This is a genomic window from Tanticharoenia sakaeratensis NBRC 103193, assembly GCF_000963885.1.
In the GTDB taxonomy this organism is placed as follows: Bacteria; Pseudomonadota; Alphaproteobacteria; order Acetobacterales; family Acetobacteraceae; genus Tanticharoenia; species Tanticharoenia sakaeratensis.
Map to the genome: position 1 here is coordinate 1 of NZ_BALE01000003.1, position 55,573 is coordinate 55,573.

Here is a 55,573-nt window from a genome sequence, read left to right on the forward strand (position 1 = left end):
CACCGGCCCCCATGCATCGGCCGGCCGATGCATGGGGGCCGGTCTCGCGTTCCTGACCGGCGCCGTGTCCGGGTCTCAGGGGCGGGGTTTTGGCGATCCCGGCAGCCAGGAGGCAGGCACGGCCTGCGCACGATAGATCAGCGCCGCCGTCACGCGGGCGCCGCCGAAGGTCATGGGGCCCCGATAGGGGCTCATGTATTCCCAGACGATTTCGCCTGATGGGGTGATCTGGAAGATGCGCCCGTTCATGCCTTCGTCGATTAGCGTGTTGCCGTTGGGCAGGCGCTGCGCGCTGCTGACGAACGAGCTGAAGAACGTCCAGGGCGGCAGGCCCGATTTCAGGGCGGTGTAATCCCATACGATCTGCCGCGTCGTCGGATTGATCTCGAGAACGCGCGACCCGCCATAGACGCCCAGCGGCACCCGGGGGAAACCCGCAGGGCCCTGATCGTCGAACAGCAGCAGATCGCCGGCGCCGGGCAGGCCTTGCGGGATCAGATGCGCGTCATGCTGGCCCGAGAGTTGATCGACGGGACGCGGGAGCATGTCGTGCGTGATGCGCCGGTCGGCATCGCGCGCGGGCTCGCCGAAATCCGGCCCCATGCGCCAGACCACATGCCCGGTCCGGCGGTCGATGATCAGGACGACGTTCCCCTTGCGGGTATCGATCATGATGTTGTCGGGCGCGAACCGCGTGTCACCGGCATCGAACCAGCGATTGGGCCCGAGCGGCTGCATGTCGTTGATTTCGAGATAGCCCCACGGATCGGGCGTCCCGGTCGCGGTGGCATCCGTCAGGGCTGCCATGCCGGAGGTCGAAAAGCCGAACTCCGCCAGATGATCGCCTGCGGTCCAGCGCCAGACGACATGGCCATCCGGCGCCCTGTCCTCGATCGCCTGATCATAGACGAAATGATTGGCAAGGGCTGCGATCCGGTGCGGAACGGCGACCAGCAGCAACGTGTCGCCGTTGGGGAGTCTGGCCCAGTCGTGGTTCTGCCGCAGGGGCGTGCCCGCCGTGCCCCATTGCCGCATCGCGTGGCCGTCCCAGTCGAATTCGGCAGCACTCTGATTGTTGGCCATCCCGGGCGCCATGCCGCTGATGGCGGCCGTCTGCAGCAGAACATGCCCTCTGGCACCACCCGTGAGCTTCGGGTCGATGATCGCCCCCGGCAGACCGGGATGCGGCCACTGGTGGATGTCATGCCCGGCCATGTCGATCACATGGGTGCGGCCGTCAGGCGCGCTGAAGACGGTGAACGTATCGAAGGTCTTGCCCGGCCGGTCGATGGTGACACCCGTCGGATAGACGCTCGGTTCGGCATGGGCGGCTCCTGCGATTACCAAGGCCGCCGCCAATGCTGTCGAGCGCAGTCCGAACATCGTGTCCTTCATGTCCTGAAGGGCCTCCCTTGTGCGAGCGATCCGACCCTCAGTGCCGGATCAGGATGTAATCGATCGTCAGATCGATATCGAAGTGGTCGCCCTTCATGTCCGGCGGCACCGGCGGCAGGGTCGCGCCCTGGAACATGCCGGTGGTCGCGGCGTCCAGCGAGTAGGAGCCGGACTGGCCGGTCATGCGCACCGACTTCACGTGGCCCGAGCGATCGAGGACGACATGAACGGAAGAGGGGCCTTCCTCGCCGTTCCGCGCCGCGTCTTCGGGGTAATACATGTGCGCGCGAATCCAGCGGTCGATCTCTTCGCCATAGTCGTCGGAGACGCCGCGGACGGAGTTGCGCGTCTGGTAGGGCGCGTTGATCTGACCGTTGCTGACCAGGGGGCCGAGCGACATGTCGATCGGCCCGCCGGAACCGCCGGCGCGCCCGTGGCGACGGCGCGTCGGGGCCGGTGACTGGTCGAACGAGAGGTCCATCATGTTCGCGAACGGGTTGTTGCTCGCGACCTGCGAGCGTCTGCGCGCACCATGATGGGCATGGGTGGTGGACTGCGTGCCGCGCCCGGACTGCGGGGTCGCAGGTGTGACGGGCCGCTGTTCGGGCGTCGGCTGCGGCAGCTCGGCCGACGGCGCCTGCGGCACGGGCGGCGCGCTGGGCGTCTCGGGCGTGGGAGCAGCCGGCGTCGGGCGGCTTTCGCTCTGGGTCTCGTTCTGGTTCTGGTCGCTCTGCGTCTGTTCGGTGGCCTTGGGCGGGCTGGCGCCACCGCCCTGATCCTGCGAACGCGGCCCGCGCATGCCGCTTCGCGATGGCGGCGTGTCGAACACCATGTCGACCGGCGGGCCCGGTTCGCCCTGGGGCGTGCCGTGCGCATGATGCGCGCTGGCCCAGATCAGAGCGAGCAGCAGCAGGACGTGCAGCACGGACGAGACCGCGAGCACGGCCAGAATGCCCGGCTCCTCGATCGTCTGCGGCCGCACCATGGAAGTCGTGACCGAGCGAAGGCGCGGGCAGGATTCGGGACGCGGGACAAAGGTGGTGTCGAGTCGTTCGCGACCGCCCGGCAGAGCGGGCTGCGGCCGGGCGATATGGCGTACGGGCGCATACAGCACCGGCTCGCGCCGTGCCTTGGGTTCCTGCGGCTTGCGGACCGCGCTCATGAAAGGTCGACCGCAGTCGGCAAGATCAGGTCGCTCTCGCTCGCCAAGACGCCAGGGCACATCGCAGCGGAGCATCGCCGCGAGCGGGACTATTGGAACAATGAAAACAGGTTATGCGTGTCAAAGCACATCATACGCAAGGGGAGGGTTGGGCAAACCGCAACGTTGTCCGGCCGCTATCGCGTTACGTGATGTAAACGACACGCAGAACGCCTGTTTTCGGATGCCGCAATGCCCGTAGAAGACCCTCCCGCGCCCGGACGCCTGATCGCGCCGTCGCTTGACGATCTCCGCACTGCCTTCGCGCTCGACGCCGACGTCTGGGCGGCGATCGAACGGATCGGGCCCTGTCGCCTGCGCGGCGATGACGGTCTGGAGCCCTACGAGGCGTTGCTTCGCGCCATCGCCGGACAGCAGCTCCACGGTCGTGCCGCACGTGCCATCTTCGGACGTCTGTGCGCGCTGACGGAAGACCGGATTCCCGGCCCCGCCGAGTTGCTGGCCCATGACGAGCAGACCCTGCGCGGCTGCGGTCTTTCGGGAGCCAAGATCGTGGCGATGCGCGGGGTCGCCGAGGCGAGGCTCGACGGGCGCGTGCCGAGTCGTGCCGAAGCTGACGAACTCGATGACGAGACGATCGTCCGGAAGCTCGTGACGTTGCGCGGTGTCGGTCGCTGGACCGTCGAGATGCTGCTGATGTTCACGCTCGGGCGCCCGGACGTGATGCCGGTGGACGATTTCGGCGTGCGGGAAGGATGGCGGCGCATCAAGGGCTATGACGCGCCCGTACGGCCGAAGGCGCTCGGGCTGGAGACGGCCATGTTCTCGCCCTGGCGTTCGGCCCTGGCCTGGTACTGCTGGCGCGCGTCGGAAGAAGGGAAGAAGGCAGCGGACGTTAATCCCCTGACCGGCTGAGGGATCAGTTCTCGGTAAGAAACGCGTTCATGATCGCCGAGAACTTTCGCGGTTCCTCGACATGCAGCCAGTGTCCGGCTTCCTCGATTCGCATCGCCCGGCTGTTCGGGAAAAGCTGGCGCATGACCGGGCGGTGTTCCGGCCGCACATAGGGCGACTGACCGCCGCTGACGAACAGCGTCGGCCCCGGATAGACATGACCTTCGGGAATGTAGGGCCAGTTCTCGATGTTGATCAGCGCATCGACGATCTGCGGCATCGCGATCGACCACCCCGGCTCGTCGCCGAGGCGGACATTCTGCAGCATCAGGTCACGCACGGCCCGTCCGGGAACGAGCGGCTCGAGCAGGGCCGCCGCCTGCGCACGGTCCATCGATGGAGGAAACCGGAGCCCCAGCATCGCGCGTGCGAAATCGGACTGGCCATGGCCGGTCCGCGCCGGTGCCATGTCGGCAATCAGAAGTCCGCTGACGGCCTCGGGATGGGTCAGCGCCACGATCATTGCCGTCTTGCCGCCCATGGAATGCCCGATGATCGTGGCGGGCAGGGCGTTATGATGCGCCAGTGTCTCGATAACGTCGGCCGCGAGCCCCGGATAGTCGATCGGTCCGTGCGGGCTGTCGCCATGTCCGCGCAGGTCGAGCGCCAGCGTGCGGCGCGTGCGGGCCGCCTGACGTTGCAGGAAGCCGAGATTCCGCGCGCGACCGAACAGGCCGTGGAGGAAGACGACGGGCGTCGACGGAGGGCGCGCGCCGGGTGTTCCGCCGGGCGCGTCGACGGGTACGTCCGGTCCGCGTTCAATCACATGCAGAAGCACGACGGCGCCTGTCTCCCTTCGGTTGCCGGCTGTCCGAAGCCGGCAGGCGTCATGGCAGTGCCGCACGGCCCCGTCGTTGTGGCGATCGGCGCGGGCGGCTAGGATCACATAAAGCGGCGTGTCCGCGATGCAAGCCATGGTCAATCCGGGAGTATCCGATCACACCGCCTCTCTCCCAGGTCCGAACGACTGATGCCGAGCGGCCTGACATGCCTTCGGGCCCGATGTCCGGGCGCGATCGCCGTGCCCGGATCCTGCATGCGCCGCGTCGCCTGCGCGCACTGGTTCGTGCGGACGAGATCTGGCTGACGGTCCTGGCCGGTTTCATCGGTGCTCTTGCGGGACTGTGTGTCGTCGTGATGACGCGGGTGACGCTGTTCGCCCATGAGGTCTTCTTTGCGATCGGCAACGGGGGGCGCCTGTCCGGACTGGACTGGGTGCCGCCGGAGCGTCTGTTGATCGTGCCGCCTCTGGGCGGGCTGGTGCTCGGCCTGTTCGGCGTCCTGGTGGCCCGGATCCTGCCCAGCCGTCCCATCGATCCGATCGAGGCCAATGCCCTGCATGGCGGACGCATGTCCGTGCGCGACAGTCTGATCGTCGCGACCCAGACCATCATCTCGAATTCCGCCGGTGCCTCGATCGGCCTGGAAGCCGGTTTCACGCAGATCAGTTCGGCCTTCGCCTCGTGGTTCGGGCGGGTATTTCGTGTTCGGCGGGAAGATCTGCGGATCCTGGTTGCATGCGGGGCGGGCGGAGCGATCGGGGCTGCGTTCGGCGGTCCGGTGACGGGCGCGTTCTATGCGTTCGAGCTGGTGCTGGGCACGTACTCGCTGGCGCGTCTGTCGCCCGTTGCCATTGCGGCCGTTGCGGCCGTGGGTGTGCAGCGTCTGCTCGGTGGCGTGGCGCCCGCCGTTTCGGTTCCCCTGGGTGATCCGCTGACGCTGGAAGCCGTCGCGCCGGTCGTGGTGCTGGCGATCGGCTCAGCGCTGGTCGCGATCGGGATCATGTATTGCGTGACCGTGACCGAATCGTGGTTCAGGCGTCTGGTGAAGCCGGCGTGGCTGCGTCCTGCTGTCGGCGGGCTGATGGTGGGCATTCTGGCACTGGCGTCTCCATCGGTACTCTCGGCCGGTCATTCGGCAATGCGCGTCGTGTTCGACGGGGGACTGACGATCCGGTGGGCGCTGGCGCTGCTGCTGCTCAAATCGGTCGCGTCGTGTGTCTCGATCGGATCGGGATTTCGTGGCGGGCTCTTTTTTGCGTCTCTTTATCTGGGCGTGCTGGCAGGAGCGATTTTCGGCGACGGCCTTCAGGCCATCGGGATCGGCGGACTGTCGCCGGCGTCCTGTGCGCTGATCGGGATGAACGCGATGGCGGTCGCCGTCATTGGCAGTCCGATGACCATGATCGTCCTCACGCTCGAACTGACCGGGGATACGAGACTGACGGTTGCAGCCCTTCTGGCATGCGTCCTGTCGCAGCTCGTGACCCGCCGGCTCTTCGGCTATTCGTTTGCGACCTGGCGCTTTCACCTGCGGGGCGAGACGATCCGGTCGGCCGTGGACGTCGGCTGGATGCGCTCGCTCAATGTTCGTCGCATGATGCGCGGCGCCCCCAGCCTGCTGCCGCGCGACACCACGATTGCCCGCGCCCGCGCGGTCTTTCCCCTGGGCTCGGTGCCGCGCGTCGTGCTCGTTGCGGCAGAAAGCCGATATGCCGGAATCCTCACGGTCTCCGATCTTCATGCGCCCGGATCGTCTCCCGATGCACCGGTCTCGACACTTGCGCATTACGAGGATGTGATGCTGACGCCACAGATGAACGTGCGGGAAGCCGTGACGACATTCGAGCGGGCGGAAGCCGATGCGCTGGCGGTCGTCGACGATGCGGAACGCCGCCGCGTGGTGGGGATGCTCAGCGAACAGCACACGCTCAGGCGCTATGCCGAGGAACTGGATCGCACCCGCCGCGCTTTGGCGGGCGAGGGCGCGCAGGATGGCCCCGTTCAGAGTGCGTACGTGACGCCTGTCCAATCATAGTGTGTGTTGCTTGACACTGCGCGATGGCGCCGGTAGCAAGCGCCTGCACCAAGGGGCTTTCGTTTCGGGAGCCGTCGGGAGTGCTGAGGATCGTGGCGGAGAACGGGCCCAGAGACCGGCCGGGGACGCAGGCTTCTCAGTCCAGCTTCGAGGAACGGCTGATGACGGCCGAACGTCGGGCGGGAGTGAGTAGTCTCTCGGAAACGGGTGGAAATGCGGGACGCAAGGGGTCGGATGGCCTCTCGCGGCAGGATTTCACGGCTCTTGGTCTTGTGTTCCGTCTGGGAACCGAGCTTGTCTCGGCGCTGGTGGTGGGAGTGGCGATCGGCTATGGGCTGGATCGCTGGCTTGGACACCGGCCGCTGTTTCTGGTGACGTTCTCGCTGCTTGGCGGGGTGGCCGGCGTCATGAACGTCTGGCGCTTCGCCTCGAAAGCCGGACCGAACTGACGACGTGTAGGCAATGATGCTTGGGGAGTGCCGACTTGGCAGCCGGATCTACGATTGACGCGCTCGGCCAGTTCGAGCTGCATCCGGTTCTGGGGCAGGTCGGAGAGACCTTGCGCTTCAGCCAGTCCCCCCTGTTCATGATCATCGCCGTCGTGATCGTGCTGGCTTTTCTCTATCTCGGGATGCGCCCGGCGGCCGTCGTGCCCGGCCGACTGCAGGCCGCAGCCGAGCTTTCCTACGATTTCATTCACGACATGGCGATTGATACGATGGGCCCCGGCGGGGCCGCGTTCTTCCCCTTCGTGTTCGCGCTGTTCTTCTTCATCCTGGCCGGCAATTACCTCGGCCTGATCCCGTTCTCCTTCACGTTTACGAGCCACATCATCGTCACGTTCTCGCTGGCGCTGCTCGTTTTCGCGGTGGCGATCGCGGCATCGCTGCGTCGCCAGGGACTGAAGTTCTTCGCGCATTTCATGCCCGAGGGCGCGCCGCTACTGATGGCGCCGCTCATCGTGCCGATCGAGATCCTGTCCTATCTGTCGCGTCCGGTCAGCCTGTCGATCCGGCTTTTTGCGAACATGATGGCCGGTCACGTGCTGTTCGAGGTGTTCGCCGGCTTCACGATCATGCTGGGAGGCCTCGGTCTCGTCGGTCATGTTCTGGCGGTGGCGCCGATCGCGATCAACGTCGCGCTGACGGCGCTCGAATTGCTGGTTGGGGTTCTTCAGGCGTATGTGTTCGCCATCCTCACCTGCATCTATCTGCGGGAAGCTGTCGTCGATGACCACGACGACGATACCGCCCATAACCCTGTCTCCGCGTAAGGATTGCATCACAATGGACGTCCAAGCCGCTCGTGAAATCGGCGCCGGTATTGCTGTCATCGCCCTGGCCGGCGTCGGCATTGGCCTTGGTAACATCTTCTCGACACTGGTGAGCTCGATCGCCCGCAACCCGGCGGCCCGCCCGCACGTGTTCGCACTCGGCATGCTCGGCTTCGCGCTGACGGAAGCGGTGGCACTCTTCGCGCTGCTGATCGCCTTCCTGATCCTGTTCGCCTGATCCAGCAGGTACCGGCCGGAAATACCAGACGCATGGCTATGTCCCGCATCCCGATGAACCGCGCGGCCGCGGCCCTGACCGTGGCGACGTTTGCACCGGCGGCGCACGCCGCGGGCATGCCGCAGCTGCAGTTCGACAACCCCCTGCTGCTTGGGCAGGTGGTCTGGGGTGCGATCATCTTCGCGGTTTTCTATGTCGTGCTCAGCCGTTCCGCGTTGCCCGCGGTGGCGCGCGTGCTGGCGCATCGCCGGGGGCGGATCGAGGGTGACCTCGAGATTGCCCGGCGGGCAAAGCAGGACGCCGATGCGGCTGTCGAGGATTTGCGTCGTGCACGGCACGATGCGGCTGTCGAGGCGCAGGCCAACGTCTCGAAAGTGGTCGCGGAAGCACGTGCTGCTGCCGAGGCCCAGACTCACGAGATGAATGCGCGGCTTGAGGCGCAAATTGCCGAAGCTGAAACCCGGATCGAGGCATCGCGCACCCAGGCACTCGGCACGCTGCGTGAAGCCGCGTCCGACACGGCCCGTGCGCTGGTGGACCGTCTGCTTGGACATCAGGCCGAGGGGCAGGACGTTGGACAGGCGGTGGCGGCCAATGCCGCGCGCCACGGTCTCTAAGGCACGCGCAGGAGAGACATGATGGTTTCGCACAGCCTGTTTGACGAACCGCGCTTCTGGTCCGCCGTCGCGTTTGTCGTGTTCTTCCTGCTCTTCGGGCGCAAGCTCTGGGCAGCGATCACCAAGGTGCTCGACGAGCGTGCAGAGGGTGTCCGGCGGGACCTGGATGAAGCCGGCCGGCTTCGTCGGGAAGCCGAGCAGATGCTTGAGGCCGCGACCCGGGAGCGGGAACAGGCCCTGGCTGAAGCACGGGAAATGATCGAACGTTCGCGCGAGGAAGCAGCGTCCATTGCCGCAGCCGCGCGCCGCGAGGCGGAAGCCGTGGCCGCGCGTCGCGAGCAGATGGCTCGCGACCGGATTGCTGCCGCGGAACGCGCTGCTGTGCGCGAGGTGCAGGATCTGGCGGCCGAGATCGCAGTTCAGGCAACGCGCGACGTCCTTGCACATCATCTCGAAGGCAATCAGCCTGTCGGGCGCCGTGATGCGGATGTCCTGATCGATGATGCCCTGTCGGCTCTCCCTGGCGCTCTCACCCGCGCGACGCAGGCGCGCGCCGCCTGAGCGTGGATTTGACTTCCCAGACAAACACGAGTGTGGCTGCCGGAACTCCGACAAGCGCCGGAGCGGCCCCTGCGGCCACACCTGTGCTTTCAGTGGTGATCGCCGTTGTCAACGAGGCCGAGAATATCGCCTCGGTGTGCGACGAGCTTGCAGCCTGCCTTCCCGAACTTCCCGATACCGAAATCCTGTTCGTTGATGACGGGAGCACGGACGGCACGATTGCGGCTCTTAGGGCCGCGCGGGCCAAAGGCTTGCCGAACCTCCGAATCGTTGCGCACGACCGCCGTCTCGGCAAGTCGGCGGCTCTGAGGACCGGTGCCGAACATGCCCGCGGCCGCTGGATGGCGACCATGGATGGTGACGGACAGGACGATCCCAAGGCGTTCGTCGCCATGGTGGCTCGTGCCGAGGCCAGTCCCGAGGGCGTTGCGCCGCTCGTGGTCGGAGTTCGCCGCAAGCGGCGCGATCGCCTGTCACGGCGGATCGCTACGCGTTTTGCGAACGGTCTGCGCCGGCGCCTTCTGCGTGATGGATGCCCCGACACCGGGGCGCCGATGAAGCTGTTCTCGCGCGCGGACTTCTTGCGTATCCCGCAGTTCGAGGGTGTGCACCGGTTTCTGCCGGCGCTGCTCGGCCATTATGGTGCAAGCCTGATCTGCATCGAGGTGCGTCATCGCCCGCGACTGCATGGAACTTCGAAATACACGAACCTGAATCGCGCGCTGGTTGGCATTCGCGATCTGCTCGGCGTGATGTGGCTTCAGAATCGCACGCACCTGCCGCGGTCGGTTTCGGAACGGTAAGGTGGCCCTCGGCCCCATGATTCGTCTCACAGCGCGCCATTATCTCGCCATCGCTCTGATTGCGTTTGCGACCCTGCTGCCCGGGCGTGCCAGCCTGCCGCCGCTGGACCGTGATGAGCCACGTTATATGGAGGCGACAGCGCAGATGCTGACGTCCCACGATTTCGTGGACGTCCGCTTTCTCGACCAGCCACGGTATCTGCAGCCAGCCGGGATCTACTGGCTGGAGGCGGTCTCGGTCGCCGTGCTCAAGGGCGGCCCTGTTCGAACAGCATGGCCATATCGGGTTCCGTCCCTGATTGCGGCCACACTTGCCATCACGCTGACCGCCTGGCTCGGCGCTTCTCTGTTCGGGGCGCGTGCCGGGTTGCTGGCAGCGGGACTGCTGGATGCGTCCACGCTGCTGACAGCCGAAGGCCGGATGGCCACCATCGATTCAACGCTGCTGCTGGCCGTCATGGTCGTGCAGATTGCCTTGTGGCGTGCCTATCGCGACGGACGTGCCTGGAAGACGACGCCGATCGGATGGGCGCTTGCCTACTGGATCGGTATGGGCTGCGGCATGATGCTGAAGGGCCCGGTCATCCTGATTCCGGGCCTGCTGACGCCGCTGATGCTGTGGGCCTGGGACCGCGATCGTCGCTGGTGGCACAATCTTCGTCCGGCCTGGGGCTGGCTGTTGGCGCTGGCTGTCGTTCTGCCGTGGTGCGTAGCGATTGACGTCGTCAGTCATGGAACGTTCTTCTCGCGCGCGGTTGGCACCAATTTTCTCGGGAAGATCGGACACGGGCAGCAGGCGCATGGTTCGCCGCCGGGATTTCACCTGCTGGTCTTCGCGATCGCGTTCTGGCCGGGGGCGGCGTTTGCCGCCTGGGCCGCGCCGGCCGTATGGACGCGGCGCGATCGCCCCGAAGTGCGTTTTCTGCTGTCCTGGATCGTGCCCCACTGGCTTGTGTTCGAACTGATTGCGACGAAGCTGCCGCACTACGTTCTGCCCACCTATCCGGCGATCGCAATCCTGACGGCGGCAGCACTCTGCACATGGCCGTGGCAGGTCGCGCGGCAACGATGGGCGCGTCTGCTGATCGGCGTTTATCTGGCTGTCGGAGCAGTGGCCGGACTTGCGTTCTGCGTGGCGGGGCCTGTGTTGCTGTGGCGCATCGAGCACATCATGTCGCCCCGCGCATTGCTGGCTGTCGTCGGCGCCGTGCCCCTGGTGGTCGCGGTATTCTGGCTGTGGCGGCAACGTGAGGGTGAACGTGCCGCGTGGAGCGCGATTGCCGCAGCCGTCGTGATCCATACCGGGCTGTTCGTTGCCGTCATTCCGCGACTGCAGACGATCTGGCTGGCGCCTCGAATCGCAACGATGTTCGCCGACTTCAAGCCATGTCCGAACAGTACGCTCGTATCGACGTCCTTCTCGGAGCCGAGCCTCGTCTTCCTCGTCGGCCAGGGCACCCATCTGCTCGGTCCGGACGCGGCCGCGACCTATCTCGGTGCCCACAGCCAATGCGCACTCGCGCTCGTCGACCGGCGGGATGGCCCCGCCTTCAGTGCCGCGATGGCCCGCCAGCATCTGATGCCCGTGGAGTATGGCCGCATCGTCGGCGTCAATTACTCCAACGGGCATAAGCTCGACCTGGGGCTATATGCGCCAGTTGCGCAATAACCCTGATCGCATGAGCGCGCCGAACGCGGCCCGGCGATCCTCGCTGGCCAGTGCCTGAATGATGCGGGCACGCAGGCTTGCGTGCCGTGTGGCCGTGCGGCGCGGATTGCACGCGAGATACGCCTCGATCCATGACGGATCGAACGGCGATCCCTGCGGCAGGGATCTGCGCCAGTAAGCCGCGGACCAGATCCCGCTCGGGTTGTCGCGCAGAAGTTCGGTCTTGATGAAGGGGGCCCGGCCGGAACGCAGGACCGTCAGCCAGTCCGTATGCATCGGGTTGACGGCCAGGAGCCGGGCCAGACCCCGTCGCCCTGACCACGAGGCGCCGATCCGAAGTCCGGAGGCCGCCATGGCGAGACCCAGACCCAATTCGCCGTGCAGCACGATCTCTTCCTTGGTCATGGCATCGAACGGTTGAGCAAAGACACGCTGAAGAGCGGGATGTGCCAGAGCTTCCGGCGTCAAAACGACAAACCATGACTGTAGATGACGTGTAATGGCCTGGGATTCGACCATGCCCCAGATGTCGTACTGGCGCGCGCGCATCGTGTCGACAAGTGGTGGAAGGGGCGCGAAGGGACCGAAGACGCTGTCATTGGTCAGCAGGATCTCGGATGCATCCCCGGCGCATCCTGCCGCAAGGAGCGCCTGCCAGGCGCCGAAATCCAGGCCCAGGTTGGGGCGGGGATGAAAAGTGACGTCGAGATCGGCAAGTCCGTCGCGCGCGCTTACGTCATTGTCGCGTCCGGACAGGGCAACATGCAACCGGTAGCCCGATTGCGCGATTTGACGGAGGAAAAACCGTGTGTGCGCGGGCAAAGCGCCCGTGCCGCCATGCTGCGCAAACAGACAAACCGGTCGGAGCGTGCGAGTTTTGTTTTCCATCGTCGCCTGATTACTCTAACGATATGAAGAAAGGGGGCGGAACCGCCCCGGGTCGCGGATATCGTTTCGATACCGTCCCGGGCGAGGCGGGGCCGGGTCCTTGAGACGACAGACCAAAACGTAGAATGGGACTTTTGCCGATGAGCAAGGCATTCATCGCCGCCGTTATTCAGGATTCGATCAACTGCACAGGTGTCGCCGCCAATCAGGCCGCTGCCGATCTGATGGACGCGATCATTCTCGAACTCAAGCGCGAAGGCGGCTTCACGCTGCCGTCCTTCGGCACGTTCACCGTGCGCAAGACCAAGGCCCGCAAGGCTCTCAATCCCCGCACCGGCGAACCGGTGAAGGTCAAGGCGGGCAAGACCGTGCGCTTCAAGGCGAGCCCGAACCTGAAAAAGGCTGTCTGAGACAGTATGTAACGAAAATGGCCGGTTCTCGGACCGGCCATTTTCAGCGGTGACATCGGCAATTTCAGGAAATCTGGCTGGGGCGGGAGGGATCGAACCTCCGCATGGCGGAATCAAAATCCGCTGCCTTACCGCTTGGCTACGCCCCACTGGATGACATTCATCCGCGAGGGCTTCGTATCCGACGGCGGGCGCGGCGTAAAGCCCGTCGTCGGGTCACGCCCTGCCGTTCTTACGCTTCGGGCTCGAGCGGGAGATCGGCCAGCCCGGCATGGGCCGGCATATCGATCGACGCTGCGTGGTCGGACGCTTTCAGGAATCCGAACCGTTCCGCCCGGTCCAACGCCTGATCGAGTGCTGCCATAGTGGCAGACAGATCCGGGCTGTCGTCGCGTTCCCAGGCGCGCAGCGTGTGCGTCCATACGCCGACAAGAGCATTGATCCTCACGATCCCGCCGAGACCATCCGTGTTGACGCCTGCAGCTTCGGCCATCCAGCGCATCGTATCGAGGGTCGCCAATCCCAGGAACGCGGTCAGGCCCGGATCATACGGCAGGGCGTGCAGAACGGCGCGCACGCCCTCGCGGTAATGCTGCAGCACGTCGAATCGCCGCATAAGCAGGTCGAAAAGACGCTCGCGCAGGGTTCCGGCACTTCCGTCGTCCCGCAGCGCACTTTCGTCGGCCATGCGGCCGAGGCGCAGCAGGAGGGCGGTCTTCATCGGAAAACGTGCGCGCACGGCATCCGGCGGCAGCCCGGCGTCCCGCGCCGCGTCCACCAGTGAAAGGCGACGCCAGCCACGGTTGGCGGCCTGATCCATCGCTGCGCGCAGCAGCGTCGAATCGAAATCTTCGTGATCGTGCGTCTCGGTCATCGTCTTTCCGATCAAGGCCCGTCAGGCCGTCTCATGTCGCCAGTTCGCGAGCGCGGGCCGTCGCAGCCGCAACGGCATCGCTCAGGGTACGCGGCCAGGCGTCGTCGCGCATCAGGATGTCCAACGCCCGCGCTGTCGTGCCGTTTGGAGAGGTCACGGCGCGCCGGAGATCGGCGGCATCCGTCGTGTCAGCCTCGAGAAGCGCCCCCGCGCCGGACACTGTGTGCCGGGCCAGCTTTCGTGCCAGATCGGGGGCGAGTCCCTGGGCGATGGCCGCTTTTTCCAGAAGCTCCGCCAGCAGGAAGACATAGGCCGGCCCGGAACCCGAAACAGCTGTCACGGCGTCCATGTCGGATTCGCGATCCACGACGGCAACCGCGCCCACGGCATGAAGAAGCCATTTGCAGGCATCGCGTGCGGCCAGTGGCACCTCGGGGCCTGCGAACATGCCGCTGATGCCCTTGCCGATAGCCGCCGGCGTGTTGGGCATGGCACGGATGATACGGTCATGGCCGCAGATTTCGGCAAGGCCCGCCGTGGTGCGTCCGGCCATGACGGACAGGACGACGCTGCTGCGGATCCAGGGCACCAGCGCCTCGGCAACCGAGGCCGCCGCAGCGGGCTTGACGGCCAGCACCACAAGATCGGGCCGGAAATCGGCGGGAATATCCTCAGGTGTTCGCGCAATGCGGTGCGGAGCGGGCAGGGGGGCTCGATGGCGGTCGAGCACCACGGAAGGTGCAAGACCGGCCTGCAGCCACCCGTCAAGCAGCGCGCCGCCAAGCTTGCCGCATCCGGCGAGGAGGACCGAGGGGCCTGTCGGTGAGGGAGACGGGCTCACGCTTCCCCGGCGCAGTCCAGCATTGCTGCCTCGAGAGCTTCGGCCGGGCTTTTGCCGCCCCACAAAACGAACTGGAACGCGGGGTAGAAGCGTTCGCACTCGTTGAGCGCGATGTCGATCATGTCCTCGAAGCCTTCCTGTGCGACCGAGGTTGCGCCACGAAGCAGGACGGCGTGGCGGAACACGGGCGTGAAGGTGTCCTGATCCAGACTAAAATGGCCGATCCACAGCCGCTCGTTCGCGAGCGCGATCAGTTCATACAGGGCGCGCCTGCGGGCGGCGGGCGCCTTGAGGTCCAGCGTGCAGGCGAAATGCAGGCCGGACAGCTCGCGCGACCAGGAGAAATAAAGGCCGTAGTCGCACCATTTGCCCGGCGCTTCGGCCGCCATTTCCGAATCGTTCCGGCGATCGAACGCCCATTCGTATCCGCCCACGATCTGTTCCATCAGATCAAGCGGATTGGTGTGTTCGGCGGGAGAGGAAGAGAGCGTGAGGGCAGGCATGCGAGACTCCCGAAAAGTCGTGGAGGCTGGCCCGTCACCAAAAGGCGCCGGGCGGCGCTCCTGATGTCTGCGAATCGCCGACGGTCCTGACGTCCATCGCGAGCGACCGGGACGCTACGGCCGCGACGCCAAGCCTATGTTCGGATTTTCGTCCGTGCAAGTCGTGGCGCGGAACGACCGCGAGACCCTGCTCCTACGGCGCTTCGGGCATGTCCGCGTCGGTCGCGTGACCCGAAGCATTCGCGGCCTCGAGTGTCGCGACACGGATCTCGAGCGCCGCGATGCGGGCTTCCGCGGCTTCCTGTCCCATGCGGGCGCGGGCAGCCAGTTCGCGCACCGCATCGAGTTCCTCACGGCGCACGACTTCGAGCGAGGCCAGCGTCTCGTCGATCCGCGAGCGGATCATGGCCTGGACTTCCTCGCGCATGCCGCTGAGGGCGGAATAGGCCCCTCCGGCAACGCCCGCGATATCGTCGAAGAAACGGGGCCGGTCGGTCATGTCGCTCACTCCATCATCGGCCATGGGACAAGACCCACGGCTGTCATCGTTCATAGCACACCCGGCAGGGGCAGGGTTCCCCGCCCCTTGGAGGCTTGCCGTCACGCCACTATAGCTTGTCTTCATGATCATCGTCACCGGCGGGGCCGGATTCATTGGATCGTGCCTGCATGCGGCGCTGACGGAGCGCGGCGAACGCTGCGTCATCGTGGACCGCCTGCGGGATGCGGACAAATGGCGCAATCTCGCGGCCCATGCGCCCGACGACATCATCGCGCCCGAGGCGCTGGACGATTTCCTGGCGCGCACGCCGAAGGTCAACGCCATCTTCCATCTCGGCGCCATCAGCAGCACCACCGCCCGCGACGGTGATCTGGTGTGGCAGAGCAACGTGGCGCTCTCCGCCAAGCTGTGGACATGGTGCGCCGACCACGACACGCGGTTCATCTATGCGTCGTCGGCTGCGACATATGGGGCGGCCGACGGGCCGGACGCGTTTTCCGATGCGCCCGGGAAGGTGGCGACCCTCCAGCCGCTCAATCTCTATGGCTGGTCCAAGCAGGTCTTCGATCTCAAGACCCTGCGCGCGGCCGGGACCGGCACGCGCGTGCCGCGGCAGTGGGCCGGGCTGAAGTTCTTCAACGTTTATGGCCCCAACGAGTATCACAAGGGATCGATGATCTCGGTCGTGAAGGTCAAATACGACGAGGTGGCAAGCGGCGCGCCGGCCCGGCTGTTCCGGTCCGACCGCGCCGATCTGGCCGACGGGATGCAGGCACGCGACTTCATCTGGGTGGGTGATGTCGTGCGCGTGATGCTCTGGCTATACGACCATCCGGATGTGAGCGGCCTGTTCAACTGCGGCACCGGCGTTGCGCGGACCTATCTGGACCTCGCGCATGCGGTCTGTGATGCGGCGGGCCGGCCGCGGGACGTCGCGTTCGTCGACATGCCGCAGGCGTTGCGCGGGCAGTATCAGTCCTATACCTGCGCCGACATGACGCGGCTGCGGGATGCGGGTTATGCCGAGCCCTTCACGACGCTGGAGGACGGGATCGGCCGTTACGTCCGCGACTACCTTGCGACCGGCCGTCCCTATCTCTGACATTCACCTTCTGACAGGCAGACCAGATCCATCATGACGCTTGCCGTGCTGCCGTTTCCGCAGATCGATCCCGTTGCGGTGCATATCGGGCATTTCGGCATCCGCTGGTATGCGCTGGCCTATATCGTCTCCCTGACGGCGGGGTGGATGATCGCACGCAGGCTGTGCGCGCTGGTGCCGGTCGTCGCCACCCGACTGCAGGTGGACGATTTCGCATCCTGGGCCGTGCTCGGCGTCGTGCTCGGTGGTCGCCTCGGCTACATTCTGTTCTATCAGCCGGCCTTCTATCTGAGCCATCCGCTCGAGATCATCATGGTCTCACATGGCGGAATGTCGTTTCATGGCGGAACGCTCGGCGTGATCGCCGCGATGGCGCTCTTTACGTGGAAGCATCGGCTCAGCTTCCTGGGCTTCGCCGACCGGATCGTGACCATCGTGCCGATGGGGCTCGGCATCGGGCGTTGCGCCAATTTCGTCAATGGCGAGCTGTGGGGGCGTCCCGCATCGCCCGATCTGCCCTGGGCCATGGTCTTTCCGACCGGCGGGCCGATCCCGCGCCATCCCTCCGAACTCTACGAGGCGTTGACCGAAGGGCTGCTGCTTCTCTGCGTGATGCTGGTCGCAGCCTCACGACCGGCATTGCGCCAGCGCTTCGGCTTCCTGTCGGGGCTGTTCCTGTTCGGCTATGCGTGTGCGCGGTCCTTCTGCGAGTTGTTTCGCGAGCCGGACGCGTTCATCGGTTTCCTGCCGTTCGGCGTCACGATGGGGCAGGTGCTCTGTGTTCCCATGGCGCTCGCAGGCATCGGGCTGATGACATACGCCTTCCGGCGGCCGCCGATCCTCGTTCCCAGCGTGGTGCCCGCCGATGCCATCTGATCCGACGCTTGCCGACACGATGCTGCGCAGCGACGCGCTGCCGCTTCGTCACGGGTTCTGCACCCGGCAGGGGGGTGTGTCGCAGGCTCCATTCGACAGCCTCAACTGCTCGCTGAACTCGCGTGACGATCCCGCAGCCGTGGCCGAAAACCGTGCGCGCGTCGCGGCGGCCATGGGCGTGGCACCGGATCGCCTCCTCGGCCTGACCCAGACCCATAGCGCCGACGTGGTGACCATCCGGCGCGGCGGCGCGGTCCCGGCCTGGCAGCCGGGGCAGGGGCCGCGCGCCGATGCGCTCGTGAGCGACGATTCGCGCGTGGCATTGGGCATCATCACGGCGGATTGTGCGCCTGTGCTCTTCGCGGATGCAGCACATGGCGTGGTCGGTGCCGCCCATGCGGGCTGGCGTGGGGCCGCAACCGGCGTGCTGGAGGCGACCGTCGAGGCCATGGTGGCACTCGGCGCAGAACGGGCCGACATCGCGGCATGCGTGGGCCCGTGCATCGCACAGGCCGGGTATGAAGTCGGGCCCGACATGCGTGATGCGGTTCTGGCCGAGGATCCAAAGGCGGCTGCATTTTTTGTCGATGCCGATCGGCCTGGCCATTTCCGGTTCGATCTTGCGGGTTTTTGTGTCGCCCGTCTGGGCACGGCCGGTATCGCCGCGCGCGCTCTTGGCGTGGACACGCTGACTGACGTCCGCCGTTTCTACAGTCATCGACGCCGCACATTGGCGGGCGGCGGCGAAATCGGTCACCAGATCTCTGTCATCCGTGCAGCGGACCAAGATGCTTCCTGACATGTTCTCCCGCCTGTCGCGCATCGCGACGTTCGCACTGGCCGTGCCGCTCGCAGGCTGCCTCGATGTGCCGCACCCGTTTTCCGATCCGGGAGCCGAGGCCCGCAAACTGGCGCTGTCGCCGCCGCCCGCGCGTCTGGACGTGCCGGTGCCGCCCGAGTCCCTGCTCGACAACGCCCGTGCCGGGACCTGGGCACAGGCGATGACCAGGGCGCTTCTGGACCAGGGCGTTCCGGCCGTTGCCCAGCCCGTGCGACCGGGCGACTGGTGGCTGAAAATGAGCGCGGTCTCGACGGGCGGCCAGATCGTGCCGCGCTATGCGGTCATGACGCCTCAGGGCAAGCTGCGTGGCACACAGGATGGTGACCCGATCGCCGCACAAGCCTGGTCGGAGGGGACGACCACCGTCCTCGACGGATCGGCCCGCCAGGTGGCGCCGGCCCTGGTCTCGATGCTGACCGGCATTCAGGCCGACATGATGAACCATGATCCCCATTCGCTGATGCACCGGCCGGCCAAGATCTACTTCAAGGGCGTGAGCGGCGCACCGGGAGATGGCAACCACAGCCTGGCCAACGCCTTCGTGAACTCGATCCGCGATCCGCAGGACATCCTCCAGAACAGCGCGAAAAGCGCGGATTACACCGTCTATACGACCGTGCGGATGAGCCCGGCCCCGCAGGGCGCCAATGCGAACCCGCAGCAGCATATCGAGATCGTCTGGCATGTCGCCGATCCGCACGGAACCGAGGCAGGGGCCGCGACGCAGCTGCATGATGTCGATGCGCATTCGCTTGATGGTGCCTGGGGAGAAACTGCGGATGCGGCGGCCCAGGAAGCGGCAGCCGGCGTGCGCCAGATCATCACGAACTACTCCGGCCGGGCCAATGCGCCGCTGCCGCCTTCAGGCGCGCCCAGGCCTGCCGCACCTTCGGCGGGCTGAGGGCGCACCGGACTCCGGACAGCGTGTGATCGATGCAGGGCAGCGGCCCCGGCCATCCGGCGCGGGCCGGTCATACGTGGTATTTTCCACGATCCTCGGTGCGGCTACTGCCGGGATGCGACTTTGACCGGATGACTTTGGCGGCCGAGATTGCTAGAAGGCCGCACGCAACCGTTGCGCGGGGCAATCTTTCCCTCATGCCCTGCGCGGATATCCGGTCCGGAGTCTTGCATGAAGATCGTCGCCTGTAACAGCAACCTGCCCCTCGCGCAGGCCGTGGCGGAGGAGCTCCACCTCCCGCTGTGCAAGGTCACCGTCCGCCGGTTCGCCGATGCCGAGGTGTTCGTCGAAATTCACGAGAACGTGCGTGGCGAGGATGTCTTCGTCATCCAGAGCACCTGCTCCCCCACGAACGACAACCTCATGGAACTGCTCATCATGCTCGATGCGCTGCGCCGTGGGTCGGCGCGTCGTATCACGGCGGTGATGCCGTATTTCGGTTATGCCCGGCAGGACCGCAAATCCGGCCCCCGGACACCGATCAGTGCGAAGCTGGTTGCCAATCTTCTGGTCGAGGCCGGAGCGAACCGGATCCTGACGATGGATCTGCACGCGATGCAGATTCAGGGCTTCTTCGACATCCCCGTGGACAATCTCTACGCAGCGCCGCTGTTCGTGCGTGACATCCGCGCCCGTCTGCCGGGTGAGAGCCTGATGATCGTCTCGCCCGACGTGGGCGGCGTGGTGCGTGCCCGCCAGCTCGCGCAAAGGCTGAACACCGATCTCGCCATCATCGACAAGCGGCGTGAGCGGGCGGGCGTATCCGAGGTCATGAATGTAATTGGCGATGTCTCGGGACGGCATTGCGTGCTGGTGGACGACATCGTGGATTCCGGCGGCTCCCTGGTGAATGCGGCGGAAGCGTTGATCAGACGCGGTGCCGCGATGGTGGAAGCCTACGTGACCCATGGCGTCCTGACCGGCACGGCCGTCGAACGGATCGGCGCGTCTCCGATCACCATGCTGACCCTGACCGACAGCATCGCCAAGACGGAAGCCGTCCGCGCGGCGCACAACATCCGACAGATCAGCATCGCGAACCTGCTGGCCCGCGCCATGAGCGCGGTGGCCGACGAAAGCTCGGTTTCCTCGCTGTTCGACTGACGGCTGCCTGCGAAAGGGCGTCGTCCGGTCGTGGTCATATGCGAGCCGGTGCTGCCGGAGCGAAAATCCCAAGGAAGGCGCCGATTTTTCTCGAAAACTGGACCGTCCCTCATGAAGGCTGACTGCTTCCGCGAGATTCCCGTCACCCGGGAGCCCGTATTCGAGACCCCGGACGACGAAAAAGCCTATTGGCAGGCGAATCCGGACGTAGCCTCTTGTGGATTGCCCGCAGCACAGCATTACCGTGAGCATGGCCGGCACGAAGGTCGCCTGCAGGCGATCAATCAGGAACAGGTCGCCGAACTTCGTGAAAGGAAGCTCCGGAAAATTGCGTTCAGGGAGCAGCCCGTCACGCCCCGGCATCACGGAGCAGCCGCCAACTTCATTACGGACGCTATCCGGCAGGAATTTCATATCCCGCCGTTCCCGCCGATCTCGGCCCATAATTATGGCGGATATATATCGGGATTGCAGAAGGAGCATCCAGACTGGATGTTCCTGGACGTAGGTGCCGGCCTGCGGGACACCGTCAGCGACAGCATGGTGAACGCCGATATCTTCGATGCGCTCAGCACGGATGTCGTGTGTGTGGGGGAAAAACTGCCGTTCGAAGATGCGCAGTTCGACTTCGTATTATGTGCCGCGACACTGGAACATACGAAACGTCCTTGGGAAGTTGCGGCCGAGATCTGCCGTGTTCTGAAACCCGGTGGCATCGTGCGGATCGACTATCCGTTCCTGCAGCCCGTGCACGGATATCCATCGCATTATTTCAACGCGACTCCGGAAGGCAGTATCAGCCTTTTCGAGAAATGGTGTGAACTGCGCTACAGTATTGTGGAAAAGCATTTCCATCCCGTGCATTCGCTCCGATGGATGCTGAAGGAATGGAAGAACGGGTTGCCGAATGCGGCCGGGGACCGCTTCGGCGGCATGACCGTGAATGATTTCCTGAGCGGCGACATCTCGCATCTGCTGATGCAGGATGTCTGCACCGATCTGGATCCCGCCGTCGAAAAGGTGATCTGCTCGGGCACGACGCTGGAGGCGGTGAAGAAGTCCGGCGATCATTATTATGCCAGCGAGAGGGAAGAGCGCCTGGCCGAGGTGGCGCAACAGCGTGCACGGGACATCGACACCATCAGGTCGTCCACGTCGTGGAAAATCACGGCACCTCTGCGTGCCGCCATTGCGGCAATGCGGGCGATCCGTTCGCGAAAACACTGAAATCGCATTTATGCGCCCGGGTTCTGCAGGGCTCTGGACGCGGTGCGGCGGGGCGCTCCTCTCGGCATGAGTCGACCCGGGTGCGAGGCCGGCCAGGCAGTGCCCTCGCGTTGACCATCTGGGCCTGCTCCCTTTATGCCGGAGGCGACTGATCAACGAGGGACGGCACATGGCGCAGCTTCTGGCAAAGCCTTACTGGTATCTTCGCCACGGCGAGACCGACTGGAACAAGCAGGGGCTGAGCCAGGGGCGGACGGACATCGCACTGAACGAGACGGGGCTGGCCCAGGCCAGGAGCGCGGGCCTGCTTCTGGCGGAGCACTGGCGCGACGGGGCATTGCCCATCGCGCGGATTGTCTCCTCGCCGCTCTCCCGCGCTCTGGTGACGGCGGAAATCGCGCGCGATCAGATTGCAGCTCATGGTGGCCCCAGACTCGAGATCACGACAGACAGGGATCTTCAGGAAGTCTGTTTCGGCGAGCAGGAAGGCGAGCCGATGGGCAGCTGGTACGATCCGTGGATCGCAGGCGAGATGACTCCGGAGGGCGGCGAGAGCTTCGCCGAATTGCGTGATCGCGGCACCGCGGCGCTGAACCGCGCGCTGGCGGGCGAGGGTGTGCCGCTGGTTGTTTGCCATGGTGCCATGTTCCGCGCGCTGCGTTCGGCTATGGGGCTGCCCGCCAATGTGCGTCTCGCCAATGCCGCGCCGTTGCGCGTCACGCCGCCCGAAAACGGCCGGGGCTGGGAGATCGAAACCTTCTCCTGACTTGCGTTTGGCCTGCGTTTCCGCTAAGGCGCGCCCTTCGCGCAGGCACCCCTGGAGGCCTGCGCCGAACCAATCAGGAGCATACCGTGGCTAGTTTGACGACTCTCGAAGTCTCTTCGCGCGCGAAGGCTGGTAAGGGGGCAGCGCGCGCAACGAGACGTGCGGGTCTGGTTCCCGCCGTGATCTACGGCGCGAAGCAGGAACCCACCCTCATCTCGCTCGACCCGCGCCTCATCCACAAGGAGATGGTGCGTGGCGGCTGGAGCTCGCGCCTCTACGAACTCGGCACCGAAGGCGGCACGACGCGCGCGCTGATGCGTGACGTGCAGCTGCATCCGGTCTCGGACGCACCGGTGCATGTCGACTTCCAGCGCCTCGCGCCGGGCGAGAAGGTGCACGTCACCGTCTCGATCGCCTTCACGGGCGAAGAGAGCGCGCCGGGCATCAAGCGTGGCGGCGTGCTGAACGTCATCCGTCACTCGGTCGACGTCATGGTGGATGCGGAGCACATTCCGGAGTCATTCACGGTCGACCTTTCGTCGCTCGACATCCATGACAACGTGCGTTGGGACGATCTGAAGGGCACGGAGCACGCAACGCCCGTCCTGCAGATCCCGAACTTCGTCGTGGCCACCGTCGCGCCGCCGACGGTCGATGCCGAGATGGAAGCCGAGGCCGCTGCCAAGGCCGCTGCCGCCGCCGAGGCTGCCGCCGCCAAGCCGGGCGCCAAGAAGAAGTAAGGTGCGTGGTCCTGCTGCCGGTGCTTCGTGTGCCGGCGGCAGGGTCTGCCCGATTTGCACGAAAGACCGCTGAATGTTGCTCTGGACCGGCCTTGGCAATCCCGAGCCGGGAATGAGTCGCCAGCGGCATAATATCGGCTTCATGGCCGTCGATCGCATTGCCGAGCGCTATCGGTTCTCGCCTTGGCGCAAGCGCTTCAAGGGCGAGACGGCCGAAGGCACGATCGACGGTCACAAGGTCCTGCTGCTCAAGCCGATGACGTATATGAACGCATCCGGCGACGCCGTTCAGCAGGCCGTCCGCTTCTACAGGATCGACACCGGCGACATCGTGGCGTTCCACGACGAGCTGGATCTCGCGCCCGGTCGTGTCCGCGTCAAGCGCGGCGGCGGGGCTGCGGGTCACAACGGATTGCGGTCGATGGACCGGCAGCTGGGTACGCCCGACTATTGGCGCGTGCGTCTCGGGATCGGCCATCCAGGCCACAAGGACCGGGTGACCGGCCATGTGCTGGGTGATTTTGCAAAGGCCGAACAGGCCGATCTCGATCAATTGCTGGACGCCGTGGCCGATGCCGCACCGCTGCTGGCCGCGGGCCAGCCCGAACCATACATGACGAAAATAGCTTTGCTGCTCGGGGAGACGCGCTGATGGGTTTCAACTGCGGGATCGTCGGCCTGCCGAATGTCGGCAAGTCCACGTTGTTCAATGCGCTCACCGAGACGGCGGCCGCACAGGCCGCCAATTATCCGTTCTGCACGATCGAGCCCAATGTCGGCCGCGTCGCGGTGCCGGACGCGCGTCTCGATACGCTGGCCCGGATCGGCAAGTCGCAGAAGACGGTGCCGACCAGTCTCGAATTCGTCGATATCGCGGGCCTCGTGCGCGGCGCCTCGCGCGGGGAGGGCCTGGGCAACCAGTTCCTCGGCAATATCCGTGAGGTCGATGCGATCATCCACGTCCTGCGCTGCTTCGAGGATGGCGACATCACCCATGTCGAAGGCAGTGTCGATCCGGTGCGCGATGCGGAGATCATCGAGACCGAGCTGATGCTGGCCGATCTGGAATCGCTGGAAAAGCGGGAGCCGCAGCTTACCAAGCGTGCGCGCGGCAACGACCGCGAGGCGCAAGCGCAACTGGCGCTGATCGGACCGATCATGGAGGCCCTTCGCGAAGGGCGTCCGGCGCGTACCGGCGTGCCGAAGGGCGAAGAGAAGGCCGCCGAACGCCTGCAGCTCATGACCACCAAGCCGGTGCTCTATGTCTGCAACGTCGAGGAAGCATCGGCGGCGACCGGCAATGCGCATTCGGAGGCCGTTCGCCGCCGTGCGGAAGCGGAAGGGGCCGGTGTCGTCGTCGTGTCTGCGGCGATCGAGGCGGAAGTCAGCCAGCTGCCGCAGGAAGACCGTGCCGAGTTTCTCGACGGTCTCGGCCTGTCCGACAGCGGACTCGATCGCGTCATTGCGGCGGGCTATCGCCTGCTGGGCCTGCGCACTTACTTCACAGTGGGTCCGAAGGAAGCGCGCGCCTGGACCATCATTGCCGGCACGAAGGCGCCGCAGGCGGCGGCTGTCATTCACAACGATTTCGAGCGCGGCTTCATTGCCTGCGAAACCATCGCGTTCGACGATTACGTCGCCTGCGAGGGCGAGGCCCGGGCGAAGGAAACCGGCAAGCTGCGCATCGAAGGCAAGGAATACGTGGTGCAGGACGGTGACGTGCTGCTGTTCCGCTTCAACGTCTGATCTGTCGTCCGGCCTGAAGCCAGCCGGACACGGCGCCGTCACATGAGCGACGCCGGGTTGCGGGACCCGGCTTCGCGTGTCCTCCGTGCTGCGGCCTTTGCCGGTGCGCGGAGGACTTCGACCCGTGCATTGTCATGCGGCAGGGGTGCTCCGTGTTCGGCTGCATAGTGTTCGGCGAATACCTGACGTTCCAGCCGCTCGCAATAATCGAGATAGCGGATCAGGGCACCCTCGGCTCGGGGCGTCGGCCCATGAACGCGCTTGTAGTGTTGCCAGAGGATGAGGACGTTGACCGACCAGGCATCGTAGGCGTGTTCGGTCACGCGCTTTCGGACGCGTGGCGGAAGCTGATCGAAAGCGTCCCACGCATTGCCCTCGTAATGGCGCCATACCTGATGGCGCAACGTGCGTTCGTTCGATCTGTCGTGGGCAGCCATGCTGCTCTGCTTCTCCAGGACGGCGGTGTCGCGCCGAATGCGGCAGGCGCGGTCCAACAAGAAGAACGTTATAACATAGCACACAGAGGGCAGGAACCCGATGCGGACAGTTCGGCGTGATGGCGCTCGAGACGGGTCGCGCCCTGCTGCCGGACGAGTTAGCATCCTGCCATGCGCAAGATCCTGATCGCCTGCGACAGCTTCAAGGAAAGTCTCTCGGCCTTCGAGGTCAACGCGGCCATAGAAGACGGCTTTCGTCACGTCTTTCCCGACGCCCGTTACGTGCTGCTGCCGATGGCGGACGGGGGCGAGGGGACGGCCGCCATCCTGTCCCGCACGACGGGCGGCATGCTGCACACGCGATCCGTCAGGGGGCCACTGGGCGCACCCGTCGCCGCGCATTTCGGCGTACTGGGAGACGGACGCACGGCGGTCGTGGAACTCGCGGAAGCGGCGGGCCTTGCGTTGATCCCTGAGGTCGCTCGCGATCCGCTGCTGGCTTCGACATATGGGGTGGGCGAACTGATCAGCGCGGCGCTCGATCTCGGGTGCAATCGGATCATCCTGGCACTCGGCGGCAGCGCCACGAACGACGGGGGCGCTGGCATGGCCCAGGCGCTCGGCATTCGCTTTCATGATGCGGACGTCGTCGATCTTGCCCCGGGCGGCGTTCACCTGGCGACGTTGGCCGCGGTTGATCTCGAAACGCGCGACCGCCGTCTCGATGACGCCGTCATCGAAATCGCCTGTGATGTGCACAATCCACTTTGTGGCCCCGATGGCGCATCCGCAATCTTCGGCCCGCAGAAAGGCGCTACACCTGCGATGGTGAGAATGCTGGATGACGCGTTGATGCGTTTCTCCACGTGCCTTGAGACCGCGACCGGAGTGAATGTGCGGGATATGCCCGGCGGCGGTGCCGCAGGCGGCGCGGGTGCCGGAGGTGTTGCGTTACTGGGCGGTCGACTGCGGGCCGGAGTGGACATCGTGGCCGACACACTTGGCCTCGATGCACTACTGGACGGTGTGGACCTTGTCATCACGGGCGAAGGGCGACTGGATCATCAGACGATCCGCGGCAAGGTGCCGGTCGGGGTCGCGCGCCGGGCCAAGTCGCGCGGCATTCCGGTGATTGCGATTGCAGGTTCGCTGGGAACGGGATGCGATGAGGTGCATGCCCATGGGATCGACGCCGTGTTCGACGTCGTCCCGCGACCCGGAACGCTGGCCGATGCGCTGCGGGATGCGCGCGACAATCTCACGCGCACGGCCCGAAACGTGGCCGCGACCCTGGCAATCGGCGGCCGCTGATCGATCGTTGACCGATCAGTAGATCGGCATGCCGCCGTCGACAGGCAGCAAGGCGCCGCTGGTGTAGCTGTTGTTCGGATCGGCAAGGTAGACATAGGCGCCTGCAAGCTCCGCCGGCTGACCCGGTCGGCCCATCGGTGCCTGGGAGCCGAATTTCTTGTGTTCCTCGGCCGGCATGCCAGTCGCAATGAACGGCGTCCAGATCGGCCCGGGCAGCACGGCGTTCACCCGAATTCCCTGTTCGACCAGCGATCCTGCAAGCGAAACCGTGAAGTTCGCGATCGCGGCCTTGGTCATCGAATAGGGAATCAGGATCGGCATCGGCATCTTTGCATTCACCGACGACGTGTTGATGATCGAGGCGCCGGGCTTGAGATGCGGCAGCGCTGCCTTCGTGATGTAGAACATCGCATGGCAGTTGGTGTCGAAATGGCGACGCCACTCCTCGTCATCGATTTCAGTCAGGCTCTCGCGCGGATGCTGGAAGGCGGCGTTGTTGACCAGCGTGTCCAGTCGTCCGAATTCGGCCATCGTGCGCGCGACCAGCGCGCGACAATGGGCCGCGTCGCGGATATCGCCCGGCAGCAGCAGCACACGGCGGCCGACGCGCTCGATGCTGGCGGCGACATCACGCGCGTCCTCTTCCTCTGCCTCCAGATAGGCCAGAGCGATGTCCGAGCCTTCCTTTGCAAAAGCGATGGCGACGGCGCGGCCGATCCCGGAATCACCGCCCGTGATCAGCGAAACGTGGCCCGACAGGCGGCCGCTGCCGATATAGGTGTCCTCGCCGTAATTCGGCTCGGGACTCATGTCGCGTGAGAGGCCGGGGAAGTCCTGCGGCTGCGTTTCGAAAGGCGGCTGCGGATATCGGGTGCGTGGATCGGGGGTCTCGGCGGGCGGGCTCATGAAGAGGCCTTTCAGAATCGAAGGGTTTGATCTTCCCAACGACAGGCCCACGCTCAGGGTTTTCTTTCTGATTATGCCTTTGGCCGGACCTCAGGCTTCCTGAAGCAGGCGGACAAAACGCCCCATGTCCACATTGCCCCCTGACAGGATGATCCCGACACGCAGGCCCGAGACCTGAACCGCACCGGTCAATGCCGCCGCGGCGGCGAGGCAGCCGGTCGGCTCCACCACGATCTTCATGGTTCCCGCAAGGGCCCGCATCGTATCGACGAGCGCCGTATCCGGCACCGTCGCGATGGCGGAGACACGGTCCCGGATGATCGGAAAGGTCAGATCGCCGATGCGGGTCGTCTGCGCGCCGTCGGCGATCGTGCGCGGGACAGGGATCGTCTCGATCCGGCCTAGCGCCAGCGACCGTCGCATGTCGTCACCGGCCTGGGGTTCCACGCCCACGATGCGCGTCGCACGTGCGCGATCACCCATTCCGCTGCTCGCGGCAAGCGCCGAGCCGGACAGGAGCCCGCCGCCGCCCGCCGGCGCCAGAAGCAGGTCGAGCGGACCGGTTTCCTCGAGCAGTTCGAGCGCTGCCGTGCCCTGACCTGCGATGATGTCGGGATGATCAAACGGAGGCAGCAGGGCGTAGCCGCGCTCGTCGGCGATCGTCTGCGCGCGGGCCTCGCGGCTCTCAGTATAGCGGTCATAGAAAATGACCTGTGCCCCGTAGCCCTCCGTCGCACGGCGCTTCGTCTCCGGCGCATCGCGCGGCATGACGATGACGGCGGCAAGTCCTGCCTCGCGGGCCGCAAGGGCTACGGCCTGCGCATGATTGCCCGACGAATAGGCTACGATCCCGCGCACATGCCCCGGCAGGTTACGGACCGCATTGGTCGCGCCGCGAAACTTGAAGCTTCCGGTGCGCTGGAATGTCTCGGCCTTGAAGAACAGCGTCGCATCCACGCGCGCATCCACTCGGCGCGACGTCAGCACCGGTGTGCGATGAATGTGCGGAGCGATCCGGGCAGCGGCGTCGAGGACGTCGGAAAATTTCGGTATCGTCATGGATTGCATGATAGCTTGCGTGGGTTGGAGCGCAATGGAACCCGTGCCCGCATGCGGTGCGAAATCGGGCGTGCACAGCGGCCAGCCGGGACCGCCCTGGTGCTTGCCTGTGAGACGTCGCCCACCGGTTTCCCGGCCGGTTCGATCGAAATCTTTTGCGTGGAAAGCTCTTTTCCGCACGCCCGGAGACGGATGTCGGGCGGGTGGGTTGAGGGGGCATGACAGCCGCGGTGTGGGTGGGGTGGCTGGTGCAATTTGCCGTGTGGATTGCCCGGTGATCGTTGCCGGAACCGCGTCGGGCGGACATTGCGTCCGCGCGCGCGATAGCGCACGATCCGGGCCTCTTTGAAACCCGCGCGCCAGCAGGAGACGGACCATGGATGCCCACGCCCCCGCCGACATGTCGGTTGTGATCGGCCCGTCGCCGGCCGACATGCTGCGCGACCAGACGGCCCGTGCCCGACTGGCGGCCCGTGCTCTTGCGATCGCTCCCGAAGCCGTGCGCAATCAGGCGCTGAATGCAGCGGCAGCCGCGCTGCGCGCAGATCAGGATGCAATCCTTGCAGCCAATGCCCGGGATCTGGATGCCTATACGGGATCGGGAGCCTTCCGTGATCGGCTGATGCTCAATCCTGTGCGGATCGAGGCGATGGCGGCCGGGCTCGAGGCCATCACGCGCCTGCCCGATCCGCTGGGCCGGATCGAGCGCGAATGGGACCGTCCCAATGGTCTTCGCCTGCGCCGCGTTGCGGTGCCTGTGGGTGTGATCGGCATGATCTACGAGAGCCGCCCCAATGTCGGTGCCGATGCCGCGGGCCTGTGCATCAAGTCCGGCAATGCCGTGATCCTGCGCGGCGGTTCGGAGAGCGTGCATTCGGCGCGCGCGATCCAGTCGGCCATTGCGGAAGGTCTCGCCACGGCCGGATTGCCGCAGGACTGCGTGCAGAATGCGCCGACGGCCGATCGCGCCTTTGTCGGTGCGATGCTTCAGGCGGCAGGCGAGATCGATCTCATCATCCCGCGCGGCGGCAAGTCGCTGGTGGAACGCGTGCTGCGCGAGGCGCGCGTGCCGGTGCTCGCACATGCCGAAGGGCTCTGCCACACCTACATTCATGCGAGCGCCGATCCGGCGATGGCCCGTCGGGTGCTGGCGGATGCCAAGATGCGTCGGACCGGCATCTGTGGTGCGACGGAGACGCTGCTGATCGACGCGGAAATTGCGCCCGCGCTCCTGCCGGTGCTGGTGGAGGATCTGCGCGCGCTGGGATGCGATTTCGTGGCCGACGCGCGGTCGCGCGCCATCGTGCCGGATCTGGCGCCTGCATCGGATGCAGATTTCGCGACCGAATGGCTGGATGCGAAATTGTCGATCGCCGTGGTTGATGGTGTCGATGCGGCCCTCGTGCATATCGCGCGCTTCGGCAGTCTGCATACCGAGGCCATCGTGGCCGAGGATGCGCAGGCAGCAGAGACGTTTATCAACGGCTGCGGCAGCGCGGTCGTGATGTGGAATGCATCGACGCAGTTCTGTGACGGAGGCGAATTCGGCTTCGGTGCCGAAATCGGGATCGCGACAGGCAAACTGCATGCACGCGGGCCGGTGGGCCTCGAGCAGCTGACGACCTATCGCTACGAGGTGCGCGGAACGGGGCAGGTGCGCGGCTGAGTGCACGGTTGACGTGACGCGCGTCTTACCCGCTCACGGCGATGGACGCCGGGTGTCCGTCGGGCTTCTGGGCGGATCGTTCAATCCGGCCCATCGCGGACATCTCGATGTTGCGCGGCGGGCACTGGCGGATCTCGGTCTGGATGAGGTCTGGCTGCTGGTCTCGCCGGGCAATCCGCTGAAATCCCGGGATGGCATGGCGCCGTTCGCACAACGTCTGGAGAGTGCCCGCGCCCTGACCCGCGATCCGCGCATCATCGCAACCGACATCGAGGCGCGTCTTGGTCAGCGTTATACGGTGCGGACGGTTGCCCTCCTGAAGCGGCGTTTCCCGCGTGTCCGCTTCGTATGGCTGATGGGGGCCGACGGCCTCGTGCAGTTTCCGCGCTGGCGGCGCTGGCGACGGATCGCACATCTCGTCCCGATCGCGGTCCTGCCCAGGCCGGGCTTCACCATGAAGGCGCTGCATGGCGCGGCCGCCAGCGTTTTGCGGCATGGGCGCGTCCCCGATGCGGCGGCGCGGCGTCTTGCCGCGCTGGGCGGTGGCCATTGGGCTTTCCTTCCGGGCCCGCAAGACGGTATATCCGCGACTGAACTGCGGGCACGCGCTGCCCGCGCCTGACATCATTCTCCACCGGAGTGTTCGTATCATCGCCAGAACGCCGTCCGATCCGCAGGCCAAGCCGCGCCGTCCGGGTGCCAAGACCGCCCGCAAGTCGCCCGAGCCCGTCCTCGCCGAAGCCGCAAAGGCGCCCGGCACACCGCGCAAGAAGGCGGCCGCTGCCGGCCCCCGTCGGCGCAAGCCCGCCGAGCGGGAGCCCGCCCTGCCGGAAGTGCTCGACCAGCATCTTGCCCTGATCCAGGACAGCCTCGCCGACGACAAGGCCGAGGATATCGTCGTGCTGGACCTGACGGGACGCGCGACGTTCGCGGACCGCATGGTCATCGCGACCGGTCTCGCGGACCGGCAGATCGCCGCGATGGCGCAGCACCTCGAGCGCAAGCTGAACGAGGTGGGCGTAAAGCGCGTCCTTATCGAAGGTGCGAACGGATCCGACTGGGTTCTGCTCGATACCGGCGACATCGTCGTGCATCTGTTCAAGCCGGACAGCCGCGTGCTTTACGGCCTCGAGCGGATGTGGGGCGCGGATCTGGACGCGGCCGATGAGGCGGATGCAGAACCCGACGCGCCCTGACGGCGTGTCGGTTCCGGCTCGTCACGCGCGCCCGTGATACGGATTGCCGCGATCGGCCGAATGAAGTCCGGCCCGGAGCGCGAGCTGTTCGATCGCTACGCCGTGCGTGTGCGGCCGAAGCTTGATCTCGTCGAAATCCCCGATGCCCGTGGCGCCGTCGCCGAAGTGCGGCGTCGCGAAAGCGCCGCCCTGCTGGCGGCCTGTCCGGACAATGCCATCGTAGTGGCGCTGGACGAGGGCGGCCGGACGCCTGACAGCATGGCATTCGCTGGGTTGCTTGACCGATGGATCGAGGCGGCGCGGCCACTGTGTTTCCTGATCGGCGGTGCGGAAGGTATGGATGCGAGCGTGATTGCGCGCGCTGACGCCACGCTCTCGCTCGGGCCCATGACATGGCCGCACATGATGGTCCGCGTCATGCTGGCCGAGCAGCTCTATCGCGCGCGGGCGATCAGCGCCGGACACCCCTATCATCGCGCCGCCCGGCCTCAGGACTGAGGGCATCCTGCCAAGGGAGCCAATTGCCGCCATTTGACGTGGATCAAGGAATCGCGAGCATCGAGCCCGTATCGTAGGGGCACGTCATTCAGCCGAATGACGGAAATGGGATTGCCCTGCGGTGTCTTTTCGTCCTTCGTCTTCGTCCTTCCGAACGTGCGGGCTTCTGGCCGGCGTTGCATTGTCGTTCGGGCTGGTTCACCCGGCCTGCGCCCAGTCCGACGACGACCGCGAACTCGCCGCCATCAAGGCCCAGATGCGCCATCTCGAGGCCGAGGTGCAGGCGATCGAACGACGCCACGTTCAACGAGGATCTCCGCGGGGCCATGGCGCGGGACAGACGGCGGCGGCCGTGCCCGCCGTTGCGGGCGCCAGACGAAGCGCGGTCGCCGCCGCCACCGCGCAGCCGCCGCCTGACGTTCTGGATGTCCAGCAGGGTCTGGCGGGCCGCACTCCGCCTGCAGGCTGGGCACCCACCCGTACGCCGATTCCAACGGGGCCGCTCCAGTTTGCATCCTCCGTGCCGCATACCGCGGCCTCCAGCATGGACCTGACGTCATCCAGTCCACTGGCCATTACCCAGACCGCCGTGGACCAGCTTCCGCCGATCTTCAGTATCGGGAACGTCTCGGTCCGTCTGGGCGGCTTTATCGACTTTTCGAATATCTGGCGCAGCTCGAACATGACGAGCGGGCCTGCGACGGCCTGGAACAATTTTCCCTACGCCAACAGTCCCAATCATGGCCTTGATGAAGAGCGCATGTCCGCGCAGCTCAGTCGCTTCTCGGTGTTGCTCGAGAGCAATCCGACCAGGGCCGTGCGTCTGCAGGCCTATGTCGAGACCGATTTCGGTGGGTCGGCCGGAACCACGAACAGTGTTCAGATCAGCGGCTATACCCCGCGCCTGCGCCAGGGCTATTTCACCTTCACGAACAAGGACTGGGGCGTCCATCTCCTGATGGGGCAGGCGTGGAGCCTTGCGACGAACTACGCCAAGGGCATCGTCCCGCGTCAGGAACAGCTGCCGCCCGTGACGGACAACAACCAGATTCCGGGCATCACCTTCACGCGGGTTCCGCAGATCCGGCTCGGCAAGGACTGGGGGAAGAAATACTGGCTCGGCCTTTCGATCGAGGATCCGCAGGCGACCGTTGCGTTCTCCTCCGCGCTGTCGTCGGGCGGGACGCTGCCGGCAGCCTACGGACAGACTGCAGGCACGCGGGTGTATTATGAAAACACGGGGGGCGTTCTTCTGAATCCCAATTCGGAATATACCTACAACCCGGCGCCCGATGTCATTTTGAAGGGCGCGGTCGATACGTCGTTCGGGCATTACGAAGTGTTCGGCATGGGGCGCTGGTTTCGCTCGCTCGCCATGCTGCCGGGCGCCACGACGACACGAAAAAGCACGACTTTCGGCGGTGGCGTGGGTGGCGGCATGACATTGCCGATCACGTCCAAGGTGCAGCTGACCGGCAATGTGCTTGCCGGTCAGGGTATCGGGCGCTACGGCCCCTCGCTGCTGCCGGACACGACGTTTAAATCCAACGGATCCCTGACGCCGGTCCCGGAAATCATGGGATCGCTGGGCGTCATCGGGCATCCGACGAAATCGGTGCTGGTCTACAGCTATGGTGGCGTCGAGAGTGCGTCACGGCGGACCTACACTGGTGCGAACGGCGCGCAATATGGCTATGGCGTCGAAGACCAGAATCTTGGCGGCTGCGATGTCGAATTCGGCACCTGCAACGCCCAGACGCGCACGCTTGCCGCGTTCACGACCGGCGGCTGGTGGCACTTTCTGGACGGTCACTACGGCAGCCTCATGGGCGGCCTGCAATACACCTATATCCGGAAATTTGCCTTCCGCGGCAATGACGGTGAAGGAGACAGCGTCTACCCGCAGACGAGTGGCAACACCGTCTACGTGACCTTCCGATATTTCCCTTTCCAGCAATGACCGAAGGTTTCTTCGTTCAAAGGAGCATGCACATGTCCTATACTGTCGGCACCTACCTTGCCGAGCGCCTGTCCCAGATTGGCCTCAAGCATCACTTCGCGGTCGCAGGCGACTACAACCTCGTCCTGCTCGACCAGCTTCTGAAAAATCCGTCTTGCGAACAGGTCTATTGCTGCAACGAGCTGAACTGCGGCTTCGCGGCTGAAGGTTATGCGCGCGCCAACGGAGCCGCCGCAGCGGTCGTGACTTTCAATGTCGGTGCGTTCTCGGCCCTGAATGCGATCGGCGGCGCGAACGCGGAAAACCTGCCCGTCATCCTGATTTCCGGTTCTCCCAACTCCAACGATTATGGAAGCGGGCATATCCTGCACCACACGATCGGTATTCCGGATTACAATTATCAGCTCGAAATCGCGGAAAAGCTCACCTGCGCTGCCGTTTCGATCACGTCGGCTCATGACGCGCCGGAGAAGATCGACCATGTGATCCGCACGGCCCTGCGCGAGAAAAAGCCCGGCTATATCGAAATCGCCTGCAACGTCTCGGGTCAGCCCTGCGCGGCGCCTGGGCCGATCAGCGCGGTCACCGGTCATGTGCCGAGCGATCGGGCAACGCTGCAGGCTGCGATCAAGGCGGTTGCAGCTTTCGTGGACGCACATGAAAAGCCTGCGCTGCTGATCGGCAGCAAGACACGGGCCGCCGGGGCGGAAGAGGCATCGGTCAAGCTTGCCGATGCACTGGGCTGTGTTGTGGCGACCATGGGGGCTGCGAAGAGCTTCTTCCCCGAAGATCATCCGAACTATGTCGGCACGTTCTGGGGAAGTGCGAGCTCGGCCGGCGTGCGCGAGATCTTCGACTGGACCGACAGCATCATTGCGGTCGCCCCGATCTTCAACGACTACTCGACCGAAGGATGGACCGCGTGGCCGAAGGGCCCAAACGTGGCACTCCTCGACAAAAACGTCGTGAAAGTCGGTGATCAGAGCTTCGACAATATCGCGTTGGCCGATCTGCTCGAAGGGCTTGCCGCCCATTATGCCGAGAAGCCGAAAAAGGATGCAACCGTCGTCGAGTTCGGCCGGATCCACGGCACGTCCGGCCCGGCAGACGCCCATGTTGCCCAGAAAAAATCCGAAATCGCGCGGACGGCCGCCGAGACGAAACTGACCCGCGCCGACATCCAGTCCGCAGTGCAAGGCCTCGTGACGCCCGAGACGACCATCTTCGCCGAGACCGGAGACAGCTGGTTCAACGTCATGCGCATGAAGCTGCCGCGCGGAGCGCGCGTGGAGCTTGAAATGCAGTGGGGTCATATCGGCTGGTCGGTGCCATCCATGTTCGGTTACGCCGTAGGCAGCCCGGAGCGTCGTCATATCCTGATGGTGGGCGATGGCTCGTTCCAGCTCACCGCGCAGGAAGTCGCCCAGATGACGCGCCGCAAGCTGCCGGTCATCATCTTCCTCATCAACAATGCGGGCTACACGATCGAGGTCGAGATCCACGACGGTCCATACAACAACATCAAGAACTGGGACTACGCGGCCGTCATCGAGGGCTTCAATGCGCAGGACGGGAAGGGGCGCGGCCTGCGCGCAACCACCCCGGCCGAGCTTGAGGCGGCAGTAAAGACGGCGCTCGGCAATACCGAGGGGCCGACACTGATCGAATGTGTCATCCCGCGTGACGACTGCACGAGCGAGCTGATCTCCTGGGGTCGCCACGTTGCGGCCGCGAATGCACGACCGCCCGCGCAATAAGCCGCAGCCACGGCCATGCGGGTGAACCGCATGGCCGTGGCGCCACCCCGAACCCGAGCGGAGCCACCATGTCGGCCTCGAATACCAATGTCAGCCCGATGCGGCAGACGACCCCGGCCAACGCCCAGGCCTCCCAGCCGCAGACCCTGCAGCCGCTCTACGTGCTGTCATGGTTCCTGTGCGCACTGTTCTATTTCTATCAATATGCGATCCGGTCGGCTCCCGGCATCATGCAGGATGAACTGACCCAGGCATGGGGCAACAGCCATCTCGGACTGATGATCGCGTCCTACTACATCGTCTATGCGCTCATGGCGCTTGCGATCGGCGTGCTGCTCGATCGTTATGGCGCCCATACGACGATGCCGGTCGGGATCGCGGTGACAGCCGCCGGATGCCTCATCTTTGCTCAAGGCAGTGTTGCGGCGGGTATCGGCGGATACATCATCCAGGCCGTCGGCGCGATCGGTGCGTTCGTCGGGTCGTCCTACGTTGCGGCGCGCTATCTGCCGGCCCGGACACTCGCTCTCTTCGTCGGATTGACGCAGTGCCTCGGCATGGCAGGCGCTGCATTCGGCTCCAAGCCGACCCGTATCCTGATCGACCCGAAGGGGGCGTTCCATGTGCCGTGGCAGACCGTCTGGCTGGGCTTCGGCGTCATCGGTCTCGTGCTGGCCGTTGCGGTCTGGTTCATCATGCCGCGTGATTCGGGCGACAGCGCCGGGCATCATGGTCATCTGACCATCGGCAATCTGCTGAAGCCTTTCCGGATCATCTTTTCCAATCCTCAGAGCTGGTATGCCGGGATCATCGGCGGCCTGCTGTTCGTGCCGACGACAATCGGTGCGCTGGGCTGGGGTGCCTCCATGCTCAGTCGCGGCGAGCATACCACCATGGCCTTCGCCGCATCGGACGTCTCGATGGTGCCGATCGGCTGGGTGATCGGCTGTCCGCTGCTGGGGTGGATCTCCGACAGGATCGGTCGGCGCAAGCCCGTGATGCTGGGCGGTGCGGTAGTCCTGCTGGCGGCGTCGCTCTGCGCGCTCTACGTGCCGGTCGGCGTGATGCCGCGCTATTCGGTGGCGCTCGTCATGGGTATCGCATCAGGCGCTGCCATGATTCCGTTCTCGACCATGAAGGAAGTCAATCCGCCGGAGGTCAAGGGAACGGCTGCGGGCGTGATGAATTTCCTCGTCTTCGGGACGACCGGGATTCTGTCTCCCATGGTGTCGACCCTGATGGGCGGAGGCGCCGATACGATGGAATCCTTCCACCGGGCCTTCCTGCCGCTCGTGATCGGCATCGTCGTTGCAATCTGCCTGTGTTTCGTCGTGCGCGAGACGGGCTGGAAAGCCCAGCGTACCTGACGCCGGGTTGCGCCCCGGCCCGATATCGGGCCGGGGCGTCCGCCTCGATCAGTTGTCGACCAGCTGCCAGGCGCCGTTGACCTTCTTGAGATTCAGGTTCGCCGTGTGCGTGCCCTTCTTCGTGGTCGCCGTGACCGCGCAGGAATAGACGGCATTGTCTTTCGACGTGCAGTCGGCGTTGCTGATGTCGAGATCGGCGGGATCATACGGACCGCTGAACAGCCCCAGCGTGTTGGCCGATGCCTTCTCGTTCTGCGCCTGCATGTAGTTCTGGACGACCTGCTTGATATCGGCCTTGGTCGGCGCGCCCATCTGGCCGCATGCCGCAAGACCCAATGCCGTCGCAAATGCCATGGCACTCAGCGGACGAGCCAGGCGAGAAAAAATGATCATGATGTGAATGCCCCGGAAATAACGGATCGAGGCCGTCAGAACGTGCCGTATCCGATTTGGTTCGTCCTGCCTTTTCAAGGGGTCGTTAGTAGCGGACGCGCATGGCGGGCGGACGACGTGCCAGCCCGGGACCATGCGCACATGGCTGACATGCGCCGCATATAATTGACACATTATGACGCGAATTGTCTTCTTCTGAGAACAGTGTAGTCAATTCAGAGACGATGTTCGGGTCGCGGCAAGAAGATGCGTGATCCGGCGCGATGGAGGAAGCATGCGGCTTCTGGCGGTCCATCCAAGCGCGCTGATGTATACACGTGTATTCCTGCGGCTGGAGCCTCTCGGCCTGGAACTCGTTGCCGGAGCGGCGCGACAGGCCGGACACGACGTCCGGATCATCGATCTCCAGGTCGAGACGCATCGCGATTTTCGCGTCCTGCTCGCGGATTTCAGTCCGGACGCGATCTGTTTTTCCGGCAACTACCTCGCAAATGTCCCCGAGATCGTCGACCTTGCGAAAGAGACGAAGCTCCTATGCCCGAAAAGCTTCGTAGTCGTCGGCGGACACTCGGTTTCGTTCATCGCGCAGGACGTCATGGGTCTGGCCGACGGGGCGATCGACTGCATCCTGCGCGGTGAGGGGGATGCAACCGTAGCGCTGTTGCTGAACGCCGTCGAAAGTGGTGCAAACCTGCTCGACGTGCCCGGCGTCATCACGGCGGATGGGGACGGGCCGCCTCCCATCTTCGTCAAAAGCCTCGATGATGTCCGACCTGCACGTGATCTTCTGAGGCACAGAAACAAATATTTCATCGGCACGCTCGATCCGGCTGCATCGATCGAGTTTGCCAGAGGGTGTCCGTGGGACTGCACCTTCTGCAGTGCCTGGACCTTTTACGGTCGGTCCTATCGTACGGCGGATCCGATGGTGATCGCCGACGAACTGGCGGCGATCAAGGAACCTGGAATCTTTATCGTCGATGACGTGGCCTTCGTACATTCGGAACACGGCATGGCGATCGCGCATGAAATCAAGCGGCGCGGCATACGGAAGGAATACTATCTCGAGACCCGCGCCGACGTGTTGCTGCGCAACAAGGAGGTCTTTCGCGTCTGGAAAGAAATCGGCCTGAGCTATATTTTTATCGGAATGGAAGCGGTTGACGAGGAGGGGCTCAAGCAGTTTCGCAAGCGCGTCTCGCTTGATGCGAATTTCGAGGCGCTCGAATATGCCCGATCGTTGGGCCTCATCGTCGCAATCAACATCATCGCCGATCCGTCGTGGACGCGCGCGCGTTTCGAGGCCGTCCGGCAGTGGTGCCTCGAAATTCCGGACATCGTGAATATATCCGTGACAACGCCTTATCCCGGCACTGAGATCTGGCACAGCGAAGTGCGCCGGCTGACCACGCGGGACTACCGCCTGTTCGACATCCAGCACGCCGTGTTGCCGACGACCCTGCCGCTTGCGGAATTCTACGAGGAACTGGTCAAGACCCAGCAGGTGCTCAACATGAAGCACATGGGCCGGCAGGCGCTACGGGACACGGCCGGGATCGCGGGACGCCTCCTGCTGCGAGGTCAGACCAATTTCCTCAAGATGCTCTGGAAATTCAATTCGGTCTTCAATCCGAAACTCCAGATGGCCGATCACGCCCGCACCCCGCGCTATGAAATGCCGATCCAGCCGGACGCCATCGCCAAGGTCGATCGGCGTGCGCTCTACGTCCACCAGCCGGCCGGGCGCCGCTCGCGCAGGATCGACGATGCAACGGAGCACTTCGTGGACAAGACGCGCATGGGCGCGGGTTGAAGCGGCCATCAGACGGGGCTGCAAAGCGCTCCTGCGAGCTGCGGGACTCGAACCCGCACGTTCATTCGAACTCGAGATTTTAAGTCTCGTGCGTCTACCATTCCGCCAAGCTCGCACAGCAGGGGCCGGTGGTTTGCTACCACGCGAGACCGGCGGCGCAAATGGTATCTCAGGCAATCCTGAGCAGCGTGGCCCCCTCGCGTTTCAGCCAGCGCTCGGCAGCGTGGCGACGCGGCGCATAGCGATCGACGAGCGTCCAGAACGCCGCGCTATGGTCGAAGTGGCGCAGATGCGCGAGTTCGTGGACGATGACGTAATCCTGCACCTCGACCGGTGCCATGACGAGCCGCCAGCTCAGCATGATCCGGCCGTCTCTCGTGCAGCTGCCCCATCGCGACCGTGTATCGCGCAGGTCGAGGCGGGCTGGCGTCAGACCCATGTCGCCGGCCCGTGCGCGCAGCCGCGCACCCAGGCGAGGCCTTGCCTCCGCGCGAAGAAAATCCATGACCCTGCGGGGCAGGAAGGCCACGTCACCACTGACGTTGAGGATTTCATCCTCGCGCCATACCCCCCGGCGCGCATCCGGCACGGCACGAATGACAAGCGGGGCACCCTCGAGCGGCACTGTCTCGCCATCAGCCAGTCGCGGACTGTGGGCAAGCGTGCTCAGGCCGCGTTCGACCCATGCCGCATTCTGATGCAGCCAGGCCAGGCCGCTGGCCTCGCTCGCCTTGGGCGGCAGCGTGATGATGACGGTCGCGGTGCGCGGCTCCAGCCGCAGCGAAATCCGGCGTGCCCGGGGATGACGGCGCCAGGCGATCGAAACAGCCGTTCCGGCCATGCCCGCGTCCGGCCGCGGCATGCCGCTCAGGCCCGGCGCGGGCCGCGATGGCGGCGCACGGTGGGCTGCGCATGAGGGCGGGCGGCAGGCCAGGCGCCCGGCCATCCCACGACATGGTCTTCCAGCGGACCCGCCCGGCGCTCGCTGATTACGCGGTCACGCACCGAAGCGCCTGCATCATGTACGCTCCGGGGATCGCCACTGACCAGCGGATGCCAGTCCGGCAGGTCATGTCCTTCCTTCAACAGCCGGTAGGCGCAGCTCGGCGGCAGCCAGTCGATCTCGTCCAGCAGATCGGGCGTCAGGGCAACGCAGTCGGGCACCTTGCGGAAGCGTCCGGCATAATCGCTGCATTGGCACGAGTGCGTGTCGAGCAGGCGGCACGACACGTCCGTCCAGGCGAGTTCGTCGGTCTCGTCGTCGCGCAGCTTGTGCAGGCAGCAGCGACCGCAGCCATCGCACAATGATTCCCATTCGGCGCGGCTCATGTCGGCCAGCGCGGTCGTCTTCCAGAAAGGCCGTTCGTCAGTCATCGCGTGTGAGTGATGACAGGGCCGGGCAAATGCAAGTCGCCCAGGACCGTTCCGCCCAATCCCGCTACCAGAGCCAGGACCGCGCCCAGCAGGACCGGCGCGCCGTATGCCGGCCACCACAGGAGGCGCGCCCGGGCACGGGCGTCGGCGCCAAGTCCCGCTGCCGCACGTCGGAGATTTGGCGCAAGGCGCGCGCGTGCATGCAGGGGCGCCACCAACGCGAGCGGCGCAAGACACAGGCCTCGCAGCAGGGCCCGTCCCCACTCGGAGGATACATGGACCTCGGGCACCCACCACAGCGCGGTCGCCAGACCGGGCAACAGCAGCAGCAGGACAAGGCCGCGCGCCATGTCGTCCGAAAGCATACGCAGGAGCGGCCAGAGCATCAGTGATGTCAGGGCAGTGCCGCAGAGCGAGATCAGGGTCGCAAGCAGGATGGACATGATCCGGTTCTCAGGGCCCGGCATCCGGCCCGAGCCAGGCACGGAAACGGGTCTGAAGCGATGAGAGATGCGCCTGCCAGAAATCGTCGTTGACCGGCAATGCCGGAATGCCTGTCAGAGGCGCCTGGCGCGAATCGTCATAATGCGGTGCATCGTTGCGCAGGACGGTTGCGATCCCCGTGGCCTGTCCCGGCGCGACGCCGCGGGGAATTGCCCAGAAGACGCCATCACGCAGGCTCTGGCGCCACTGCGCCACGAAGCCGGGCGCTGGCCGACCCGTTGGTGCATGAGCATCGGCGACGACAATCTCGGCGGCCGGCGCGCTCGTCATCAGGGCTGCCCCGTTCTGCATGATCGACGCCGCATCCTGCGGCGTATGCCACCACACGATATAGGGGCGCAGCAGGTCGAGCCTGCGAAGCGCACGGGAGACACCATCGTCGGTGGCGAGCACGCCGTAGACGTCCTGCGGTGCCACGCCATCGGACATGAGGGCGATCTCGAGTGTCGAACGCGGATCCGCGCGCAGGCCACGCTTGCCCGGATGACGCGCGACATCCCAGAACGCACCCCAGTCGATAGCGGCCTCCGGCGTGTCGTGCAGACGGGAGCGGTCCCAGGCAAGAACGACGTCCATCTGGCCGCTGTCATAGCCGCAGCGGTGCAGACCCGTGAGGTTCTGTCCCGGCTGGGGACTGCGGACCTGCACCAGCCCCTCGGCGCAGGCTTCGGCGAGCGTCGTCGCATCCAGCTGCACGGCAGCCCACGGCGGCGTACGGTCGCCGGTGTGTTTGCGCAGCGTCTCGATCGTGCCGTCCCAGTCGCGCAACGCATACGGAGCGTGCGGCGCCGGCTGGATCGCGCCGGACTCGAGGGCCGCGGGAAGGGTTGCAAACACCATGCGGGGCGGCGGCGGCACGCGGCGATGACGTGCGTGTGCCGTGGGCGTGCCGATGTGAGTGAACCAGTGCGCGATACGATGCGGCAGCGAGTCCGTGGCTGCCGCTGGCGTCGGAGCCGAGGCCAGCCACACACCGCACACGACGGCGCCGACTGCGCGAGCAAGTGTCGCGCGTCGGCTCTGGGGACGGGTCTGTCGGGACGGGCGAGGGGAGCTGCACGGCATGGGGAAGCCGCACTAATACATATCGGGGCGCATGGGGAAAGCGGTTGCATGGCCGGCCGCCCACGCCAACTGTGCGGGCGCGCCCGGTTTCAGGCCGGCATGAAGTTGCAGCGGAGCCCGGCGCACCTCGACATCGACGCCGTCCGCCAGCCGAAAACGCAGGCGCACGTGGTCGCCAAGATGCATGCTGTCCTGAAGCACCGCCGTGATTGGCGCATCGTCTTCATCGAGGGCGAAGGCCGCCGCCCCAAAGACGGGCGAAATGCGGTCCGGCCGCACGCACAAAATGCACAGGCCATCGCTCTCAAGCCCGTCGGAGGCCATCGCTTCCGCCACGCCCCCGCTTGGCAGACGCACCCGGGCCACGTCGTCGTCGATGCTCAATACGCGACCGGGCATCGCATTCGCGTCGCCGAACAGGGTCGCGACACGGTCATCCGCTGGGCGATCGAACAATCCCGATGCGGGCGCGCATTGCAGTAGATGGGCACCGGAAAACAACGCGATCGGCGCGCCGCAGCGCAAGGCCGTCTCACGGTCCGTCGTGGCCAGGACGAGATGCTGGGAAAGCGCCTGCCCGAGCATCGTGACCAGGCCCTGCGCCTGACGCTGCAGCGACGGTGAAAGGCCCGCAAACGGGTCGTCGAGCAGAAGGATGCGCGGGGCGCGGACGACGGCGCGTGCCAGCGCCACCCGCAGGCGCCCCAGGGTATCGAGACGGTCGACTCTCATCGCCTCAAGACCGTCCAGCCCCATCAGGGCCGACGCCTTGCGACATGCCGCCTCCACGGCCCCCTTCGCGTCGCCCCGGGCACGGGCGGCGAATGCGATGTTCTCGCCCACGCTCAGATGCGCAAACAGCGGATCGCGCGCGCTCACGAGACAGACAGGTCGATTTTCCGGCAGATGCCGGCTGATGTCCGTGCCATCCACATTGATCATGCCGTCGGCAACCGGCCGATGTCCCGCAAGTGCATCGAGCAGGGTCGACAGGATCGCCGGGTCGTCGCCCAGCAGGCACAGCGTCGTGGACGCGGTGTCACGTGTCGGAAGCATCAGCGACACGGGTGGATGGTCGGCTGTCAGACGCAGGTCGGTTACTGACAGCACGGGGACGAGGGGTGCCTTCATCGGGGGTATGTAACGGTGCCGGCGAAGGCAGGACCGGGACAGGAAAAGCGGGGCATGAAACCTCGGGCGGTTCAGTAACGTTTCAGACGAACGTGTCAGAACGTTCTCTGATAACGCCTCTGCCCCGCAGGTTCGAGCCCGCGTGGACAGGGACCAACGAACAGACACATGATACAGGAGGTTTTCATATGGGACGAGGCACCGTGAAGGACGCAACGACTGCGGCCGCGGATTCCACACAGGCACAGATCGACAGTCTTCGTGACCAGGTCCAGCGCCTTCTGACCGAAACCATCAGCCCGGCACTGATCGACGCGGCCGATCGCGCGGACCATGCCGTTGCCAATGCGCGTCAAATAACCGATCATCAGGTCGATAACGTTTCAACGCGCGTGCGTGCGCAACCGATCCTGGCCATCCTGATTTCGAGCGTGGTCGGGTTCCTGGCCGGTCGTTTCTCGAAGTAAGCCTGCACCGGTTCCGCCCGGGGCAATGCGTATGCGCGCCATAAGAAAGGCGCCCGGTTCCCCGGGTGGAAGTCTACTGTAATGAAGGTTACCGAACTCGGCCAATCCGTCCTTGAGGCGCAGGGCAAGATCCTGCAGCGCATGGCGCTGCGCATCGGCCGTCAGGTGGCCTATCTTGTCGTTGCGGCCGTGTTCGGTTTCTTTGCGATCATCAGCGGACACGGTCTGCTCTGGGCGCTGTTCGTCGATGCGTTCCATCTGTCCCATCTGTCTGCCGCAGCCATCGTCTTCGGCATCGACCTGCTGTTCGCAGTGATTTTCGTGCTGCTGGGACGGCGTACAATCCCCGATCCCGTCGAGATCGACGCGCGGATCCGCCGTGACCGGAAGATGGCCGCCTTCAAGCAGGCCGTCACGATCTCCGCTTTCACAAGCATTCTGCTCGGCCCTGTTGGCCGCTTTACCGGGCGTGCCGCGGGCAGCGGTCTGAAGAACATCTTCTCCCGCCGCTGAGGCACTTCCTCGCGCCTGATCTGCATTCTGCGCATACCAAACGCGCGCGTAATAACTCCGCAACAGGCGTAGCCAGCCCGGAACCGACAGCGTAAGACCATGGAGCCGCTCCTGTTTCGGTTCGGGCGGCTGTTGGGCGTCGGGAGACTATGAACAGCGCGAGACACAAGGTGGGTGTGGGTGCGTATCGAGGCGCATACCTGATCCCGTCGTGGCAGTTTGATGATTTCGGAACGCATCACCGATGCTGACTGAGGTCCATATTGCCGGCATTCTGATCGCGCCGATCGCGGTCTATGCCTTTGTCGCGGTTATCGTCACCCTGATGCTCCGGTTCGTGTTGTGGTCCACCGGGATCCTCAACCTGTTCTGGCACCGTGCCCTGTTCGAGGTTGCGCTCTACAGCTGTGTGCTCTGTCTCCTGGTGCTGTATGTCTGAAACCTCACTGGCGCAGATCGGCACGTCATGCTGATCGACTTCCTTCGAAATTCGATGCGCGTCCTGCTGACGCTGGCGGTCGTCGGTATCGCCGGCTGGCTGGGGCTGGCCTTGTGGGACGCCTACATGATCTCGCCGTGGACGCGAGACGGTCGTGTGCGTGTTTATGTCGTCGATACGGCGCCCGAAGTGGCCGGCACCGTCGTCCGCGTGCCTGTCCGCGACAACCAGTACGTGCATCGCGGTGACCCGCTGTTCCAGCTTGACCCGGTGCGGTTCCGTCTCGCGATCGCCGAGGCGCAGGCGCGCCTGGCTGGCGCGCGTGAGGATCTGATGCTTCGCCGGAGCGACGCAAAACGCCGCGAAGGTCTTGGCGGCGCGGTCTCGGCGGAAGAACAGGAAGTCTTCAACTCCAATGCTGCCACCCAGGAAGCGGCCGTCGCCGCGGCGCAGGCCAGCCTCGATGTGGCAAAGCTGAACCTGCAGCGCTCGATCGTGTATTCGCCGGTCAACGGCTACGTCACGAACCTGAACCTGCGCGTCGGTGACTATGCGACTGCCGGTCAGGCCCGCCTTGCCGTGATCGATGCCGACAGCTTCTGGATCTACGCCTACTTCGAAGAGACGAAGATGTGGGGCGTGCATGTCAACGACGTCGCCCGCGTCAAGCTGATGGGCTATCGCGACATCATTCCCGGTCATGTCATCAGCATCGCGCGCGGCATCAACGACCAGAACGGCGTGTCCGACCGGCTTGGCCTGCAGGACGTGAGCCCGATCTTCACCTGGGTTCGTCTTGCGCAGCGTATCCCTGTTCGCATTCATCTCGACCGCGTGCCTCCCGATGTGACGCTGGCCGCCGGCATGACCTGCACGGTAACCGTCGGTCCCACATCGATCGGACGCCGGGGACGGCTGATCACCTGGCTGCAAGATCATCTCTGACATGGGTGACGGCAGTCGAAATTCCAAAGCGGGGTCACGTTCGCGACGGTTGACCGCGATCCTCCTCGCAGGCGTCCTCGCAGGGTGCACTGTTGGTCCGCAGTACAAGCCGGATCAGTTTGCGGTCCCTGCAGGCTTCACCGACGCGCCGCACGCTGCGACGCCAGAGGAAATCGCGCGCACCAATGCAGAAATGCAGGACTGGTGGGCTCAGTTCCATGATGCGGAGCTCAATGCGCTCGTGCGGGCCGCGATCGCGGGTAATTACAATCTGAAGATCGCCGACCAGCGTATCGTCGCCGAGCACCAGATGCGTCAGGAGACAGCGTCTGCCTGGTATCCGCAGGTCGATGCCATGACGGGCGGCGGCGACGACCGCTATTCGGTCAACATCGACAACTGGCCGCTGCGTCCCGGCAATCCGGCCAATCGGCCGGAAGCATCCGTCCTGACTTATGGCGCGCGCGCCTCGTGGGAAATCGACGTGTTCGGGCGCATCCGGCGCGAAGTCGAGGCAAGCGAACGCGCCATCGACGAATCCATCGAAGCGCGCCGTGGCGTTCTGGTCACCATGCTGGCGGATCTCGCCGGCGATTACATGGACATGCGCGCGACGCAGGCGCGTCTCGAGATCGCCCGGCACAACGTCCGGGTCGCACAGGATGCGTTGTCGCTGACGCAGCGCCTGTTCGCCCATGGCGTCGGCAACAACCTGCAGGTCTCGCAGGCGCAGACGGAATACGATTCCGAAATTGCCCGGCTCGAACCGCTTCAGGCTCATTTCGACCGCGATGCCCATGCGATCGCGGTTCTGACCGGGCAGCCGCCGGGCGCGCTGGAAGAAGCCCTTGCCGCGCCGTCGCCGCTTCCGGTGATGCCGCCGTTCCCGCAGACCCTGCCGTCGATCGTGGTGGCTAACCGGCCGGATATTCGCGAGGCCGAGCGCGCCTATGCCGAAGATACGGCGCGCATCGGCGTGGCCGTCGCCCAGCTCTATCCGAATTTCAGTGTGCCGCTGACATTCAATCCGCAGGCGTCGGCCGCCTATCAGGCGTTCCAGCTTGGCGGCATGAGCTGGCAGTTCCTGATGCTCGCATCCATGCCGCTGATCCATGGCGGCCGCCTGACGGCGCAGATCGCCCGCGCCCGGGCGACCGCCGAGGCAAGCCGGCTGCATTATCGCCAGACTGTCCTGCACGGCTTCCAGGAAGTGGAAGACGCTATGAGCGACTGGCAGCATGATACGCAGCTGGTGGCACGTCTCGACCGCGCCTCGGCGGATGCGACCCTGACCAACCAGCGCGCAACCCGTCTGTATGGCGCCGGTCTGACCGACTTCCTCAACGTGCTGTCGAGCGAGCGCACGCTGCTGGACGTGCAGGACCGTCTTGCGCAGGCGCACCAGGCGCAGCTGCGTGATGCCGTCACGCTCTATACTGCGATCGGTGCCGGATGGCAGGGACGCGCCCTGCGCGACACGCATCTGCCGGTCGACCAGAGCCAGCAGAACATTCTGGCCAAGGCGTTCAGCCGATGAGATCCGGTGTCAGGTCCGCCAATCCGGACCTGACACCGCCGTTCGTCATGAGACGCCGTATGCCGTTGCCTGCATGGCCAGAAAAACGATTGACCTTCCGGGTATCCGACCACACTTCTTTTCATGAGGAGTGACAACAACGATGGCGAATGACGGACATCCCGCTGAGGATTTTCTGGCACCCAGACTTGATGACCTGCTGCAGCAGGCAAAGGGCGCGGGCTTCCCGCGCGAGGTTTCGACGGCCGTCCTGCTGGACCTGCTTCAGCGCGACGCGGAGCAAGAGGTGAGTAATCCGGCGTGAGTAGCGATCCTTATGAAACGCTTGGGGTCGCGCGCGGTGCGAGCGATGATGACATCAAACGCGCCTATCGATCCCTTGCCAAGAAATACCATCCCGATCGCAACAAGGGCGATACCCAGGCCGAAGAGCGGTTCAAGGCCGTCGGCGCGGCCTATGGCATCCTTGGTGATAGCGAAAAGCGGGCCCGTTTCGATCGCGGCGAGATCGACGCGAACGGGCAGGAGAGGGCGCCCTTCGGTGCGGGCTTCGGCGGAGGCGGTGCCTATGCCGGCGGCGGCGGACCACGTGGCGGCTTCGGTGGATTCGAGGGCGCCAGCGAGGAAGACCTCGGTGCCTTCTTCTCCGACATGTTCTCCGGTGGTTTCCAGGGCGATTTCCAGCCCGGCGGTGCGGCAGGGCGTCGCACGCCGCGACGCGGCGCGGACCGCTCGTTTCGCCTGACGGTTCCGTTCGTCGACGCCGTGCTCGGCACGACGTCCCGTGTGACCCTGCCGGATGGCGGGACGCTGGACGTCCGGATCCCGCCGGGGATCGAGGAAGGGCAGACGTTGCGTCTGCGCGGCAAGGGATCGCCGGGTCGGAAAGGACCGCAGGGGGAAGGGCCGCCGGGCGACGCCCTGATCGAGGTATCCATTGCGCCCGACGCGCGGTTCACGCGCGATGGCACAACGGTCCGCGCGACGGTTGCCATCGATCTTCGGACGGCCGTGCTGGGCGGCAAGCTGACCGTGCCGACGCCCAAGGGCGATGTCACGATGACGGTCCCGCGTCATTCGGATACCGGCAGGGTGCTGCGTCTGGCCGGACGTGGCGTCAGCGCGCATGGCAGCGCGCCGGCCGGCGATCTGCTGGTGACGCTCGAAATTCACCTGGGCAAGGTCGATCCGAAGCTCGAGGCGTTCCTGGCCGGAGAAACCGAGGCAGCCCAGAAGGCCGGTTGACACCGGGCCCGATCGGACTGATCGGGCGTCCACGGGCAGGGGCGCGGTTGGCGAAGTCCGCCTCCGGTGATACCGGAGGCGATCTTTCCCGATCGTCTGAGAGTTCCTGATGACCGTGCCCCTCGTCCACGCTCGGCCGGATGACGTTGTCGATACGGTTCCACCCGGCGCGTCGCCGGCGCGGCGTCAGGCCTTCGGCGTTGTTCTTGCGATCGAGTTCTGGGAACGCTTCGGCTTCTACGGCATGCAGGCGATCCTGCTGTTGTATCTCGTCCAGCACCTTCACATGGACGAGCACACCGGCAATCTGATGCTCGGCGCCTTCGGTATGGCCGTCTATGTCATGCCGGCGATCGGCGGCATGGTGGGCGACCGCTTTCTGGGCGCACGTCGGGCCGTATCCTGCGGCGCAGCGACGATGGCGATGGGCTATGCAGCGCTTGGCGCGAGCGTTCAGGCGGCGTCTCTCCTCTTTCCGGCCCTGGCGCTGATTGCGGTCGGAAACGGCCTGTTCAAGCCCAATGCCGGCAATCTCGTCCGCGCGATCTTCGATCGTGACGATGCCGGTCTCGATGCCGCCTTCACGTTGTACTACATGGCCGTGAACGTGGGCGCTGCAATTTCCATGCTGCTGACGCCATGGCTGCAGGACCACTATGGTGCGCCAACGGCGTTCTACGCGTGTGCGCTCGGGCTTGCGGTCGGCCTTCTTTACGCGACCATCAGGCGTCGCCTGCTGGACATGGCCACGAATTCGGCAGACCAGCGGCATGTCCCGGCCTCCCGAATGGGCACCATGGCTGCAGGGTTTCTTCTGCTCGTGGTGCTCGTGGCCGTCGTGCTGGCCGTGCCGACGTTATCGGCGGGATGCGTCGTGCTTGCCGCCATCGGACTGACAGGCGGCTGGATCGCTCTGCATCGTGTCGCTCAGGCGACCGAACGGGCAGGGCTGCTTCTGGCTTACATCCTGTCCGTGCAGAGCGCGCTCTACTTCCTGTTCTATCAGCAGATGATGACGTCGCTGACCCTGTTCGCGCTGCATGCCGTCGACGGAACATTCCGGATTGGCGGCCATGTCCTGTTCTCGATGTCGGCGGCCCAGTTCGAATCGTTCAACTCGTTCTGGATCATGGGAGCCAGCCCGATCCTGGCGGCGCTGTATGCCTGGGCGGGACGACAGGGGCGTGATCTGTCGCTTGCCGTGAAGGTCAGCATCGGTTTTGCGCTGGTCGCAGCGGCTTTCGCAGTCTGGTGGCAGGCCGCCCTGCATGCGCCCGATCATGGTGCGGGACGGGTGTCGCCATGGAGCATGGTCGTGGGATACGGGTTCCTGTCGATCGGGGAACTCCTGATCGGTGGCCTCGGGCTGGCGGTGATCGCGCGTTACGTGCCCGAGCGGTTCAGCGGCTTCATGATGGGCGCGCTCTACCTGCTCTGGGGGCTTGCGATGTATGTCGGCAGCATGATGGCCAACGAAGCGGCCAGCAGTCCGGCCTCCCGGTCGGTCGAGACGGCGGCCGCATTCGTGCCGCTGTTCTTTCATCTCTTCGTCATTGCCCTTGTCATCGCAGCCGTGGTCGGTGCCCTGCTGCCAGTCTGCAAGCGCCTTGATCGACTTCACGGAAGTGTGATCGATCACCTGTAAAGGTTTCATTCACGAGGTTGCGAGCTCCATGTCGCGCTGGTAATGGGGCAGCAAGGTTCACAGGCGAACACAAGCCAGGCACGGCCTTGTCGATGTTGCTCTGAAGCTGTCCGGCAGCGCCGCGTGTGTTCATGACAAATCTCGATATTTCCTGAATCTGCTACGGGAGACGCAAGGTTTTTACGCAACAGATATGGCGCCCCGCGCCCTGGATCGTTACGCTGGCGACCACCGCATGTCTTTATGCGTCTCCCCTTTATGCCCAGAGCACGTCGACGCCGTCATCGTCCCAGAACCGTGACCGGCAGTTTCTGGGACAGGCAACGCACGTCACTCCGGGCACACCCGCCAAGGCTGTATCGGCCCCAACCATTCCCGACATGTCCAACGGTGATCCGTATGACCGGATCGGTCCGATGGAGGGCACTCGCATCAGCACGGCAAAACCGCCGCCCGTGCCGGATACTCCGTTCTTTCCGTCCAGTTTCGATGCGTGGCTTCATCAGGGCACGATGACCGGTGACTGGGGCGGATTGCGCACGCGGCTGCAGAACGAAGGCATCGCGATTCAGGGGCATTACCTTGAGGACAGCGCGGGCAATCCGGTCGGCGGCAAGTCCAAGGACGTCCGGTATGCGCATGAGTTTGGCCTCGGCGCGGATATCAACACCGCCAAGCTGCTGGGCACCGATCTCGGTGTCGTCCATGCGCTCATCACGGAACGTGCGGGTCTGGGCCTGGGGGCGACGCTGCCGGCACTCGACAGCCCGCAGGAAATCTTCGGTTCCGGCGAGACCGTGCGTATCACGCGTCTGTCGATCGAAAAGCAGATCACCAAATATGCCGATGTCGAACTCGGTGAGATCAATACCGAAAACGATTTCGGCCAGTCCACGATGCACTGGGGCATGAACCTGTATTGCCAGTTCGAATCGAATGCGATCTGCGGCATGCCGCAGGCACTGGCGATCAATTCGGGCTATGGCTATTACCCGACGGCTCATCCGGGTGCCTATCTCAAGCTGTATCCCGCCGGGAACGACCGGTATCTGGTGTCGGCCGGTATCTATAACGTCGATCCCGCCATTGCGAATACTCACAACGGGTTCCAGCTCGGACTCCATAACTCGACGGGTGTCTACCTGCCATTCCAGCTCGGCTGGCATGGCGGCGGCACGGACTCCTCGGGGACCCTGCCGACCAACCTGAAAATCGGCGGCTACTGGGACACGTCGGAAGTTGCGAACATGTATTCGCACCTTCAGTCGTTCGAGCCTGCTACGGCGCCGCAGCTCGTCAATCTGCCGATCGAACAGATCCGCGGTCGTTACGGTGGGTGGTTCGAAGGAGACCAGATGCTGGAGCGCGATGCGGGCGATCCCAATCGTTCCACGGTCGCCTTCATGTCCATCATCTGGGGTGATCCGCGGACGTCCGAAGCGCCGTACTTCGTCACCGCCGGCATCGTGCGCAAAGGCACGTTCTGGAATCGCCCCCAGGATACGATCAGCCTCGGCGGCAAGATCCTGATCGTGAACCGCCAGTTGACGAACTACGTCGCCGAACTGCAGCAGCAGGGCTTCCGGGGGCTCGTCAAGCCGAGCGACGAAAACATGCTGGAAGCCAATTACGGCTGGCGTCCGTCGCCGTGGCTGACGGTGCGGCCCGGCGCGCAGTATATCTGGCACCCCGGCGGCACCAATCTTTACAAGAATGCCCTGTTGCTGGACTTCGAGTGCGGCATCACGTTCTGATGCCGTTCCATGTCAGGCTTCTTGCCTGACATCCCGCTTCGGAAATTTCCAGCGCTCTTTCATGCCGATTACGGCGCTGGTTTCGGGCACTGTCTCGAACGCTCTGCCGGACGGCTCTCTTGAGAGGCGCTCCCACCTCGTACTCGAAAGCCGTTACGGCAACGCGCGCGGGACAATTCGTCCAGCACGCGGTTGAGGCTTTCGGGTGAGAGCGGGTCTGAAGAGCCGACCTTCCAGACACTCTTCCGCCCGATTCTCAGGTAAACGCGCGTTCAGAGCACCGAAGTGATCTGAACGCCAAGGACAGCAGCGTCATGGAACGTCGTCGTCGCGTCCGGACGCTGGATGTACTGAAAGTCAGGCTGCACGGCCGTCGCGCGGGCCACGTGCATGCTGTAGAACAGCTCATACGTGTTCTCGTGCGACTGGACGCCGTAGACCGTGCCCCACTGGTTCGCGATGTAGGGTTGGCCAAGCGCCTGCGACATTTCCTGCTGCAGTGCCACCGTATGGCTCATGTCGAAGTGCTGCCACATGATGCCCACGGTATCGAGCGGCCGCCCCCACGCCTTGCCCGTCTCGATCATGCCGGCCCATGTGTGATCGCGCATCGCCACGATACGTCCGTCGCTATACATCGCGCCGGCCAGCAGGATGAGACCGTTGGTCTGACCATCGCCGTTGCGGATCAGCATCTGGTCGCCCTGGATCCAAAGGTTGTTCTGTCCGGTGATGTTACGCGCGGGCAGCCCGCTGAGCTGGTAAGAGCCGCCATACATGTCCGAGTACTGGTCCGGATAGCGCGAGTTATCGTAGGAGTAGCCGAGCTTGTAGTGCCCGACGAGCTTGTTGCGTCCAAACGACGGGAGCCAGCCGAGCTCGACCGGGGTCGAAAGCTTGCCAAGGCCCGACTGGGCCCAGGACCAGCCCGAAATGCCACCATTGAAGCTGTGCGGGCTGACGGCGAAGAGCGCACCCATGATGTAGGTGGTCGGCGTCGGCATGACGCGCGCCACCACGCCGAGGTTGCCCGACGGCCAGTCGCGCGTGCCGGGCGTATATTTGTCCGGCGCGGGATTGCCGCAGATCGCAACATTCATGAAGTCGCAGAACAGCGGGGAGGCGGCAAAGAAGCTGCCGGGCGGGATCCAGCCCGCGCTGATGTCGATCCGGTTGTGGTAGAACGCGCTTTCGCCCCACATCGCGACGAGATGCGCCACCACGTTACCGCGCGCGCCATAGATTTCCTGAACGCCCGCGATCTGGTCGCCGAAATTGCGGCTCACATTGTCGCCGTGGCCGTTGACGATGATCGTGTGGGTCCAGAACGACGGAATGCCGGCAAGCTTGTCCCAGTCCACGTCCATCTCGACGCCGACCTGGCCTGCGTCCGAATAGGCACGCTGCTTGCCGCCAGTGACGTTGCCGGCGAATTCCTCGTTCACGGCCGCCAGCAGATGGATGCCATGCTTGAGAAGCCAGGGCTGGATGCCGCCCCAGTCTCCGAACAGATGCTGGCTTCCCATCGGGGCTGCGAAGAACGGGCCCGGATCGACGATCTGGCGCGCGCTCTGTGCGGCGGTCCCTTCCTGCACGTTGCCGGCCGTTTCGGAAGAGCTTGTCGTGCCGGTCGCATTCGTTCCAGGACTGTTGGCGTCCTGGGCATGTGCGGGGTGGCTGGCAAGGCCGAGCAGGAAGACCAAAAGAACGGCCCAGCCTCTTCGAAAAACAGTCATTAGTGGTATCGCATCCCGTTGTAATTCCTTTGTTTTCCTGTGGGCCGGCGTCGCCGCGGGCTGACAGGCGCCTTGTCTTCCGCAGGGCAAAGCGCATCAGGCGTCCGGGTGTTCCATCAGCGTAACATCCACCGCACCGGAACGGCGGGCGATTGACGGACCAGGGGCGGGGTGATCCGATAGGCGTATGAGCGACCCTAACACGCCTGTGCCTTTTCGTCCGGTGCGGATTGCCGTTCTGACGGTATCCGATACGCGGGATCCCTCAACTGACGCATCAGGCGATATCCTGGCGGCACGGATCACGGATGCAGGTCATATCCTGGCTGACCGGACGCTGGTGCCCGATGATATCGGTGCGATCACGGGCATTCTGCAGGGCTGGATCGACGACGCGTCGATCGACGTCGTCATCAGCACGGGCGGCACCGGGGTCACGGGTCGCGACGTGACGCCGGAAGCATTTGCACGCGTGATCGAAAAGGACATTCCGGGCTTCGGCGAGCTGTTCCGCATGCTGTCCTATGCGAAGATAGGCACATCGACGATCCAGTCGCGCGCAATGGCAGGCGTCGCCCGCGGCACCTATCTGTTCGCGCTGCCGGGATCGCGCGGTGCGGTGAAGGACGGTTGGGACGACATCCTGTGCCAACAGCTCGACAGCCGGCACAAGCCCTGCAACTTCGTGGATCTGATGCCGCGCCTGCAGGAGCGGTGACGGCTTGGCACGCGGTGTTGTGCGTGCATGATGGCGGCCGAAACGATTCCAGGGAGCATTCGTCTTGGCACAAGACCATCTGCGCGCACGTCTGCGCACGCTGCTGATCGCCGGCACGGCCGGCCTCATTCCGTCCATGGCGATCATCGCCTCGGCGCCCATGCCGCAGGCCCATGCGGCAGCGTCGAACAATTCGTCGTTTCGACTGAGCTCGTTCACCGTCAACGGCAACCAGCAGGTTCCGACGGACGCCATCACGTCGGCGCTTCCCTACCATGTCGGTGATGTTCTGACGCGCAATCAGATCAACGCGGGCCTGCAGAAGGTCGTCGACGTCTACCAGCAGAAGAACGTCGGTGCGAATTTCAAGACGCGGATGAAGTTCCTGAACAAGACCGTCGCCGTCGAGCTCGACATCACGGAGCAGGCGCCCGGCGCGCCGGGCGCCACACAGGTGCAGGCGCTTCTGCTCGACAAGCTGGTGTTCGATGGCAACCGCAAGCCGTCAGCAGCGGATCTGACGACGGCCTCCGGTCTGACGGTCGGCCAGACCCTGACCAGCGAACAGGTCAACGCCGCGACCCAGAAGATCTCTGACTATTACAAGAAGATCGGGATCAGCGCCCAGATCCAGCCGTCTGCCGATTATCCGAACAAGGACAATCACGTCGTGCTGACCTACAAGATCACCGAACAGCATTGATGTTCAGGGGCGCGTGCCGATGGTGGCGCGCCCCAACTTTCCTGCGGTGTCAGGCGAGCTGATCGCGTGACAGCGGCTGGGGCGTCAGGGTGCCCGGAAGATAGAGCGGGTGTTCCGGGCGGCCGCTGCGGCTCAGGCGCAGGACGTGCAGTTCGACGCCTGCGTCGAACAGGGTCCGGGCGACCTCTGTGCCACGCGCCCTGAGCGTCTTGTGGTGTGGAGCACCGTAAGCCAGCACGACGAGCGCCGATGCTCTCGCCATGTCGAGCAGCGCGCGGTCGTTGCCGGGCCCGATCGGGTCTTCGACCTCTAACAGTCGTTTCTGGTCGGTGCAGCGATAGGCGAAGGTGTTGCCGACGAACATCGCGCCGTAACCCCACGCACGAGCGTAGCGCTGGCATTTGGCCACTGTCCTGTCATCACCGTATTCGGTCGCGACCGAAGGATTCATCATCAGCCACATGACGGCGGGCTTCGTCTCGTCCCAGACCCGGTGCAACGTGTAGCGGTAACAGTCGCCCGGGCCGTCATAGGTCGCGTGGCTGACGACGTCGTCACTCAGGC

At 64.9% G+C, this 55,573-nt stretch carries 59 protein-coding genes and 2 tRNA genes (1 of these 61 cut by a window edge); 40 read left to right on the plus strand and 21 right to left on the minus strand.

Annotation, left to right across the window (positions count from 1 at the left end):
* Nucleotides 1-75: 75 nt before the first annotated feature.
* Nucleotides 76-1,395, minus strand: a complete 1,320-nt coding sequence (locus B8446_RS00690) for an aryl-sulfate sulfotransferase (protein ID WP_084711944.1) — start codon at nt 1,393-1,395, stop codon at nt 76-78.
* A 37-nt stretch (nt 1,396-1,432) separates the two neighbouring features.
* On the minus strand, nt 1,433-2,557 hold the full coding sequence (locus B8446_RS00695; RefSeq protein WP_048846199.1) for a TonB family protein: 1,125 nt from the start codon (nt 2,555-2,557) through the stop codon (nt 1,433-1,435).
* A gap of 231 nt (nt 2,558-2,788) precedes the next feature.
* Between B8446_RS00695 and B8446_RS00700 the strand changes: the two genes are divergently transcribed.
* Complete coding sequence (locus tag B8446_RS00700; protein ID WP_048846200.1) at nt 2,789-3,472, plus strand: DNA-3-methyladenine glycosylase family protein; 684 nt, start codon at nt 2,789-2,791, stop codon at nt 3,470-3,472.
* Nucleotides 3,473-3,476: 4 nt separating this feature from the next.
* Here B8446_RS00700 and B8446_RS00705 read toward each other — a convergent pair whose 3' ends face one another.
* Complete coding sequence (locus B8446_RS00705) at nt 3,477-4,289, minus strand: alpha/beta fold hydrolase (protein WP_048846347.1); 813 nt, start codon at nt 4,287-4,289, stop codon at nt 3,477-3,479.
* A 224-nt stretch (nt 4,290-4,513) separates the two neighbouring features.
* On the opposite strand from B8446_RS00705, the gene B8446_RS00710 reads away from it, so the two are divergent.
* The 8 genes from B8446_RS00710 (at nt 4,514) to B8446_RS00745 (ending at nt 11,489) form a co-directional block, all read left to right on the plus strand.
* Complete coding sequence (locus B8446_RS00710; protein WP_048846202.1) at nt 4,514-6,328, plus strand: chloride channel protein; 1,815 nt, start codon at nt 4,514-4,516, stop codon at nt 6,326-6,328.
* Nucleotides 6,329-6,489: 161 nt separating this feature from the next.
* A complete protein-coding gene (locus B8446_RS00715) occupies nt 6,490-6,777 on the plus strand; it encodes an AtpZ/AtpI family protein (protein ID WP_048846204.1) in 288 nt (95 codons plus the stop codon).
* A gap of 35 nt (nt 6,778-6,812) precedes the next feature.
* Nucleotides 6,813-7,601, plus strand: a complete 789-nt coding sequence (locus B8446_RS00720) for a F0F1 ATP synthase subunit A (protein WP_048846206.1) — start codon at nt 6,813-6,815, stop codon at nt 7,599-7,601.
* Between the two features lie 13 nt (nt 7,602-7,614).
* Complete coding sequence (locus tag B8446_RS00725) at nt 7,615-7,839, plus strand: ATP synthase subunit C family protein (protein WP_048846208.1); 225 nt, start codon at nt 7,615-7,617, stop codon at nt 7,837-7,839.
* A 32-nt stretch (nt 7,840-7,871) separates the two neighbouring features.
* Entirely contained in the window at nt 7,872-8,456 is a 585-nt protein-coding gene (locus B8446_RS00730) for a F0F1 ATP synthase subunit B family protein (RefSeq protein ID WP_048846210.1), read from the plus strand.
* Between the two features lie 36 nt (nt 8,457-8,492).
* Complete coding sequence (locus B8446_RS00735) at nt 8,493-9,017, plus strand: F0F1 ATP synthase subunit B family protein (RefSeq protein ID WP_048846349.1); 525 nt, start codon at nt 8,493-8,495, stop codon at nt 9,015-9,017.
* 32 nt (nt 9,018-9,049) lie between these two features.
* A complete protein-coding gene (locus B8446_RS00740) occupies nt 9,050-9,820 on the plus strand; it encodes a glycosyltransferase family 2 protein (RefSeq protein WP_048846212.1) in 771 nt (256 codons plus the stop codon).
* Nucleotides 9,821-9,836: 16 nt separating this feature from the next.
* Nucleotides 9,837-11,489 (plus strand): ArnT family glycosyltransferase, encoded by a 1,653-nt coding sequence (locus tag B8446_RS00745; RefSeq protein WP_048846351.1) that lies wholly within the window; start codon nt 9,837-9,839, stop codon nt 11,487-11,489.
* Here B8446_RS00745 and B8446_RS00750 read toward each other — a convergent pair.
* On the minus strand, nt 11,466-12,257 hold the full coding sequence (locus B8446_RS00750; RefSeq protein ID WP_241767566.1) for a rhamnan synthesis F family protein: 792 nt from the start codon (nt 12,255-12,257) through the stop codon (nt 11,466-11,468). The genes B8446_RS00745 and B8446_RS00750 overlap by 24 nt on opposite strands.
* A 260-nt stretch (nt 12,258-12,517) precedes the next feature.
* Here B8446_RS00750 and B8446_RS00755 point away from each other — a divergent pair, with 260 nt between their 5' ends.
* The gene (locus B8446_RS00755) at nt 12,518-12,787 is read left to right on the plus strand and encodes an HU family DNA-binding protein (RefSeq protein WP_048846353.1); all 270 of its coding nucleotides are present in this window, start codon (nt 12,518-12,520) and stop codon (nt 12,785-12,787) included.
* 74 nt (nt 12,788-12,861) lie between these two features.
* On the opposite strand, the gene B8446_RS00760 is transcribed toward B8446_RS00755, so the two are convergent.
* The 5 genes from B8446_RS00760 to B8446_RS00780 form a co-directional block, all read right to left on the minus strand.
* Nucleotides 12,862-12,936 (minus strand) — tRNA-Gln (locus B8446_RS00760).
* Between the two features lie 83 nt (nt 12,937-13,019).
* Nucleotides 13,020-13,661: a TetR family transcriptional regulator gene (locus B8446_RS00765; RefSeq protein ID WP_048846355.1), complete on the minus strand. Its 642-nt coding sequence runs from the start codon at nt 13,659-13,661 to the stop codon at nt 13,020-13,022.
* 31 nt (nt 13,662-13,692) lie between these two features.
* Nucleotides 13,693-14,502, minus strand: coding sequence for a pyrroline-5-carboxylate reductase (proC, locus tag B8446_RS00770; protein ID WP_048846215.1), 810 nt, complete (start codon nt 14,500-14,502; stop codon nt 13,693-13,695).
* A complete protein-coding gene (locus B8446_RS00775; RefSeq protein ID WP_048846217.1) occupies nt 14,499-15,005 on the minus strand; it encodes a type III secretion system chaperone family protein in 507 nt (168 codons plus the stop codon). Before B8446_RS00775 ends, proC begins: the two co-directional genes overlap by 4 nt.
* Before the next feature lie 193 nt (nt 15,006-15,198).
* Nucleotides 15,199-15,504: an accessory factor UbiK family protein gene (locus tag B8446_RS00780; RefSeq protein ID WP_048846357.1), complete on the minus strand. Its 306-nt coding sequence runs from the start codon at nt 15,502-15,504 to the stop codon at nt 15,199-15,201.
* A 124-nt stretch (nt 15,505-15,628) separates the two neighbouring features.
* Here B8446_RS00780 and rfaD point away from each other — a divergent pair, with 124 nt between their 5' ends.
* The 10 genes from rfaD to ychF all read left to right on the plus strand — a co-directional run bounded on the left by rfaD (nt 15,629) and on the right by ychF (nt 24,870).
* Entirely contained in the window at nt 15,629-16,609 is a 981-nt protein-coding gene (gene rfaD / locus B8446_RS00785; protein WP_048846220.1) for an ADP-glyceromanno-heptose 6-epimerase, read from the plus strand.
* Nucleotides 16,610-16,642: 33 nt separating this feature from the next.
* Nucleotides 16,643-17,485, plus strand: coding sequence for a prolipoprotein diacylglyceryl transferase (gene lgt / locus B8446_RS00790; RefSeq protein ID WP_048846222.1), 843 nt, complete (start codon nt 16,643-16,645; stop codon nt 17,483-17,485).
* The gene (gene pgeF / locus B8446_RS00795) at nt 17,475-18,284 is read left to right on the plus strand and encodes a peptidoglycan editing factor PgeF (protein ID WP_048846224.1); all 810 of its coding nucleotides are present in this window, start codon (nt 17,475-17,477) and stop codon (nt 18,282-18,284) included. The genes lgt and pgeF overlap by 11 nt, the downstream gene beginning before the upstream one ends.
* On the plus strand, nt 18,274-19,227 hold the full coding sequence (locus B8446_RS00800) for a hypothetical protein (protein WP_048846226.1): 954 nt from the start codon (nt 18,274-18,276) through the stop codon (nt 19,225-19,227). The genes pgeF and B8446_RS00800 overlap by 11 nt, the downstream gene beginning before the upstream one ends.
* Nucleotides 19,228-19,458: 231 nt before the next feature.
* Nucleotides 19,459-20,391 carry a ribose-phosphate pyrophosphokinase gene (locus B8446_RS00805; RefSeq protein ID WP_048846228.1) on the plus strand — a complete coding sequence of 311 codons (933 nt, stop codon included), beginning with the start codon at nt 19,459-19,461 and terminating at the stop codon, nt 20,389-20,391.
* A gap of 111 nt (nt 20,392-20,502) precedes the next feature.
* The gene (locus tag B8446_RS00810; RefSeq protein ID WP_048846230.1) at nt 20,503-21,618 is read left to right on the plus strand and encodes a class I SAM-dependent methyltransferase; all 1,116 of its coding nucleotides are present in this window, start codon (nt 20,503-20,505) and stop codon (nt 21,616-21,618) included.
* A gap of 169 nt (nt 21,619-21,787) precedes the next feature.
* Nucleotides 21,788-22,384, plus strand: a complete 597-nt coding sequence (locus B8446_RS00815; protein WP_048846232.1) for a histidine phosphatase family protein — start codon at nt 21,788-21,790, stop codon at nt 22,382-22,384.
* An 86-nt stretch (nt 22,385-22,470) separates the two neighbouring features.
* A complete protein-coding gene (locus B8446_RS00820; protein WP_048846233.1) occupies nt 22,471-23,124 on the plus strand; it encodes a 50S ribosomal protein L25/general stress protein Ctc in 654 nt (217 codons plus the stop codon).
* 73 nt (nt 23,125-23,197) lie between these two features.
* Nucleotides 23,198-23,776 (plus strand): aminoacyl-tRNA hydrolase, encoded by a 579-nt coding sequence (gene pth / locus B8446_RS00825; RefSeq protein WP_048846234.1) that lies wholly within the window; start codon nt 23,198-23,200, stop codon nt 23,774-23,776.
* Entirely contained in the window at nt 23,776-24,870 is a 1,095-nt protein-coding gene (gene ychF, locus B8446_RS00830; RefSeq protein ID WP_048846236.1) for a redox-regulated ATPase YchF, read from the plus strand. The genes pth and ychF overlap by 1 nt, the downstream gene beginning before the upstream one ends.
* Nucleotides 24,871-24,908: 38 nt before the next feature.
* Here the strand turns inward: ychF and B8446_RS00835 are convergent, their stop codons facing one another.
* Nucleotides 24,909-25,307 carry a DUF6525 family protein gene (locus tag B8446_RS00835; RefSeq protein ID WP_048846359.1) on the minus strand — a complete coding sequence of 133 codons (399 nt, stop codon included), beginning with the start codon at nt 25,305-25,307 and terminating at the stop codon, nt 24,909-24,911.
* Between the two features lie 171 nt (nt 25,308-25,478).
* On the opposite strand from B8446_RS00835, the gene B8446_RS00840 reads away from it, so the two are divergent.
* Nucleotides 25,479-26,618, plus strand: a complete 1,140-nt coding sequence (locus B8446_RS00840) for a glycerate kinase (RefSeq protein WP_048846237.1) — start codon at nt 25,479-25,481, stop codon at nt 26,616-26,618.
* Nucleotides 26,619-26,633: 15 nt separating this feature from the next.
* Here the strand turns inward: B8446_RS00840 and B8446_RS00845 are convergent, their stop codons facing one another.
* On the minus strand, nt 26,634-27,524 hold the full coding sequence (locus tag B8446_RS00845) for an SDR family oxidoreductase (protein ID WP_048846239.1): 891 nt from the start codon (nt 27,522-27,524) through the stop codon (nt 26,634-26,636).
* 90 nt (nt 27,525-27,614) lie between these two features.
* Nucleotides 27,615-28,583, minus strand: a complete 969-nt coding sequence (locus tag B8446_RS00850; protein ID WP_241767567.1) for a threo-3-hydroxy-L-aspartate ammonia-lyase — start codon at nt 28,581-28,583, stop codon at nt 27,615-27,617.
* 376 nt (nt 28,584-28,959) lie between these two features.
* Here B8446_RS00850 and B8446_RS00855 point away from each other — a divergent pair, with 376 nt between their 5' ends.
* From B8446_RS00855 to B8446_RS00885, 7 genes are all read left to right on the plus strand, one after another.
* Nucleotides 28,960-30,249 carry a glutamate-5-semialdehyde dehydrogenase gene (locus tag B8446_RS00855; RefSeq protein ID WP_048846243.1) on the plus strand — a complete coding sequence of 430 codons (1,290 nt, stop codon included), beginning with the start codon at nt 28,960-28,962 and terminating at the stop codon, nt 30,247-30,249.
* Between the two features lie 13 nt (nt 30,250-30,262).
* Entirely contained in the window at nt 30,263-30,871 is a 609-nt protein-coding gene (locus B8446_RS00860) for a nicotinate-nucleotide adenylyltransferase (protein WP_048846361.1), read from the plus strand.
* 4 nt (nt 30,872-30,875) lie between these two features.
* Nucleotides 30,876-31,445, plus strand: a complete 570-nt coding sequence (gene rsfS / locus B8446_RS00865; protein WP_373277083.1) for a ribosome silencing factor — start codon at nt 30,876-30,878, stop codon at nt 31,443-31,445.
* A 36-nt stretch (nt 31,446-31,481) separates the two neighbouring features.
* Nucleotides 31,482-31,943 (plus strand): 23S rRNA (pseudouridine(1915)-N(3))-methyltransferase RlmH, encoded by a 462-nt coding sequence (locus B8446_RS00870; protein WP_048846366.1) that lies wholly within the window; start codon nt 31,482-31,484, stop codon nt 31,941-31,943.
* A 121-nt stretch (nt 31,944-32,064) separates the two neighbouring features.
* The gene (locus B8446_RS00875; protein ID WP_048846245.1) at nt 32,065-33,903 is read left to right on the plus strand and encodes a hypothetical protein; all 1,839 of its coding nucleotides are present in this window, start codon (nt 32,065-32,067) and stop codon (nt 33,901-33,903) included.
* Nucleotides 33,904-33,935: 32 nt separating this feature from the next.
* Nucleotides 33,936-35,660, plus strand: coding sequence for an alpha-keto acid decarboxylase family protein (locus B8446_RS00880; protein ID WP_048846368.1), 1,725 nt, complete (start codon nt 33,936-33,938; stop codon nt 35,658-35,660).
* 68 nt (nt 35,661-35,728) lie between these two features.
* Nucleotides 35,729-37,027, plus strand: a complete 1,299-nt coding sequence (locus tag B8446_RS00885; protein ID WP_199484019.1) for an MFS transporter — start codon at nt 35,729-35,731, stop codon at nt 37,025-37,027.
* Nucleotides 37,028-37,075: 48 nt separating this feature from the next.
* Here B8446_RS00885 and B8446_RS00890 read toward each other — a convergent pair whose 3' ends face one another.
* Nucleotides 37,076-37,420: a hypothetical protein gene (locus B8446_RS00890; RefSeq protein ID WP_048846373.1), complete on the minus strand. Its 345-nt coding sequence runs from the start codon at nt 37,418-37,420 to the stop codon at nt 37,076-37,078.
* Nucleotides 37,421-37,694: 274 nt separating this feature from the next.
* On the opposite strand from B8446_RS00890, the gene hpnR reads away from it, so the two are divergent.
* Nucleotides 37,695-39,233 carry a hopanoid C-3 methylase HpnR gene (hpnR, locus tag B8446_RS00895; RefSeq protein WP_048846246.1) on the plus strand — a complete coding sequence of 513 codons (1,539 nt, stop codon included), beginning with the start codon at nt 37,695-37,697 and terminating at the stop codon, nt 39,231-39,233.
* Nucleotides 39,234-39,265: 32 nt separating this feature from the next.
* Here hpnR and B8446_RS00900 read toward each other — a convergent pair.
* The 6 genes from B8446_RS00900 to B8446_RS00925 all read right to left on the minus strand — a co-directional run bounded on the left by B8446_RS00900 (nt 39,266) and on the right by B8446_RS00925 (nt 43,307).
* Nucleotides 39,266-39,348: transfer RNA gene (locus tag B8446_RS00900), tRNA-Leu, on the minus strand.
* 54 nt (nt 39,349-39,402) lie between these two features.
* Nucleotides 39,403-40,095, minus strand: a complete 693-nt coding sequence (locus tag B8446_RS00905; protein WP_148505779.1) for a M48 family metallopeptidase — start codon at nt 40,093-40,095, stop codon at nt 39,403-39,405.
* Nucleotides 40,096-40,100: 5 nt separating this feature from the next.
* A complete protein-coding gene (locus B8446_RS00910; protein WP_048846248.1) occupies nt 40,101-40,607 on the minus strand; it encodes a YcgN family cysteine cluster protein in 507 nt (168 codons plus the stop codon).
* Nucleotides 40,604-41,050: a hypothetical protein gene (locus B8446_RS00915; protein ID WP_048846250.1), complete on the minus strand. Its 447-nt coding sequence runs from the start codon at nt 41,048-41,050 to the stop codon at nt 40,604-40,606. Before B8446_RS00915 ends, B8446_RS00910 begins: the two co-directional genes overlap by 4 nt.
* Before the next feature lie 10 nt (nt 41,051-41,060).
* Nucleotides 41,061-42,176 (minus strand): extracellular solute-binding protein, encoded by a 1,116-nt coding sequence (locus B8446_RS00920; protein WP_084711946.1) that lies wholly within the window; start codon nt 42,174-42,176, stop codon nt 41,061-41,063.
* Nucleotides 42,177-42,188: 12 nt separating this feature from the next.
* Entirely contained in the window at nt 42,189-43,307 is a 1,119-nt protein-coding gene (locus B8446_RS00925) for an ABC transporter ATP-binding protein (RefSeq protein ID WP_084711947.1), read from the minus strand.
* A gap of 188 nt (nt 43,308-43,495) precedes the next feature.
* Here B8446_RS00925 and B8446_RS00930 point away from each other — a divergent pair, with 188 nt between their 5' ends.
* The 9 genes from B8446_RS00930 to B8446_RS00965 all read left to right on the plus strand — a co-directional run bounded on the left by B8446_RS00930 (nt 43,496) and on the right by B8446_RS00965 (nt 51,852).
* A complete protein-coding gene (locus tag B8446_RS00930; protein WP_048846254.1) occupies nt 43,496-43,774 on the plus strand; it encodes a hypothetical protein in 279 nt (92 codons plus the stop codon).
* 81 nt (nt 43,775-43,855) lie between these two features.
* Entirely contained in the window at nt 43,856-44,287 is a 432-nt protein-coding gene (locus B8446_RS00935; protein WP_048846256.1) for a phage holin family protein, read from the plus strand.
* 244 nt (nt 44,288-44,531) lie between these two features.
* Nucleotides 44,532-44,726 carry a DUF1656 domain-containing protein gene (locus B8446_RS00940; RefSeq protein WP_048846258.1) on the plus strand — a complete coding sequence of 65 codons (195 nt, stop codon included), beginning with the start codon at nt 44,532-44,534 and terminating at the stop codon, nt 44,724-44,726.
* Between the two features lie 27 nt (nt 44,727-44,753).
* On the plus strand, nt 44,754-45,671 hold the full coding sequence (locus B8446_RS00945; protein WP_048846261.1) for an efflux RND transporter periplasmic adaptor subunit: 918 nt from the start codon (nt 44,754-44,756) through the stop codon (nt 45,669-45,671).
* A gap of 1 nt (nt 45,672) precedes the next feature.
* Nucleotides 45,673-47,208: an efflux transporter outer membrane subunit gene (locus B8446_RS00950; RefSeq protein ID WP_048846263.1), complete on the plus strand. Its 1,536-nt coding sequence runs from the start codon at nt 45,673-45,675 to the stop codon at nt 47,206-47,208.
* A gap of 142 nt (nt 47,209-47,350) precedes the next feature.
* On the plus strand, nt 47,351-47,512 hold the full coding sequence (locus tag B8446_RS16385) for a hypothetical protein (RefSeq protein ID WP_199484020.1): 162 nt from the start codon (nt 47,351-47,353) through the stop codon (nt 47,510-47,512).
* Nucleotides 47,509-48,453, plus strand: a complete 945-nt coding sequence (locus tag B8446_RS00955) for a DnaJ C-terminal domain-containing protein (protein WP_048846265.1) — start codon at nt 47,509-47,511, stop codon at nt 48,451-48,453. Before B8446_RS16385 ends, B8446_RS00955 begins: the two co-directional genes overlap by 4 nt.
* 109 nt (nt 48,454-48,562) lie before the next feature.
* Entirely contained in the window at nt 48,563-50,098 is a 1,536-nt protein-coding gene (locus B8446_RS00960; protein ID WP_048846266.1) for a peptide MFS transporter, read from the plus strand.
* A gap of 416 nt (nt 50,099-50,514) precedes the next feature.
* The gene (locus B8446_RS00965; RefSeq protein ID WP_241767568.1) at nt 50,515-51,852 is read left to right on the plus strand and encodes a carbohydrate porin; all 1,338 of its coding nucleotides are present in this window, start codon (nt 50,515-50,517) and stop codon (nt 51,850-51,852) included.
* A 272-nt stretch (nt 51,853-52,124) separates the two neighbouring features.
* Here B8446_RS00965 and B8446_RS00970 read toward each other — a convergent pair whose 3' ends face one another.
* Nucleotides 52,125-53,588 carry a carbohydrate porin gene (locus tag B8446_RS00970; protein ID WP_084711948.1) on the minus strand — a complete coding sequence of 488 codons (1,464 nt, stop codon included), beginning with the start codon at nt 53,586-53,588 and terminating at the stop codon, nt 52,125-52,127.
* Between the two features lie 187 nt (nt 53,589-53,775).
* On the opposite strand from B8446_RS00970, the gene moaB reads away from it, so the two are divergent.
* Both moaB and B8446_RS00980 read left to right on the plus strand, forming a co-directional pair.
* Nucleotides 53,776-54,306 (plus strand): molybdenum cofactor biosynthesis protein B, encoded by a 531-nt coding sequence (moaB, locus tag B8446_RS00975; RefSeq protein WP_048846269.1) that lies wholly within the window; start codon nt 53,776-53,778, stop codon nt 54,304-54,306.
* Between the two features lie 64 nt (nt 54,307-54,370).
* On the plus strand, nt 54,371-55,009 hold the full coding sequence (locus B8446_RS00980) for a POTRA domain-containing protein (protein WP_048846270.1): 639 nt from the start codon (nt 54,371-54,373) through the stop codon (nt 55,007-55,009).
* A gap of 49 nt (nt 55,010-55,058) precedes the next feature.
* Here the strand turns inward: B8446_RS00980 and B8446_RS00985 are convergent, their stop codons facing one another.
* Nucleotides 55,059-55,573 carry the 3' portion of a DUF1643 domain-containing protein gene (locus tag B8446_RS00985; protein ID WP_048846271.1) on the minus strand. 55 nt of this gene lie beyond the right edge of the window, so the window shows 515 of its 570 coding nt (coding positions 56-570); its start codon lies beyond the right edge, outside the window — the gene reads right to left on this strand; its stop codon occupies nt 55,059-55,061.

Bases quoted from the DNA above. Each gene is read 5' to 3' on its own strand.
- B8446_RS00940 (WP_048846258.1), top strand. From the start codon at position 44,532: ATGCTGACTGAGGTCCATATTGCCGGCATTCTGATCGCGCCGATCGCG.
- B8446_RS00935 (WP_048846256.1), top strand. From the start codon at position 43,856: ATGAAGGTTACCGAACTCGGCCAATCCGTCCTTGAGGCGCAGGGCAAG.
- B8446_RS00775 (WP_048846217.1), bottom strand. From the start codon at position 15,005: ATGCCTGCCCTCACGCTCTCTTCCTCTCCCGCCGAACACACCAATCCG.
- B8446_RS00815 (WP_048846232.1), top strand. From the start codon at position 21,788: ATGGCGCAGCTTCTGGCAAAGCCTTACTGGTATCTTCGCCACGGCGAG.
- rfaD (WP_048846220.1), top strand. From the start codon at position 15,629: ATGATCATCGTCACCGGCGGGGCCGGATTCATTGGATCGTGCCTGCAT.
- B8446_RS00780 (WP_048846357.1), bottom strand. From the start codon at position 15,504: ATGACCGACCGGCCCCGTTTCTTCGACGATATCGCGGGCGTTGCCGGA.
- B8446_RS00715 (WP_048846204.1), top strand. From the start codon at position 6,490: ATGACGGCCGAACGTCGGGCGGGAGTGAGTAGTCTCTCGGAAACGGGT.
- B8446_RS00800 (WP_048846226.1), top strand. From the start codon at position 18,274: ATGCTTCCTGACATGTTCTCCCGCCTGTCGCGCATCGCGACGTTCGCA.
- ychF (WP_048846236.1), top strand. From the start codon at position 23,776: ATGGGTTTCAACTGCGGGATCGTCGGCCTGCCGAATGTCGGCAAGTCC.
- pgeF (WP_048846224.1), top strand. From the start codon at position 17,475: ATGCCATCTGATCCGACGCTTGCCGACACGATGCTGCGCAGCGACGCG.
- B8446_RS16385 (WP_199484020.1), top strand. From the start codon at position 47,351: ATGGCGAATGACGGACATCCCGCTGAGGATTTTCTGGCACCCAGACTT.
- B8446_RS00695 (WP_048846199.1), bottom strand. From the start codon at position 2,557: ATGAGCGCGGTCCGCAAGCCGCAGGAACCCAAGGCACGGCGCGAGCCG.
- B8446_RS00950 (WP_048846263.1), top strand. From the start codon at position 45,673: ATGGGTGACGGCAGTCGAAATTCCAAAGCGGGGTCACGTTCGCGACGG.
- B8446_RS00755 (WP_048846353.1), top strand. From the start codon at position 12,518: ATGAGCAAGGCATTCATCGCCGCCGTTATTCAGGATTCGATCAACTGC.
- B8446_RS00885 (WP_199484019.1), top strand. From the start codon at position 35,729: ATGTCGGCCTCGAATACCAATGTCAGCCCGATGCGGCAGACGACCCCG.
- B8446_RS00945 (WP_048846261.1), top strand. From the start codon at position 44,754: ATGCTGATCGACTTCCTTCGAAATTCGATGCGCGTCCTGCTGACGCTG.
- B8446_RS00930 (WP_048846254.1), top strand. From the start codon at position 43,496: ATGGGACGAGGCACCGTGAAGGACGCAACGACTGCGGCCGCGGATTCC.
- B8446_RS00910 (WP_048846248.1), bottom strand. From the start codon at position 40,607: ATGACTGACGAACGGCCTTTCTGGAAGACGACCGCGCTGGCCGACATG.
- hpnR (WP_048846246.1), top strand. From the start codon at position 37,695: ATGCGGCTTCTGGCGGTCCATCCAAGCGCGCTGATGTATACACGTGTA.
- B8446_RS00690 (WP_084711944.1), bottom strand. From the start codon at position 1,395: ATGAAGGACACGATGTTCGGACTGCGCTCGACAGCATTGGCGGCGGCC.
- B8446_RS00970 (WP_084711948.1), bottom strand. From the start codon at position 53,588: ATGACTGTTTTTCGAAGAGGCTGGGCCGTTCTTTTGGTCTTCCTGCTC.
- B8446_RS00845 (WP_048846239.1), bottom strand. From the start codon at position 27,524: ATGAGCCCGCCCGCCGAGACCCCCGATCCACGCACCCGATATCCGCAG.
- B8446_RS00855 (WP_048846243.1), top strand. From the start codon at position 28,960: ATGGATGCCCACGCCCCCGCCGACATGTCGGTTGTGATCGGCCCGTCG.
- lgt (WP_048846222.1), top strand. From the start codon at position 16,643: ATGACGCTTGCCGTGCTGCCGTTTCCGCAGATCGATCCCGTTGCGGTG.
- B8446_RS00835 (WP_048846359.1), bottom strand. From the start codon at position 25,307: ATGGCTGCCCACGACAGATCGAACGAACGCACGTTGCGCCATCAGGTA.
- B8446_RS00730 (WP_048846210.1), top strand. From the start codon at position 7,872: ATGGCTATGTCCCGCATCCCGATGAACCGCGCGGCCGCGGCCCTGACC.
- B8446_RS00920 (WP_084711946.1), bottom strand. From the start codon at position 42,176: ATGCCGTGCAGCTCCCCTCGCCCGTCCCGACAGACCCGTCCCCAGAGC.
- B8446_RS00765 (WP_048846355.1), bottom strand. From the start codon at position 13,661: ATGACCGAGACGCACGATCACGAAGATTTCGATTCGACGCTGCTGCGC.
- B8446_RS00925 (WP_084711947.1), bottom strand. From the start codon at position 43,307: ATGAAGGCACCCCTCGTCCCCGTGCTGTCAGTAACCGACCTGCGTCTG.
- B8446_RS00880 (WP_048846368.1), top strand. From the start codon at position 33,936: ATGTCCTATACTGTCGGCACCTACCTTGCCGAGCGCCTGTCCCAGATT.
- B8446_RS00810 (WP_048846230.1), top strand. From the start codon at position 20,503: ATGAAGGCTGACTGCTTCCGCGAGATTCCCGTCACCCGGGAGCCCGTA.
- B8446_RS00745 (WP_048846351.1), top strand. From the start codon at position 9,837: ATGATTCGTCTCACAGCGCGCCATTATCTCGCCATCGCTCTGATTGCG.
- B8446_RS00960 (WP_048846266.1), top strand. From the start codon at position 48,563: ATGACCGTGCCCCTCGTCCACGCTCGGCCGGATGACGTTGTCGATACG.
- B8446_RS00710 (WP_048846202.1), top strand. From the start codon at position 4,514: ATGTCCGGGCGCGATCGCCGTGCCCGGATCCTGCATGCGCCGCGTCGC.
- B8446_RS00915 (WP_048846250.1), bottom strand. From the start codon at position 41,050: ATGTCCATCCTGCTTGCGACCCTGATCTCGCTCTGCGGCACTGCCCTG.
- B8446_RS00840 (WP_048846237.1), top strand. From the start codon at position 25,479: ATGCGCAAGATCCTGATCGCCTGCGACAGCTTCAAGGAAAGTCTCTCG.
- B8446_RS00805 (WP_048846228.1), top strand. From the start codon at position 19,459: ATGAAGATCGTCGCCTGTAACAGCAACCTGCCCCTCGCGCAGGCCGTG.
- pth (WP_048846234.1), top strand. From the start codon at position 23,198: ATGTTGCTCTGGACCGGCCTTGGCAATCCCGAGCCGGGAATGAGTCGC.
- B8446_RS00850 (WP_241767567.1), bottom strand. From the start codon at position 28,583: ATGACGATACCGAAATTTTCCGACGTCCTCGACGCCGCTGCCCGGATC.
- B8446_RS00725 (WP_048846208.1), top strand. From the start codon at position 7,615: ATGGACGTCCAAGCCGCTCGTGAAATCGGCGCCGGTATTGCTGTCATC.
- B8446_RS00965 (WP_241767568.1), top strand. From the start codon at position 50,515: ATGGAGGGCACTCGCATCAGCACGGCAAAACCGCCGCCCGTGCCGGAT.
- B8446_RS00700 (WP_048846200.1), top strand. From the start codon at position 2,789: ATGCCCGTAGAAGACCCTCCCGCGCCCGGACGCCTGATCGCGCCGTCG.
- B8446_RS00905 (WP_148505779.1), bottom strand. From the start codon at position 40,095: ATGCCGCGGCCGGACGCGGGCATGGCCGGAACGGCTGTTTCGATCGCC.
- moaB (WP_048846269.1), top strand. From the start codon at position 53,776: ATGAGCGACCCTAACACGCCTGTGCCTTTTCGTCCGGTGCGGATTGCC.
- B8446_RS00890 (WP_048846373.1), bottom strand. From the start codon at position 37,420: ATGATCATTTTTTCTCGCCTGGCTCGTCCGCTGAGTGCCATGGCATTT.